Annotated in this window: 60 protein-coding genes (2 of these 60 cut by a window edge); 37 read left to right on the top strand and 23 right to left on the bottom strand. The window is 58.9% G+C overall.

Annotation, left to right across the window (positions count from 1 at the left end; all coding sequences use genetic code 11):
* From cysC to ACOTY5_RS10600, 8 genes are all read left to right on the top strand, one after another.
* Positions 1-554, top strand: the 3' portion of a protein-coding gene (gene cysC / locus ACOTY5_RS10635; protein ID WP_015571713.1) for an adenylyl-sulfate kinase. It extends 52 nt beyond the left edge of the window; only the last 554 of its 606 coding nucleotides appear in the window; its start codon lies off the left edge, out of view; it ends in the stop codon at positions 552-554.
* Between the two features lie 58 nt (positions 555-612).
* Positions 613-939, top strand: a complete 327-nt coding sequence (locus ACOTY5_RS10630; protein ID WP_023304328.1) for a DUF3561 family protein — start codon at positions 613-615, stop codon at positions 937-939.
* A gap of 79 nt (positions 940-1,018) precedes the next feature.
* Positions 1,019-1,330, top strand: a complete 312-nt coding sequence (ftsB, locus tag ACOTY5_RS10625) for a cell division protein FtsB (protein ID WP_003862095.1) — start codon at positions 1,019-1,021, stop codon at positions 1,328-1,330.
* 19 nt (positions 1,331-1,349) lie between these two features.
* Positions 1,350-2,060, top strand: a complete 711-nt coding sequence (ispD, locus tag ACOTY5_RS10620; protein ID WP_045141987.1) for a 2-C-methyl-D-erythritol 4-phosphate cytidylyltransferase — start codon at positions 1,350-1,352, stop codon at positions 2,058-2,060.
* The gene (ispF, locus tag ACOTY5_RS10615; protein WP_015571711.1) at positions 2,060-2,539 is read left to right on the top strand and encodes a 2-C-methyl-D-erythritol 2,4-cyclodiphosphate synthase; all 480 of its coding nucleotides are present in this window, start codon (positions 2,060-2,062) and stop codon (positions 2,537-2,539) included. Before ispD ends, ispF begins: the two co-directional genes overlap by 1 nt.
* Entirely contained in the window at positions 2,536-3,585 is a 1,050-nt protein-coding gene (gene truD, locus ACOTY5_RS10610; RefSeq protein WP_032619143.1) for a tRNA pseudouridine(13) synthase TruD, read from the top strand. The genes ispF and truD overlap by 4 nt, the downstream gene beginning before the upstream one ends.
* On the top strand, positions 3,566-4,327 hold the full coding sequence (gene surE, locus ACOTY5_RS10605; protein WP_032619144.1) for a 5'/3'-nucleotidase SurE: 762 nt from the start codon (positions 3,566-3,568) through the stop codon (positions 4,325-4,327). The genes truD and surE overlap by 20 nt, the downstream gene beginning before the upstream one ends.
* Positions 4,321-4,947 (top strand): protein-L-isoaspartate(D-aspartate) O-methyltransferase, encoded by a 627-nt coding sequence (locus ACOTY5_RS10600; protein ID WP_015571709.1) that lies wholly within the window; start codon positions 4,321-4,323, stop codon positions 4,945-4,947. Before surE ends, ACOTY5_RS10600 begins: the two co-directional genes overlap by 7 nt.
* 94 nt (positions 4,948-5,041) lie before the next feature.
* On the opposite strand, the gene ACOTY5_RS10595 is transcribed toward ACOTY5_RS10600, so the two are convergent.
* Positions 5,042-5,182, bottom strand: coding sequence for a peptidase (locus ACOTY5_RS10595; protein ID WP_223230135.1), 141 nt, complete (start codon positions 5,180-5,182; stop codon positions 5,042-5,044).
* On the opposite strand from ACOTY5_RS10595, the gene nlpD reads away from it, so the two are divergent.
* Positions 5,115-6,188, top strand: a complete 1,074-nt coding sequence (gene nlpD, locus ACOTY5_RS10590; protein ID WP_223230139.1) for a murein hydrolase activator NlpD — start codon at positions 5,115-5,117, stop codon at positions 6,186-6,188. The genes ACOTY5_RS10595 and nlpD overlap by 68 nt on opposite strands.
* A gap of 59 nt (positions 6,189-6,247) precedes the next feature.
* Complete coding sequence (gene rpoS / locus ACOTY5_RS10585) at positions 6,248-7,240, top strand: RNA polymerase sigma factor RpoS (protein WP_013098493.1); 993 nt, start codon at positions 6,248-6,250, stop codon at positions 7,238-7,240.
* Positions 7,241-7,290: 50 nt separating this feature from the next.
* Here rpoS and ACOTY5_RS10580 read toward each other — a convergent pair whose 3' ends face one another.
* Both ACOTY5_RS10580 and ACOTY5_RS10575 read right to left on the bottom strand, forming a co-directional pair.
* The gene (locus ACOTY5_RS10580) at positions 7,291-7,668 is read right to left on the bottom strand and encodes a DUF4440 domain-containing protein (RefSeq protein WP_045141988.1); all 378 of its coding nucleotides are present in this window, start codon (positions 7,666-7,668) and stop codon (positions 7,291-7,293) included.
* Positions 7,665-8,867 (bottom strand): MFS transporter, encoded by a 1,203-nt coding sequence (locus ACOTY5_RS10575; RefSeq protein ID WP_045141989.1) that lies wholly within the window; start codon positions 8,865-8,867, stop codon positions 7,665-7,667. The genes ACOTY5_RS10580 and ACOTY5_RS10575 overlap by 4 nt, the downstream gene beginning before the upstream one ends.
* Before the next feature lie 109 nt (positions 8,868-8,976).
* Here ACOTY5_RS10575 and ACOTY5_RS10570 point away from each other — a divergent pair, with 109 nt between their 5' ends.
* Entirely contained in the window at positions 8,977-9,864 is an 888-nt protein-coding gene (locus tag ACOTY5_RS10570) for a LysR family transcriptional regulator (RefSeq protein ID WP_032102894.1), read from the top strand.
* Here the strand turns inward: ACOTY5_RS10570 and ACOTY5_RS10565 are convergent.
* Positions 9,861-10,268, bottom strand: coding sequence for a MarR family winged helix-turn-helix transcriptional regulator (locus tag ACOTY5_RS10565; RefSeq protein ID WP_015571704.1), 408 nt, complete (start codon positions 10,266-10,268; stop codon positions 9,861-9,863). The genes ACOTY5_RS10570 and ACOTY5_RS10565 overlap by 4 nt on opposite strands.
* A 173-nt stretch (positions 10,269-10,441) precedes the next feature.
* On the opposite strand from ACOTY5_RS10565, the gene ACOTY5_RS10560 reads away from it, so the two are divergent.
* The 3 genes from ACOTY5_RS10560 to ACOTY5_RS10550 are packed head-to-tail and all read left to right on the top strand — an operon-like array spanning position 10,442 to position 12,693.
* Positions 10,442-11,044 carry a non-oxidative hydroxyarylic acid decarboxylases subunit B gene (locus ACOTY5_RS10560; protein WP_017692764.1) on the top strand — a complete coding sequence of 201 codons (603 nt, stop codon included), beginning with the start codon at positions 10,442-10,444 and terminating at the stop codon, positions 11,042-11,044.
* The gene (locus ACOTY5_RS10555) at positions 11,034-12,461 is read left to right on the top strand and encodes a non-oxidative hydroxyarylic acid decarboxylases subunit C (RefSeq protein ID WP_015571702.1); all 1,428 of its coding nucleotides are present in this window, start codon (positions 11,034-11,036) and stop codon (positions 12,459-12,461) included. Before ACOTY5_RS10560 ends, ACOTY5_RS10555 begins: the two co-directional genes overlap by 11 nt.
* A gap of 10 nt (positions 12,462-12,471) precedes the next feature.
* Positions 12,472-12,693, top strand: coding sequence for a non-oxidative hydroxyarylic acid decarboxylases subunit D (locus ACOTY5_RS10550; RefSeq protein WP_045141990.1), 222 nt, complete (start codon positions 12,472-12,474; stop codon positions 12,691-12,693).
* A gap of 139 nt (positions 12,694-12,832) precedes the next feature.
* Here ACOTY5_RS10550 and mutS read toward each other — a convergent pair whose 3' ends face one another.
* Entirely contained in the window at positions 12,833-15,394 is a 2,562-nt protein-coding gene (mutS, locus tag ACOTY5_RS10545; RefSeq protein WP_017692766.1) for a DNA mismatch repair protein MutS, read from the bottom strand.
* Positions 15,395-15,507: 113 nt separating this feature from the next.
* On the bottom strand, positions 15,508-15,738 hold the full coding sequence (locus tag ACOTY5_RS10540; protein ID WP_017692767.1) for a SymE family type I addiction module toxin: 231 nt from the start codon (positions 15,736-15,738) through the stop codon (positions 15,508-15,510).
* Between the two features lie 175 nt (positions 15,739-15,913).
* On the opposite strand from ACOTY5_RS10540, the gene ACOTY5_RS10535 reads away from it, so the two are divergent.
* Positions 15,914-16,258 (top strand): nitrous oxide-stimulated promoter family protein, encoded by a 345-nt coding sequence (locus ACOTY5_RS10535; protein ID WP_022649174.1) that lies wholly within the window; start codon positions 15,914-15,916, stop codon positions 16,256-16,258.
* A 61-nt stretch (positions 16,259-16,319) separates the two neighbouring features.
* Here the strand turns inward: ACOTY5_RS10535 and flhA are convergent, their stop codons facing one another.
* From flhA to hypA, 6 genes are all read right to left on the bottom strand, one after another.
* Complete coding sequence (gene flhA / locus ACOTY5_RS10530) at positions 16,320-18,392, bottom strand: formate hydrogenlyase transcriptional activator FlhA (RefSeq protein WP_017382808.1); 2,073 nt, start codon at positions 18,390-18,392, stop codon at positions 16,320-16,322.
* A gap of 62 nt (positions 18,393-18,454) precedes the next feature.
* Positions 18,455-19,465 (bottom strand): hydrogenase expression/formation protein HypE, encoded by a 1,011-nt coding sequence (hypE, locus tag ACOTY5_RS10525; RefSeq protein ID WP_047055852.1) that lies wholly within the window; start codon positions 19,463-19,465, stop codon positions 18,455-18,457.
* Complete coding sequence (gene hypD / locus ACOTY5_RS10520) at positions 19,462-20,583, bottom strand: hydrogenase formation protein HypD (protein WP_032671927.1); 1,122 nt, start codon at positions 20,581-20,583, stop codon at positions 19,462-19,464. Before hypD ends, hypE begins: the two co-directional genes overlap by 4 nt.
* Before the next feature lie 3 nt (positions 20,584-20,586).
* A complete protein-coding gene (locus ACOTY5_RS10515; protein ID WP_045141992.1) occupies positions 20,587-20,859 on the bottom strand; it encodes a HypC/HybG/HupF family hydrogenase formation chaperone in 273 nt (90 codons plus the stop codon).
* On the bottom strand, positions 20,850-21,713 hold the full coding sequence (gene hypB / locus ACOTY5_RS10510) for a hydrogenase nickel incorporation protein HypB (protein WP_032671926.1): 864 nt from the start codon (positions 21,711-21,713) through the stop codon (positions 20,850-20,852). Before hypB ends, ACOTY5_RS10515 begins: the two co-directional genes overlap by 10 nt.
* A gap of 3 nt (positions 21,714-21,716) precedes the next feature.
* The gene (gene hypA / locus ACOTY5_RS10505) at positions 21,717-22,067 is read right to left on the bottom strand and encodes a hydrogenase maturation nickel metallochaperone HypA (RefSeq protein WP_017692771.1); all 351 of its coding nucleotides are present in this window, start codon (positions 22,065-22,067) and stop codon (positions 21,717-21,719) included.
* 210 nt (positions 22,068-22,277) lie between these two features.
* On the opposite strand from hypA, the gene hycA reads away from it, so the two are divergent.
* From hycA to hycI, 9 genes are all read left to right on the top strand, one after another.
* The gene (hycA, locus tag ACOTY5_RS10500) at positions 22,278-22,742 is read left to right on the top strand and encodes a formate hydrogenlyase regulator HycA (RefSeq protein WP_017382804.1); all 465 of its coding nucleotides are present in this window, start codon (positions 22,278-22,280) and stop codon (positions 22,740-22,742) included.
* 72 nt (positions 22,743-22,814) lie between these two features.
* Entirely contained in the window at positions 22,815-23,423 is a 609-nt protein-coding gene (locus ACOTY5_RS10495; RefSeq protein WP_017382803.1) for a 4Fe-4S dicluster domain-containing protein, read from the top strand.
* Positions 23,420-25,234, top strand: coding sequence for a formate hydrogenlyase subunit 3 (gene hycC / locus ACOTY5_RS10490; RefSeq protein WP_062934065.1), 1,815 nt, complete (start codon positions 23,420-23,422; stop codon positions 25,232-25,234). Before ACOTY5_RS10495 ends, hycC begins: the two co-directional genes overlap by 4 nt.
* Before the next feature lies 1 nt (position 25,235).
* Positions 25,236-26,159, top strand: coding sequence for a respiratory chain complex I subunit 1 family protein (locus ACOTY5_RS10485; protein WP_017382801.1), 924 nt, complete (start codon positions 25,236-25,238; stop codon positions 26,157-26,159).
* Between the two features lie 15 nt (positions 26,160-26,174).
* Positions 26,175-27,884, top strand: coding sequence for an NADH-quinone oxidoreductase subunit C (locus ACOTY5_RS10480; protein ID WP_421631911.1), 1,710 nt, complete (start codon positions 26,175-26,177; stop codon positions 27,882-27,884).
* Positions 27,885-27,893: 9 nt separating this feature from the next.
* Positions 27,894-28,436: a formate hydrogenlyase complex iron-sulfur subunit gene (locus tag ACOTY5_RS10475; protein WP_023295328.1), complete on the top strand. Its 543-nt coding sequence runs from the start codon at positions 27,894-27,896 to the stop codon at positions 28,434-28,436.
* Complete coding sequence (locus tag ACOTY5_RS10470) at positions 28,436-29,203, top strand: NADH-quinone oxidoreductase subunit B family protein (protein WP_023295327.1); 768 nt, start codon at positions 28,436-28,438, stop codon at positions 29,201-29,203. The genes ACOTY5_RS10475 and ACOTY5_RS10470 overlap by 1 nt, the downstream gene beginning before the upstream one ends.
* Complete coding sequence (locus ACOTY5_RS10465; protein WP_421631910.1) at positions 29,200-29,610, top strand: formate hydrogenlyase maturation HycH family protein; 411 nt, start codon at positions 29,200-29,202, stop codon at positions 29,608-29,610. Before ACOTY5_RS10470 ends, ACOTY5_RS10465 begins: the two co-directional genes overlap by 4 nt.
* Positions 29,603-30,058, top strand: coding sequence for a hydrogenase maturation peptidase HycI (gene hycI, locus ACOTY5_RS10460; RefSeq protein WP_023295326.1), 456 nt, complete (start codon positions 29,603-29,605; stop codon positions 30,056-30,058). The genes ACOTY5_RS10465 and hycI overlap by 8 nt, the downstream gene beginning before the upstream one ends.
* A gap of 88 nt (positions 30,059-30,146) precedes the next feature.
* Here the strand turns inward: hycI and ACOTY5_RS10455 are convergent, their stop codons facing one another.
* Positions 30,147-31,571, bottom strand: coding sequence for a 6-phospho-beta-glucosidase (locus ACOTY5_RS10455; RefSeq protein WP_017692779.1), 1,425 nt, complete (start codon positions 31,569-31,571; stop codon positions 30,147-30,149).
* Between the two features lie 18 nt (positions 31,572-31,589).
* On the bottom strand, positions 31,590-33,041 hold the full coding sequence (gene ascF / locus ACOTY5_RS10450; RefSeq protein ID WP_017382795.1) for a PTS cellobiose/arbutin/salicin transporter subunit IIBC: 1,452 nt from the start codon (positions 33,039-33,041) through the stop codon (positions 31,590-31,592).
* Positions 33,042-33,230: 189 nt separating this feature from the next.
* On the opposite strand from ascF, the gene ACOTY5_RS10445 reads away from it, so the two are divergent.
* The 4 genes from ACOTY5_RS10445 to ACOTY5_RS10430 all read left to right on the top strand — a co-directional run bounded on the left by ACOTY5_RS10445 (position 33,231) and on the right by ACOTY5_RS10430 (position 38,194).
* Positions 33,231-34,268 (top strand): LacI family DNA-binding transcriptional regulator, encoded by a 1,038-nt coding sequence (locus ACOTY5_RS10445; RefSeq protein WP_323132051.1) that lies wholly within the window; start codon positions 33,231-33,233, stop codon positions 34,266-34,268.
* Positions 34,269-34,401: 133 nt separating this feature from the next.
* A complete protein-coding gene (gene hydN, locus ACOTY5_RS10440; protein ID WP_017382793.1) occupies positions 34,402-34,947 on the top strand; it encodes an electron transport protein HydN in 546 nt (181 codons plus the stop codon).
* A gap of 6 nt (positions 34,948-34,953) precedes the next feature.
* On the top strand, positions 34,954-37,170 hold the full coding sequence (hypF, locus tag ACOTY5_RS10435; protein WP_045141872.1) for a carbamoyltransferase HypF: 2,217 nt from the start codon (positions 34,954-34,956) through the stop codon (positions 37,168-37,170).
* Between the two features lies 1 nt (position 37,171).
* The gene (locus tag ACOTY5_RS10430; RefSeq protein ID WP_045141873.1) at positions 37,172-38,194 is read left to right on the top strand and encodes a HoxN/HupN/NixA family nickel/cobalt transporter; all 1,023 of its coding nucleotides are present in this window, start codon (positions 37,172-37,174) and stop codon (positions 38,192-38,194) included.
* A gap of 126 nt (positions 38,195-38,320) precedes the next feature.
* Here ACOTY5_RS10430 and norW read toward each other — a convergent pair whose 3' ends face one another.
* Both norW and norV read right to left on the bottom strand, forming a co-directional pair.
* A complete protein-coding gene (gene norW, locus ACOTY5_RS10425; protein WP_015571680.1) occupies positions 38,321-39,454 on the bottom strand; it encodes an NADH:flavorubredoxin reductase NorW in 1,134 nt (377 codons plus the stop codon).
* Positions 39,451-40,899 carry an anaerobic nitric oxide reductase flavorubredoxin gene (gene norV / locus ACOTY5_RS10420; RefSeq protein WP_017692783.1) on the bottom strand — a complete coding sequence of 483 codons (1,449 nt, stop codon included), beginning with the start codon at positions 40,897-40,899 and terminating at the stop codon, positions 39,451-39,453. The genes norW and norV overlap by 4 nt, the downstream gene beginning before the upstream one ends.
* A gap of 187 nt (positions 40,900-41,086) precedes the next feature.
* Here norV and norR point away from each other — a divergent pair, with 187 nt between their 5' ends.
* Positions 41,087-42,601, top strand: coding sequence for a nitric oxide reductase transcriptional regulator NorR (gene norR, locus ACOTY5_RS10415; RefSeq protein ID WP_017382788.1), 1,515 nt, complete (start codon positions 41,087-41,089; stop codon positions 42,599-42,601).
* On the opposite strand, the gene gutQ is transcribed toward norR, so the two are convergent.
* The 7 genes from gutQ to srlA all read right to left on the bottom strand — a co-directional run bounded on the left by gutQ (position 42,598) and on the right by srlA (position 47,532).
* Positions 42,598-43,563, bottom strand: coding sequence for an arabinose-5-phosphate isomerase GutQ (gutQ, locus tag ACOTY5_RS10410; RefSeq protein ID WP_015571677.1), 966 nt, complete (start codon positions 43,561-43,563; stop codon positions 42,598-42,600). The genes norR and gutQ overlap by 4 nt on opposite strands.
* Complete coding sequence (srlR, locus tag ACOTY5_RS10405; RefSeq protein ID WP_045141875.1) at positions 43,556-44,329, bottom strand: glucitol operon DNA-binding transcriptional repressor SrlR; 774 nt, start codon at positions 44,327-44,329, stop codon at positions 43,556-43,558. The genes gutQ and srlR overlap by 8 nt, the downstream gene beginning before the upstream one ends.
* A 63-nt stretch (positions 44,330-44,392) precedes the next feature.
* The gene (gutM, locus tag ACOTY5_RS10400; RefSeq protein ID WP_040118026.1) at positions 44,393-44,752 is read right to left on the bottom strand and encodes a transcriptional regulator GutM; all 360 of its coding nucleotides are present in this window, start codon (positions 44,750-44,752) and stop codon (positions 44,393-44,395) included.
* A gap of 91 nt (positions 44,753-44,843) precedes the next feature.
* Positions 44,844-45,623: a sorbitol-6-phosphate dehydrogenase gene (gene srlD, locus ACOTY5_RS10395; protein WP_045141876.1), complete on the bottom strand. Its 780-nt coding sequence runs from the start codon at positions 45,621-45,623 to the stop codon at positions 44,844-44,846.
* Positions 45,624-45,637: 14 nt separating this feature from the next.
* A complete protein-coding gene (gene srlB, locus ACOTY5_RS10390) occupies positions 45,638-46,000 on the bottom strand; it encodes a PTS glucitol/sorbitol transporter subunit IIA (protein WP_017692786.1) in 363 nt (120 codons plus the stop codon).
* A 12-nt stretch (positions 46,001-46,012) separates the two neighbouring features.
* Positions 46,013-46,972 carry a PTS glucitol/sorbitol transporter subunit IIB gene (gene srlE / locus ACOTY5_RS10385; protein ID WP_045141877.1) on the bottom strand — a complete coding sequence of 320 codons (960 nt, stop codon included), beginning with the start codon at positions 46,970-46,972 and terminating at the stop codon, positions 46,013-46,015.
* A complete protein-coding gene (gene srlA / locus ACOTY5_RS10380) occupies positions 46,969-47,532 on the bottom strand; it encodes a PTS glucitol/sorbitol transporter subunit IIC (RefSeq protein ID WP_015571673.1) in 564 nt (187 codons plus the stop codon). The genes srlE and srlA overlap by 4 nt, the downstream gene beginning before the upstream one ends.
* Positions 47,533-47,783: 251 nt before the next feature.
* Here srlA and mltB point away from each other — a divergent pair, with 251 nt between their 5' ends.
* The 8 genes from mltB to alaS all read left to right on the top strand — a co-directional run.
* On the top strand, positions 47,784-48,884 hold the full coding sequence (gene mltB, locus ACOTY5_RS10375; protein WP_015571672.1) for a lytic murein transglycosylase B: 1,101 nt from the start codon (positions 47,784-47,786) through the stop codon (positions 48,882-48,884).
* A 312-nt stretch (positions 48,885-49,196) separates the two neighbouring features.
* Positions 49,197-49,850: a metal ABC transporter ATP-binding protein gene (locus tag ACOTY5_RS10370; RefSeq protein ID WP_017382783.1), complete on the top strand. Its 654-nt coding sequence runs from the start codon at positions 49,197-49,199 to the stop codon at positions 49,848-49,850.
* A complete protein-coding gene (locus tag ACOTY5_RS10365; RefSeq protein ID WP_015571669.1) occupies positions 49,847-50,707 on the top strand; it encodes a metal ABC transporter permease in 861 nt (286 codons plus the stop codon). The genes ACOTY5_RS10370 and ACOTY5_RS10365 overlap by 4 nt, the downstream gene beginning before the upstream one ends.
* Before the next feature lie 14 nt (positions 50,708-50,721).
* Entirely contained in the window at positions 50,722-51,600 is an 879-nt protein-coding gene (locus ACOTY5_RS10360) for a metal ABC transporter substrate-binding protein (RefSeq protein ID WP_022649141.1), read from the top strand.
* 130 nt (positions 51,601-51,730) lie between these two features.
* The gene (gene pncC / locus ACOTY5_RS10355; RefSeq protein WP_003862172.1) at positions 51,731-52,228 is read left to right on the top strand and encodes a nicotinamide-nucleotide amidase; all 498 of its coding nucleotides are present in this window, start codon (positions 51,731-51,733) and stop codon (positions 52,226-52,228) included.
* 89 nt (positions 52,229-52,317) lie between these two features.
* The gene (gene recA / locus ACOTY5_RS10350; RefSeq protein WP_015571667.1) at positions 52,318-53,376 is read left to right on the top strand and encodes a recombinase RecA; all 1,059 of its coding nucleotides are present in this window, start codon (positions 52,318-52,320) and stop codon (positions 53,374-53,376) included.
* A 68-nt stretch (positions 53,377-53,444) separates the two neighbouring features.
* Positions 53,445-53,945 (top strand): recombination regulator RecX, encoded by a 501-nt coding sequence (gene recX / locus ACOTY5_RS10345; RefSeq protein WP_017382782.1) that lies wholly within the window; start codon positions 53,445-53,447, stop codon positions 53,943-53,945.
* Positions 53,946-54,076: 131 nt separating this feature from the next.
* Positions 54,077-54,937, top strand: partial view of an alanine--tRNA ligase gene (gene alaS / locus ACOTY5_RS10340; protein ID WP_015571666.1) — the 5' end (the start) only. The gene runs 1,767 nt beyond the window's last position; 861 of the gene's 2,628 nt are visible here — the first part of the coding sequence; the start codon lies at positions 54,077-54,079; the stop codon falls past the right edge of the window.

The following is a 54,937-nucleotide window of genomic DNA, read 5'->3' as shown; positions in this document are numbered from 1 at the left end:
CCCAGCGCGAACAGCTCCACGGTCACCGTGGGGTTGTGCTGTGGTTTACCGGGCTGTCTGGCTCCGGTAAATCCACGGTGGCAGGCGCACTGGAAGAGGCGCTGCATCAGCAGGGGGTGAGCACCTACCTGCTGGACGGCGACAACGTGCGTCACGGCCTGTGCAGCGATTTAGGGTTCAGCGATGAAGACCGTAAAGAGAACATTCGTCGGGTAGGGGAAGTCGCCAGCCTGATGGCGGATGCCGGGCTGGTGGTGCTAACGGCGTTTATCTCACCTCACCGCGCCGAACGTCAGATGGTGCGTGAGCGCGTTGGGCAGAATCGCTTTATTGAAGTGTTTGTGGATACCCCGCTGGCAATCTGCGAAGCGCGCGATCCAAAAGGGCTGTACAAAAAAGCCCGCGCGGGAGAGCTGCGAAACTTCACCGGCATTGACTCGGTTTACGAAGCGCCTGAATCCCCTGAGATTCATCTGGAAGGCCAACAATTGGTAACAAATTTAGTAAGCCAATTATTAGACCTGCTCAGACGGGACGATATTATCAGATCCTGAGACGGTATCGTTCGGGAGCTGTCTTCCCGAGCGATGAGTCACGGTCACAGGATTAGCTATGCGCAACAGTGAAAACTACATGATTACCACCGGGTCGGAACCGTTAACGACCGACGACGAGACGACCTGGTCCTTCCCTGGGGCGATAGTCGGCTTCGTGTCGTGGTTACTGGCGCTGGGTATCCCGTTTTTGATCTATGGTGGTAACACCCTCTTTTTCTTCCTCTATACCTGGCCTTTCTTTCTGGCGCTGATGCCCGTTGCGGTGGTTGTGGGCGTGGCGCTGCACTCCCTTTTCAACGGCAAGCTCCTGTATAGTACGTTCATCACTATCGCCACCGTTGTGGTCATCTTTGGCCTGCTGTTTTTATGGCTGATGGGCTAACTTACGGCATAATTAAAACCCCGCAGTAGAGTCCAGCGGAAAGTTATGGGATGATGATGCCGTTTTTTCAGGGGGCAGGATGGGTAAACTAACGCTGCTGTTGCTGGCTTTGCTGGTCTGGCTGCAATATTCGCTGTGGTTCGGCAAAAACGGACTGCACGACTACAGCCGGGTGAGCGATGACGTCGCGGCACAGCAGGCGACAAACGCCAAACTTAAAGCGCGTAACGATCAACTTTTTGCTGAAATTGATGACCTCAATGGCGGCCAGGAGGCGATTGAGGAGCGCGCACGCAATGAACTCAGTATGACTAAGCCGGGCGAAACGTTTTATCGCCTGGTTCCGGATGCGTCTAAACGCAATCAGGGCTCCGCACAAAACAATCGATAATCAGGCCCAGGATTACGACATGGCAGCAACTTTTTCGGACGTCTGTGCCGTGGTGCCGGCCGCAGGTTTTGGCCGGCGCATGCAGACAGAGTGTCCCAAGCAGTACCTCTCAATTGGTGATAAAACGATCCTCGAGCACGCCGTGGCAGCGCTGCTGGCGCATGCCCGGGTGAAACGCGTGTTTATTGCCATCAGCCCCGGCGATGCGCGTTTTGCGCAACTCCCGCTGGCACATCATCCTCAGATTACCGTTGTTGACGGCGGCGCCGAGCGGGCCGACTCTGTTCTGGCGGGCATTCAGGCTGCCGGGAACGCGCAGTGGGTGCTGGTGCACGATGCCGCGCGTCCCTGTCTGCATCACGACGATCTGTCACGTCTGCTGGCCCTGAGTGAAACCAGTAACGTGGGCGGCATTCTGGCCGCCCCGGTGCGTGACACCATGAAGCGTGCCGAACCGGGTAAACCGGCGATTGCCCACACCGTCGAGCGCGTGGATTTATGGCACGCGCTGACGCCACAATTTTTTCCCCGCGAATTACTTCACGACTGCTTAACGCGTGCGCTCAAAGAAGGTGCGACCATTACGGACGAAGCCTCGGCGCTGGAGTATTGCGGTTTCCACCCAACGCTTGTTGAAGGGCGCGCTGATAATATAAAAGTGACGCGCCCGGAAGACTTACAGCTCGCGGAATTTTATCTTACCCGTACGACCCCTCAGGAGAAGGCATAATGCGTATTGGACACGGTTTTGATGTACACGCCTTTGGCGGCGTTGGCCCAATTATCATTGGCGGCGTGCGCATTCCATACGAAAAAGGTTTGCTGGCGCATTCTGATGGCGACGTGGCGCTGCATGCGCTGACCGACGCGCTGCTGGGTGCCGCCGCGTTGGGCGACATTGGTAAACTGTTCCCGGACACCGATCCTGCTTTTAAAGGCGCAGACAGCCGCGAACTGCTGCGCGAAGCCTGGCGTCGTATTCAGGCCAAAGGCTACACCCTCGGCAACGTTGATGTGACGATCATTGCTCAGGCACCGAAGATGCTGCCGCACATCCCTCAGATGCGCGTGTTTATCGCTGAAGATCTGGGCTGCCATATGGACGACGTCAACGTCAAAGCGACCACCACGGAGAAGCTGGGCTTTACCGGTCGTGGCGAAGGCATTGCCTGTGAAGCCGTGGCGCTGCTGGTGAAGGCGGTCAAATGACGGATTTCGACAACCTGACGTATCTGCACGGCAAACCGCAGGGCAAGGGTCTGCTGAAAGCCAACCCTGAAGATTTCGTGGTAGTGGAAGATCTGGGTTTTGAGCCGGACGGCGAAGGCGAGCACATCCTGGTGCGCATTCTGAAAAACGGCTGCAACACCCGCTTCGTGGCGGACGCGCTGGCAAAATTCCTCAACATTCACGCCCGCGAGGTGAGCTTTGCCGGTCAAAAGGATAAGCATGCCGTGACCGAACAGTGGCTTTGCGCCCGCGTGCCCGGCAATGCCATGCCCGATTTAAGCAAATTTGAGCTTGAGGGCTGTAAGGTACTGGAGTATGCCCGCCACAAACGCAAATTGCGTCCGGGAGCGTTGAAAGGCAACGATTTCACGCTGGTGCTGCGTGAAGTGACCGACCGCGATGACGTTGAAAAACGCCTTAAGGCCATTACCGAACGCGGCGTGCCAAACTATTTTGGCGCACAGCGCTTTGGCATTGGTGGCAGCAACCTGCTGGGCGCGCTGCGCTGGGCGCAAAGCAGCGCGCCGGTGCGCGACAGGAATAAACGCAGTTTTTGGTTGTCGGCAGCCCGCAGTGCGTTGTTTAATCAGATTGTGAGCGAACGGCTGAAAAAACCGGACGCGAATCAAGTTGTTGTCGGCGATGCGCTACAATTAGCGGGACGCGGAAGCTGGTTTGTGGCAACGGCCGATGAGATGGCCGATGCCCAGTCGCGCGTGGACGCTAAATCGCTGATGATTACCGCCGCCTTGCCGGGCTCAGGCGACTGGGGAACCCAGGGCGAGGCGCTGGCCGCTGAGCAGTCAGCGGTGGCGGATGCGCCAGAATTACAATCATTGCTGGTGCGGGAAAAAGTCGAGGCGGCGCGCCGTGCGATGCTCCTCTACCCGCAACAGCTGAGCTGGAACTGGTGGGATGACGTAACCGTCGAGTTACGCTTCTGGCTGCCGGCAGGTAGCTTTGCCACCAGTGTTGTCAGGGAACTTATCAACACGTCGGGTGATTATGCGAATATTGCTGAGTAACGATGACGGGATCCATGCGCCAGGTATTCAGACGCTGGCGAAACACCTCCGCGAATTTGCGGATGTGCAGGTCGTGGCTCCCGATCGTAACCGCAGTGGCGCGTCTAACTCATTGACGCTGGAGTCTTCACTTCGCACCTTTACCTTTGAGAATGGCGATATTGCCGTCCAGATGGGGACGCCGACCGACTGCGTGTTTCTGGGCGTAAATGCGCTGATGCGCCCGCGGCCGGATGTTGTGGTCTCCGGCATCAATGCCGGGCCGAATCTTGGCGATGATGTGATTTACTCCGGCACCGTGGCCGCGGCGATGGAGGGGCGTCACCTGGGGTTCCCGGCGCTGGCGGTCTCGTTAAACGGCCACACCCACTATGACACTGCCGCCGCGGTGACCTGCTCCATTCTCCGTGCGCTTGGCCGCGAGCCGCTGCGTACCGGACGTATCCTCAATATTAACGTGCCGGATCTCCCGCTGGACGAGATTAGAGGGATCCGCGTGACGCGCTGCGGCAGTCGCCATCCGGCCGATCAGGTTATTCCCCAGCAGGATCCGCGCGGCAATACCCTGTACTGGATCGGCCCGCCGGGAGATAAATGCGATGCCGGGCCAGACACCGACTTCGCTGCGGTGGATGAGGGTTACGTTTCCGTTACGCCGTTGCACGTAGATTTAACCGCTTATAGCGCGCATGATGTGGTGTCGGACTGGTTAGATCGGGTCGGAGTGAACGCGCAATGGTAAGTAAACGTGTACAAACTCTTCTGGAACAATTACGCGCACAGGGGATCGCCAACGAGCAGGTGCTGGATGCGCTTGCCCAGGTTCCCCGTGAGAAGTTTGTAGATGAGGCGTTTGAACACAAAGCGTGGGAAAACGTGGCGCTGCCCATCGGGCAAGGCCAGACGATTTCGCAGCCTTACATGGTGGCGCGTATGACGGAGCTTCTGGAGTTAACGCCAGACTCCCGGGTGCTGGAAATTGGCACCGGTTCAGGGTATCAGACCGCGATCCTGGCCCACCTTGTGCACCATGTCTGTTCCGTGGAACGGATTAAAGGCTTGCAGTGGCAGGCGCGCCGTCGCCTGAAACAGCTTGATTTACATAATGTATCGACACGCCACGGCGATGGATGGCAGGGTTGGCAGGCTCGCGCCCCGTTTGACGCCATAATAGTCACGGCCGCGCCACCTGAAATTCCCGCTGCACTTCTCTCGCAGCTGGACGAGGGCGGCATTCTAGTTTTGCCCGTCGGCGATGAGCAGCAGCTTTTAAAGCGCGTTCGTCGACGCGGCGGCGAGTTTATTATCGATACCGTGGAAGCCGTGCGCTTTGTGCCCCTGGTTAAGGGCGAGCTGGCCTGAGACTCGGATTTTTCCAGGGTTATTGAGGCAAATTCAGCGTATGGTGTGGCGCGATAGGTTCGTGCCATCACGGTTATTTTTAAGTCACTGGTAGTTAACACATTCCTGGGGGATAAATGAGCGCGGGAAGCCCAAAATTCACCATCAGCCGTGTTGCGGCATTATCACTGGTTTCGCTCTGGCTGGCAGGCTGTACAAGTTCTGACAATGCACCTGCGCCCGTCAGTTCCGTCAATGGAACCAGCGGCTCGGGTAACACGTCCAGCGGAATGTTGATTACCCCTCCGCCTAAAATGGGCACGTCCACGGCGCAGCAAACTCCGCAGATCCAGCCGGTTCAGCGTCCAGTTACGCAGCCTTCGCAGATTCAGCCAGTGGATCAGCCTGTTCAGACCGAAAATGGCCGCATAGTGTATAACCGTAAGTATGGGAACATTCCGAAAGGTAGCTATACCGGCGGCAGCACCTATACCGTGAAGCGCGGCGATACGCTGTTCTATATTGCCTGGATCACCGGGAACGATTTCCGCGATCTGGCACAGCGAAACAACGTCCAGGCCCCGTATGGTCTGGAAGTCGGGCAAACGCTCCAGGTAGGCAATGCAACGGGTACCCCACTGACGCCTGGCAACACGGTTTCAGCGGCAGATGTGACGGCTCAAAATAACAGCGTTAAGCCTGCACAAAAATCCACCACGGTGGTTGCTTCACAACCTGTAATTACGTATTCTGAGGATTCAGGTGATCAGAGTGCTAACAAAATGTTGCCGAATAATAAAGGTACTGCGACTGTTGTCACAGCACCGACTACGGCACCTGTGGTTAGCTCTACTGTACCGACTGCAAGCAGTCAGAATGCCAGCTCGTCAATCACCACCTGGCGCTGGCCAACTGACGGCAAGATTATCGAGAACTTTGCTACCTCTGAGGGGGGCAACAAAGGGATCGATATCGCAGGCAGTAAAGGACAGGCAATCATCGCGACCGCAGACGGGCGCGTTGTCTATGCCGGTAACGCACTGCGCGGTTACGGTAATCTTATTATCATCAAACATAATGATGATTACCTGAGTGCCTACGCCCATAACGACACTATGCTGGTCCGGGAACAACAAGAAGTTAAGGCGGGGCAAAAAATCGCTACCATGGGTAGCACCGGAACCAGTTCTACACGCTTGCATTTTGAAATTCGTTACAAGGGGAAATCCGTAAACCCGCTGCAATATTTACCGCAGCGATAAATTGATGGGACATGCCAGCCAGGGTGTCTCGTCCAGGGATCACGGGTAGGAGCCACCTTATGAGTCAGAATACGCTGAAAGTTCATGATTTAAATGAAGACGCGGAATTTGATGAGAACGGAGCAGAGGCTTTTGACGAAAAAGCCTTAGTAGAAGAGGAACCCAGTGATAACGATTTGGCTGAAGAAGAGCTGTTATCGCAGGGTGCCACACAGCGTGTGCTGGACGCGACTCAGCTTTACCTTGGGGAGATTGGTTACTCCCCACTGCTAACGGCCGAAGAAGAAGTCTATTTCGCACGTCGTGCTTTGCGTGGTGATGTTGCCTCGCGTCGTCGCATGATCGAAAGTAACCTGCGACTGGTCGTGAAAATTGCCCGCCGTTACGGCAATCGTGGTCTGGCTCTGCTGGATCTGATTGAAGAGGGCAACTTAGGTCTCATCCGCGCAGTTGAGAAGTTTGACCCGGAACGCGGGTTCCGTTTCTCAACCTACGCGACCTGGTGGATTCGTCAGACCATCGAACGGGCTATTATGAACCAGACCCGTACGATTCGACTGCCGATCCACATCGTCAAAGAGTTGAATGTTTATCTGCGTACCGCGCGCGAGTTGTCCCATAAACTGGACCACGAGCCAAGTGCGGAAGAGATTGCAGAGCAACTCGACAAACCGGTTGATGACGTAAGCCGTATGCTGCGTCTCAACGAGCGCATTACCTCGGTTGACACCCCGCTGGGTGGCGACTCCGAAAAAGCGCTGCTGGACATCCTGGCCGATGAAAAAGACAACGGCCCGGAAGACACCACGCAGGACGATGACATGAAACAGAGCATCGTCAAATGGCTGTTCGAACTGAACGCCAAACAGCGTGAAGTGCTGGCACGTCGTTTCGGTTTACTGGGGTATGAAGCTGCGACACTGGAAGACGTCGGTCGTGAGATTGGCCTGACCCGTGAACGTGTTCGTCAGATTCAGGTTGAAGGACTACGTCGCCTGCGTGAAATCCTGCAAGGGCAAGGTCTGAATATCGAAGCGCTGTTCCGCGAGTAAGCAACCATTCGTCAGAAAAGGCCCGTCGTGAGACGGGCCTTTTTTATGCCTTACGGCTGCGCCGTTTCGTGCAGCAAACGCCAGGTGATGTTATCCCCTTCCTGATTAAGCACCGCGGTTGACCAGCGCACGTTGACGGGCTGGCCTGGCCGGGTTTGCGTCTCCCGGTAATGGAGCACTGCGCCGTTGTCCCATGTCTGAAGCGTTGTTAACGCATCAATGTCGATCCTGAGCCCCGGTCGAGTTCCCCGCTGCGCATATAAAAATTGGGCAAGCGCGTGATGATCTAAAGGGTTACCACTCGGTGGAACCATCACAAAATCCGGACGGAAACGGGCGAGCAGGGCGTCCCGATCGCCTTCGCCTGCACCTAACCAGTTTTCAAGGGCGACGTGAATGTCGAGGATCTCTTGTTCGAAATGGGTCATGGTTGCTCCTGTTGCAGTTGCGCAAGTAACTGCGTGTTGTTAAGACGGTAGACGTACAGTACGGGCAGTAGGGTGATGACTGCGGCAAAAACAAACATCCCGTGCCAGGCGGCCAGCGGCGCGACATAATCCTGCATGAAGCTCAGCGCCTGCGCCAGCAGCAGAGCGCCCGCAAAAAAGCTCAACTGACGATTCAGATTCCATAGCGCGCTGGCATCGGGCATATCTTTCGGTCGCATCGTCAAAAACGCGCTGCTCTGAGCCGTACTGCTGCAAAGGCTTCCCCCCGCGCCCATCAGCGCAAACGCAACGGCAGGTAGCAGCATTGCCGGGCCGACGTTAACTAAAAGCAGAATGCCCGTCGCCTGCAAAAGGCAACCGATGACCACCAGCGGCCGGGGGCCGATACGGTTGAAATAGCGTCCTGTCGCGGTGATAGCCAAAAACGAAGCCACAGACCACGGCAGCATAAGCATGCCCGTTGCGGCGGGTGTCATATTGGCCTCGCTCTGGAGGTAATACATGCCCGTTACGTTCACGCCGATAAAAATGCCGGGTACGCACACATAGATAAGCATGGATAAGCGCAACAGCGGATCCGTCAGCAAAGACAGGTTTACTGTCCTGGTGGTGTTTATCGGCGACGGTTCTGTTTTAAGCCACGCGCAGGCCAAAGCAAAGGTGACAATGGCGACGGGCAGGGTGGCAAAAAAAATCCAGCGCCAGCTGAATGTCTGAACCAGCATACCGCCCACAGCCGGTGAGCACGCGGGGGCAAGCAGTGTGACCAGCATCACCGCCGAGGAGAGTCTGGCCCGCTCATGAGGCTTAAACTGTTGCCAGGTCAGCGCCTGACCAACCGGGATCAGTAAACCCCCTCCGGCGCCCTGTACGACTCGCCAGGCAATCAGACTTTCCAGCGAAGATGAGAGACCCGCCGCAACGGAGGCCGCGCTAAAGAGAAGCAGTGAGAGCAGGATAACGCGCTTCGGCCCGACGCGGCGCGTCAGGATACTGCTGAAAGGGATGACTAGCGTCAGCCCGGCAATGTATCCGTTACTTACCCAGGCAAGCGCGGAAGGTGTTGTATTGAAAGCGCGAGCCATCGCCGGAAAGGCGACGCTGGCAATAAACATGTTTATCAAATCAAGGAAAAAGCCGAGCAGAAAGACGACGGCGATTTTGCTGCGATACGTCATGGAAGTTCCTCCGGTGAGGTGGCGTATCGTATCGGCCCGCGCGTTACGGATAAACGCGACAAAGCACGATATACTGTCAACATTATTTTGACAGTTAACCAGGCAAGCGATGCTTAATTTACAGCGTACGGCGATGTTTATCGCCGTAGCGGACACCGGCAGTTTCACCGCCGCAGCGGAGGCGATGGGGCTGACAAAAGCGGTGGTCAGCTTTCATATTCGTCAGCTTGAAGAGGAGCTGGGCGTCACCCTGTTGCTGCGAACCACCCGACGCCTGACGCTGACCGAGGCGGGGAAGCTCTTTCATCAACGAAGCGTGATGCTGTTACGGGATGCAGAGCGATTGCAGGATGATGTTCGCGCCAACCACGCCGGGCTGACGGGAGAACTGCGGATCACCACCACGCCCGAATATGGCTCGCAGGTGGTGGTGCCTTTGCTGGCTGAATTTAGCCAGTTGCACCCGGACCTTCGCGTGCGGCATGTCTCGTCCTCTTTGCATGCCGATCTTATCGCCGAGCGCTTCGATGTCGCTATCCGGCTCGGCACGCTTGCAGATTCGCGCTACCACGCCGCGTTGATGACCTCCTTCACCATCCTTCCCGTGGCAACGCCAGGCTGGCTGGCAAACCATCCGGTTAACTCGCTGGAGCAGCTGGCGGAAGCGGACTGGATCATTCATGAGCGTTTAACGTCGCCGCTGCGCTGGCAGGTGAGAGGTGTTGATGAGCAGCCGGTTTCCTTTGAGATCAAGAAAGCGCCGCGCCTGTATGCAGACAGCGCCCAGGCGCTGATGGCTTTTGCCCTCGCGGGATGTGGAGTGGCGCTGCTGCCGGAGTGGCTGGTGCGAAACGCACTGGATGCAGGGGAACTGGTCTCGCTGTTACCGGCGTACACGTTCGCTCAGCAGGGCATCTATGCCGTTTATCCTGATGCCCGGCATGTGCCCGCGAAAGTGCGAACATTTATTGATTTTATGCGCGTCAGGGTTACTTAATCCTGCATCATCTTTTTAATGAGCGCTGAAAATTGCTCTCGTTCCGCGCCGTTAAGGCGCCCTAAAAACGCCTCATCCACCTCATTTCCAATCGGTTTACTGCTCTCAAGCAGGGCCTCACCTTCGGCCGTCAGAAAGACAAACCGACGGCGCTTGTCCGCCGGATCGTGCTCGCGCCTGACCAGGCCGCGTGCTTCCATGCGGCTCAGCATTTCTGCCAGCGTCGCTTTGGTGCTCACCGCGACTTCAGTCAGGGCAACCTGCTCAATGCCAGGATTTTCAGCAATTGACCGCATCACCGCATACTGTGGCTTTGTCAGTTCGGGCAATGCGTGCTGCCACTGGGCGGTATGCTGTTGAAAAAGCTGACGTAGCAGGTGGAAAGCTTCTTGTCTTAACTCCATGGACACTCCGACGGAAAAATACTCCCTCTATGATAGCCGCTCTCGGGCTGAATTTTAACGCGAGAGTTTTTTAGCGATTAGTGTGATCGTATACGAACGATCTTGTCAGCAGCAGGATCAAGGCGTAGTTTAATTAATATGTTCGTATACGAACAAACTAATTGAGGTGCTGAATGAGATTGATTGTGGGAATGACGGGCGCAACGGGTGCGCCATTAGGCGTGGCGTTGTTGCAGGCGCTGCGGGAAATGCCGGAGGTGGAAACGCATCTGGTGATGTCGAAGTGGGCAAAAACCACGATTGAGCTGGAAACGCCCTTCACTGCGCATGACGTTGCTGCCCTGGCGGATGTCGTCCATAGCCCGGCCGATCAGGCTGCCACCATCTCCTCCGGCTCGTTTCGCACCGACGGCATGATCGTCATCCCGTGCAGCATGAAAACGCTGGCGGGTATCCGCGCGGGCTACGCCGAAGGGCTGGTAGGGCGTGCCGCAGACGTGGTGCTGAAAGAGGGACGCAAGCTGGTGCTGGTTCCCCGTGAGACGCCGCTCAGCACCATCCATCTCGAGAATATGCTTGCCCTTTCCCGCATGGGCGTGGCGATGGTGCCGCCTATGCCTGCGTACTACAACCACCCGCAAACCGCCGATGACATTACCCATCATATCGTGACCCGCGTTCTCGACCAGTTCGGTCTGGAGCATAAAAAAGCCCGACGCTGGGAAGGTTTGCAGGCAGCGAAACATTTTTCACAGGAGAATAAAGATGGCATTTGATGATTTGAGAAGCTTCTTGCAGGCGCTCGATGAGCAAGGGCAGCTGCTGAAAATTGAGGAAGAGGTAAACGCTGAGCCGGATTTAGCGGCGGCCGCCAACGCTACCGGGCGCATTGGCGATGGCGCGCCTGCGCTGTGGTTCGATAATATTCGCGGTTTCACCGATGCCCGTGTGGTGATGAACACTATCGGCTCGTGGCAAAACCACGCTATTTCGATGGGGCTGCCGGCGAATACCCCGGTGAAAAAACAGATCGACGAGTTTATTCGTCGCTGGGACAAATTTCCCGTCGCGCCAGAGCGTCGTGCAAACCCGGCCTGGGCGCAGAACACGGTGGACGGGGAAGACATTAACCTGTTCGACATTCTGCCGCTGTTCCGCCTGAACGACGGTGACGGGGGCTTTTATCTCGATAAAGCATGCGTTGTCTCCCGCGATCCGCTCGACCCCGATCACTTCGGCAAGCAGAACGTCGGGATCTATCGTATGGAAGTGAAGGGCAAGCGTAAGCTCGGCCTGCAACCGGTGCCGATGCACGATATTGCGTTGCATCTGCATAAGGCAGAAGAGCGCGGCGAAGACCTGCCAATTGCCATTACGCTGGGTAACGATCCGATCATCACCCTGATGGGCGCCACGCCGCTGAAATACGATCAATCCGAGTATGAGATGGCCGGTGCGCTACGTGAAAGCCCGTATCCGATTGCGACGGCTCCGCTGACCGGTTTCGATGTGCCGTGGGGGTCGGAAGTGATCCTGGAAGGGGTGATTGAAGGCCGGAAACGTGAAATTGAAGGGCCCTTCGGTGAGTTTACCGGTCACTATTCCGGCGGGCGCAACATGACGGTTGTGCGTATCGACAAAGTTTCTTACCGCACTAAACCGATTTTCGAATCTCTCTACCTGGGCATGCCGTGGACCGAGATTGATTATCTGATGGGGCCCGCCACCTGCGTACCGCTCTATCAGCAGCTGAAGGCTGAATTCCCGGAAGTGCAGGCGGTAAACGCCATGTACACCCACGGTCTGCTGGCGATTATCTCCACTAAAAAGCGTTACGGCGGTTTTGCCCGTGCGGTCGGGCTCCGCGCCATGACTACGCCACACGGTCTGGGTTACGTGAAGATGGTGATTATGGTGGATGAAGATGTCGATCCGTTTAACCTGCCGCAGGTGATGTGGGCGCTGTCATCAAAGGTCAATCCGGCAGGCGATCTGGTGCAGCTACCGAATATGTCTGTGCTCGAGCTTGACCCCGGCTCCAGCCCGGCGGGGATCACTGACAAGCTGATCATTGATGCCACCACCCCTGTTGCCCCGGACAACCGTGGTCACTACAGCCAGCCGGTACAGGATCTCCCTGAAACCAAAGCCTGGGCCGAAAAACTGACCGCGATGCTGGCGGCACGTCAATAAGGAGGAAAAAATGATTTGTCCACGTTGTGCCGATGAACATATTGAAGTGATGGCAACATCACCGGCGAAAGGTGTCTGGACGGTATACCAGTGTCAGCACTGTCTGTATACCTGGCGCGATACCGAACCGCTGCGCCGTACCAGCCGCGAGCATTACCCGGAAGCGTTCCGCATGACGCAGAAGGATATTGATGAGGCGCCGCAGGTGCCGACGATCCCGCCGCTGCTGTAAAAAAGCCCGGTGGCGGCTGCGCTTACCGGGCGATAATATTGTGCGGTCCTTTGCCCGGTGGCGCTACGCTTACCGGGCCTACGGGTTTTGTAGGCCGGGTAAGGCGAAGCCGCCACCCGGCAAAAAAGACCGCAGAGAACTAAACCAGACTCTTCAACCGATAAATCCACTCCAGCGCCTGTCGCGGCGTCAGGGAATCCGGGTCGAGATTTTCCAGCGCTTCCACGGCCGGAGAGGTCTCTTCCGGGACCGCCAGCAGTGACATCTGCGTACCATCTATCTGCGTCGCCGCCGCATTCGGTGACAAACTTTCCAGCTCACGCAGTTTCTGACGCGCGCGCTTGATCACCTCTTTTGGCACGCCCGCCAGCGCCGCGACGGCCAGGCCATAACTCTTGCTTGCCGCGCCGTCCTGCACCGTGTGCATAAAGGCGATGGTGTCGCCGTGCTCAAGCGCATCAAGGTGGACGTTAGCCACGCCTTCCATTTTCTCTGGCAGCTGTGTCAGTTCGAAATAGTGCGTTGCGAACAGCGTCAGCGCCTTGATTTTATTTGCCAGACTTTCCGCGCACGCCCAGGCCAGGGACAGGCCGTCATAGGTGGAGGTACCGCGTCCTACTTCGTCCATCAACACCAGACTGTTCTCTGTCGCGTTATGCAGAATGTTGGCGGTTTCGGTCATCTCGACCATAAAGGTAGAGCGACCGCTCGCCAGATCGTCCGCCGCACCCACACGGGTGAAGATACGGTCGATAGGGCCAATCTCAACCTTCTGCGCCGGAACGTAGCTGCCGATGTAGGCGAGCAGCGCGATAAGGGCTGTCTGGCGCATATAGGTACTTTTACCGCCCATGTTGGGACCGGTAATGATCAGCATTCTTCGCTGCGGTGACAGGTTCAACGGGTTGGCAATAAACGGCTCGTTCAGCACCTGCTCAACCACCGGGTGGCGGCCTTCGGTAATGCGAATGCCGGGTTTGTCAGTAAAGGTCGGACAGGTGTAGTTCAGCGTATCGGCGCGCTCGGCCAGGTTTACCAGGACATCCAGCTCGGCCAGCGCAGCGGCGCTCAGTTGCAGGTCAGCCAGGTGCGGCATCAGGATGTCAAACAGCTCGTCATACAGCTGTTTCTCCAGCGCCAGCGCTTTACCTTTCGACGTGAGCACTTTGTCTTCGTACTCTTTCAGCTCGGGAATAATGTAGCGCTCGGCATTTTTCAGCGTCTGGCGGCGAACGTAGTGAATCGGCGCCAGGTGACTCTGCCCACGGCTGATCTGGATATAGTAACCGTGTACCGCGTTGTAGCCGACTTTCAGGGTGTCGAGCCCCAGACGTTCACGCTCGCGGATTTCCAGCTTATCAAGATAATCCGTCGCGCCATCGGCCAGCGCACGCCATTCGTCCAGCTCTTCGTTATAACCCGGAGCAATAACCCCACCATCCCGCACCAGAACAGGCGGCGCATCAATGATGGCGCGTTCCAGCAGTTCGCGTAGCTCGGTAAATTCGCCCATGGTTTCGCGCAGCTTCTGCACTGGCGCGCTGTCGATCTCTCCCAACTGAGCGCGCAGTTCCGGCAACTGCTGGAACGCGTGACGCATACGGGCGAGATCGCGTGGACGCGCGGTGCGCAGTGCCAGGCGCGCCAGGATACGCTCAAGATCACCCACCTGACGCAGCACCGGCTGCAAGTCGGTGTAACGATCCTGCAATGCGGCAATGGTTTGCTGGCGGCCGATCAGCGTGTCGGTATTGCGGATCGGCATATGCAGCCAGCGTTTGAGCATACGGCTGCCCATGGGGGTAACCGTGCTGTCGAGAACCGACGCCAGTGTATTTTCCATGCCGCCAGCGAGGTTCTGAGTGATCTCCAGGTTGCGGCGCGTGGCGGCATCCATGATGATGCTGTCCTGCTGACGCTCCATGGTAATGGAACGGATATGGGGCAGGGCGGTACGCTGCGTATCCTTAACGTACTGCAACAGGCAGCCTGCGGCACACAGCCCGCGCGGGGCGTTTTCTACGCCAAAGCCAATCAAATCTCGCGTGCCAAATTGCAGGTTCAGCTGCTGGCGCGCGGTATCAATTTCGAACTCCCACAGTGGACGACGACGCAGGCCGCGGCGACCTTCAATCAGCGCCGTCTCGGCGAAATCCTCTGCATAAAGCAGTTCTGCCGGATTGGTGCGCTGTAGTTCAGCCGCCATGGTTTCACGGTCAGCCGGTTCACTCAGGCGAAAACGACCGGAGCTGATATCCAGCGTGGCGTAGCCAAACCCTTTACCGTCCTGCCAGATCGCCGCCAGCAGGTTATCCTGGCGCTCCTGAAGCAGGGCCTCATCGCTGATGGTTCCCGGCGTCACGATGCGTACGACCTTGCGCTCAACGGGGCCTTTCGACGTGGCCGGGTCGCCAATTTGTTCGCAGATAGCGACAGACTCACCCTGGTTCACCAGCTTCGCCAGATAGTTTTCAACCGCGTGATGCGGGATACCTGCCATCGGGATGGGCTCGCCTGCCGACGCGCCACGTTTCGTCAGGGAAATGTCGAGCAGCTGAGACGCACGTTTCGCATCGTCATAAAAAAGCTCGTAAAAATCGCCCATACGGTAAAACAGCAAAATTTCCGGATGCTGTGCCTTCAGCTTCAGGTACTGCTGCATCATTGGCGTATGCGCGTCGAAATTGTCGATTGTGCTCATGGAGTTATGATATCCATTTCTTTGAAAATATTACGCTTTGAGCGGCTCAATGGCCGATTGTTCCTTCTATTGTCGCATGAAAAAAAGGTGCGGCGCAGAAAAAAGTCACGACTTTACGAGGCATCTTCCACCATTAATTCAATGATGATTTTCCCGTGCTCGACGCCCACCCGAACCTGCGAGTTGGTGGTAAATCCCGCTTGCTCAAGCCAGTCGCCTTTCAGGCTCAGCGCTGCGTGTACGCTGTAGCGTTTTGGAATTTTCGTTTTACGGTCTTCATGACGTTTTCTGAAGTAACCCACTTTCAAGTGACGATAGGGTTTGGCGATCGCGATCTCTTGCATAAGCTCTCCGGTGAATGCGGTCAAAGGTGGTTATTTATGCCTGTATAAAATACCAGTAAAACGCAGCGGGGGGCGGGGTAATTCTGGAAGGGCGCTTCAGAAAATGGAATGCAATGACTGAAAATGTGCGGATAAAAGGGTATTATAAATGCACTTTATTGTTGAGGACGACGTTATGTCCGGTAAACGTATTTCACGAGAAAAAAAGACGATCGCCAGAATGATCGCCCTGTACGAAAACAGGTGTCCGCACGCCATAAAAGAAGAGGGGCACTATTCGGCGCTCAAGGCTTATGCCGATAAGCGGCTGGATAAATGCGTGTTTGGTGAGGAAAAACCTGCCTGCAAACAGTGCCCTGTGCACTGTTATCAGCCCGCCCGACGGGAAGAGATGAAGCAGGTGATGCGCTGGGCAGGGCCACGTATGTTATGGCGCCATCCGATTCTGACCATCCGTCATCTGATCGACGATCGCCGTCCGGTTCCGGAATTACCCGAAAAGTATCGGCCCAAAAAATAACCGGCTCCGCGCCGCAGTGGGCGACAAATTACGCGCAGGGCGACGTCGCCGGAATGACGGGTTAATTCAGGCTCTCTTTATCGATTCCCAGACGCTTCATGCGCGAGAGCAGGGTGGTACGCTTCAGCCCCAGCCGTTGCGCCGCACCTTTCGGTCCGGCTACCACGCCGTTGGTCTCCTTCAGCACTCGCATAATGAGCTGATATTCATCTTCTCCCTCTTTCGCAAGCTCGGTTGCGGTCACGGTCGTTTCAGAAGGAGTAACCTCTGGCAGGGAGAGCTGGAGCACGTTCCCGCGGGTCAGCAGGACCGCGCGTTCAATGACGTTTTCCAGCTCGCGCACGTTCCCCGGCCACTCCATCGCCGAGAGGGTGCGTAGCGTTTCGGCAGGAATACTGTCGATATTTCGCCCCATCCGGCGGGCAATCTTCGCGGTAAAGGCTTTCACCAGCAGCGGAATATCTTCCGGGCGCTCGCGAAGCGGCGGCAGGCAGATCGGGAAGACGTTCAGGCGATAGTAAAGATCGCTGCGAAACTCGCGGTCGGCGACCATTTTTTTCAGATCGCGGTTGGTGGCGGCAATCAGACGCACGTCGGTCTGGATCAGCTTGTTGCTGCCGAGGCGCTCGAACTCCTGCTCCTGCAAAACGCGCAGCAGCTTGGGCTGAAGCTCCAGCGGCATATCGCCCACTTCGTCGAGGAACAACGAGCTTTTATCCGCCAGTTCAAAACGGCCCAGCCGCTGGCTGCTGGCGCCGGTAAACGCGCCGCGCTCGTGGCCGAACAGGTCGCTTTCCAGTAAGCCCGCAGGCATCGCCGCGCAGTTCATCTTCACCATCCGGCGGCTGTTGCGGTTGCTCAGGTTATGGATCGCCCGGGCAATCAGCTCTTTCCCGGTGCCGGTTTCACCGAGGATCAGCACCGTGCTGTCGCTCTGCGCCACCATTTCCACCTGCTTAAGGACGCTGTACATGGCATCGCTGCGCCCGATGATTTCGCCAAACTCGCTGTCCACGTTGTTGAGCTGCTCGGTCAGCGCCAGGTTTTCGTCCACCAGCCGCTCCTTCAGGCGATGGATCTCCTGATAGGCGAGGGCGTTATCCAGCGCAATGGAGATACGCTCGGCGATCTGGCGCAGCAGCTTCAGGTTAGCGGTGGTAAATACGGCTTCATCGCACTGCGCCAGTTTAAGCACGCCGAGCATGGTGTTGCCGGACATCAGCGGCAGCAGGCACAGGGTCTGGATCTTGTTGCCCCAGGTGTTGAACAACATCCGCTCGTAGGGGGCTACCGGATCCTGTTCATTGAGATTGAGCAGCAGGATCTCTTTGCTTTTAAATACCCGCTCGGACAGCGTTCCCGCTTCGTCCACTTCGCTCTGCTCGTGCGCCGGGTTGGCTTCATCAAGGTAGTGGGTGGAGTAGATGTTCAGCTTGCCTTTCCGGTTGCCGCGTAGCGCAATGCTGATGGCATCGATTTTAAAATAGTGATGGATCTCTTTTGACACTTCGCTGACCAACTCATCCATGTCCAGGCGGGAGAGCACGGCGTTGGTGATGGCAACCAGAATGCGGAAGTTATCGCGCTCGCGGCTCAGCAGGTCGTAATCCACGTTATTGGTGACGCGGCTTTGGATCTGCTCCGCGACAACGGCCACAATCTGGGTAAAGGTGTGCAGGCGTTCGTACTCCGCCTCGCTCCAGGGCTGGTCGGTATCGCGGATAAACTCGCAGCCGCCAAAAATTTGCCCTTCCACCGCCAGCGGCAGCATGCTGTAGTGGCCGAACGGGTGGTAAAGATTGCTCTCTGCCAGCTTCGGCCAGGCCTGGCGAAACTGGTCAAAATTGCAGTGCAGCGCTTCCGGGCGGGAGAGGATACGCCGCACCGGGCCGTGGGCCAGAAACGTTTCATCTTCATATTCGAAGATTTTGCCGTTATCACGCGTTGAGAAATAGCTCGCGCGGTGGGTTGCGCTATGCCAGAGCACAATGGCGGCGCTGTCCGCCAGCGCTGATTGCCTGACCAGCCGCGTCAGGGCATCGCTCAGCGCGCCGAGATCGGGCTGTTGTAAAAGTGTGCGCGTGATGTCAAACAGGCCCTGCTGTCCAAGATCACTCATCGGTGTATACGGCATTGTTGCTTTCCAATAGAAACTGGCAAAAAGAGAAATTCAGCGCTGACCGCTTTTGGCGCGGTCTAGCAAATTCGGGGTAACGGTTCAGCGTGCGGCAGATCCAGCGTGCGCTTCACGCCGTAAAGCCCGGTCAGGCGCACCCCTTTGCGCTCAACCACGTCGCCGATGATGGCCGCGTCTTTCCCTAAAGGATGTGCGCGCAGCTGTGCAAGTACGGCTTCCGCCGCCGCGCGTTCCACGCCGATCACCAGCTTGCCCTCATTGGCAAAGTTAAGCGGGTCTAGACCTAGTAGCTCGCACAGCCCGCGCACGGCGGGCTTAACGGGCAGGCCGCGCTCGGTCAGCTCAATCCCGCAGCCGCAGCTTGCCGCGAACTCGTGCACGACGGCATTCACGCCGCCCCGCGTGGCGTCGCGCAGGGCTTTTACGCCCGGCATGTCGCGCAGCGTCTGGATCAGCGGCGTGAGTACCGCGCAGTCACTGCGCAGCTCGCCATCCAGCCCCAGGCCTTCGCGCAGGTTCAGGATGGTTGCCCCGTGGCAGCCCAGCGTGCCGCTGACAATCAGCACGTCGCCTGCGCAAAGCTGCTGCGCGCTCCAGTGAATGTCGGCAGGGATCGCCCCCATCCCGGCGGTGTTGATGAAGAGCTTATCCGCCGCGCCGCGCTGTACCACCTTGGTATCCCCGGTGACGATGGCGATTCCCGCCTCGCGGGCGGTGTGCGCCATGCTGTTGACCACCGCCGTGAGCGTCTCCATTGGTAACCCTTCTTCGAGGATAAACCCGCAGGAGAGGTAGCGGGGGATCGCGCCGCTGACGGCGACGTCGTTTGCCGTGCCGCAGACGGCGAGCTTGCCGATATCGCCGCCCGGGAAGAACAGCGGGTCAATCACGTAGCTGTCGGTAGAGAACGCCAGCCTGTCGCCGTGGGCGGCCAGCGTCGCGAGGTCAATACGCGCCTGATCTTCCTGCTCGGCGAGCCAGGGGTTATTAAAGGCTTCCATGAACAGCCGGTTAATCAGCTGCTGCATCGCCTGTCCTCCGCTTCCGTGCGCCATTTCCACCGTGTTCATGCTTCACACTCCTGGTTGCGATAGTGATACCACGCGGCGCATGCCCCTTCGGAAGAGACCATCAGCGCGCCAAACGCGGTTTGCGGGTTACAGGCGTTGCCAAATAACGGGCAGTGATGAGGTTTGCATTTGCCGGTGAGTACGTCGCCACAGCGGGCGCGGGGATCGTCGCACACCTGCTGCGGTTGCGGGCGGAAATGCGCTTCGGCGTCGAAGGCGCGATACGTGGGCGTCAGGTGCACGCCGGATTCGGCAATCAGCCCCAGTCCGCGCCACTCGCTGTCGCCTTCGACGCTAAACACGTCGGCTATGGCCTGCTGTGCCCGTCTGTTACCTGCATCGGGCACCACGCGACGATACTGATTTTCCACCGCACTCAGGGCCGCTATTTTCTGCTCAACCAGCATGGTCACGCCTTGCAGTAGATCAAGTGGCTCGAAACCAGCCACCACTAACGGACGATTGTACTGTTCAGCGATAAAACCGTAGGCTTCTGTGCCGATCACCATGCTGACGTGGCCCGGCGCCAGAAACGCGTCGATACCGTTATCCGGCGCTTCAAGCAGGCTGCGCAGCGTGGGAATAAGCGTGATGTGCTGGCAGAAAAAGTAAAAGTTTGTGACGTTGCGGGCTTTCGCCTGCTGGAGGGTAATGGCGGTGGCGGGCATGGTGGTTTCAAAACCCAGCCCGAAAAAGACGACCTTACGCTCAGGATTAGCCATCGCCAGCGTCAGGGCATCCATCGGTGAGTAGACGATCCGCACGTCCGCGCCGCGCGCCTTCGCCTGGAGCAGCGAGCCATTTTTTCCCGGAACACGCATGGCGTCGCCAAAGGTGCAAAAAATCACACCGGGGCGGCTGGCGATGTCGATACAGCTGTCGATGCGCCCCATCGGCAGCACGCACACCGGGCAGCCGGGGCCGTGGATAAACTCGATGTTCTCCGGCAGCAGCTGGTCGAGGCCAAATTTAAAGATGGCGTGGGTGTGTCCGCCGCACACCTCCATGATCCGCAGCGGTTTTTCTTTCGTGTAGTCCAGCAGCGAGGCGCGGGTTTTCAGGCGATCGATAAGCTGCAACACCTGCTCCGGCGCGCGATATTCATCAACGTAACGCATGTGTTATCGCTCCTCACCATACAGCAGGGCGCCCACGTCCGGCTCGACGTCAAACATATTCTGTAGCGCATCCAGCGTGTCGCGGGCTTCTTCCTCATTAATCACGCTCATGGCAAAACCCACGTGGACCAGCACCCACTGGCCTAGACGCGTTGCGCCGGTCTCATCGTGGCTGCCTACCAGCGTCAGGTCGACATCGCGCAGGATGCCGCAGACTTCCACTTTGGCCTGATTGCCGTCGATGGAATGAATTTGTCCGGGGACGCCTATGCACATCGTTCGTTCTCCAGCCAGTTCAGCCAGGCGTCCATCCCGTCGCCGCGCGTGGCGGAAACCAGCAGGATCTCAATGTCCGGGTTCACTTCCCGGGCGTAAGCCAGGCACTTATCCACGTCGAAATTCAGGTACGGCAGCAGGTCGACCTTGTTCAGCAGCATGAGGGAGGCGGCGGCAAACATATGCGGATATTTCAGCGGCTTGTCTTCCCCTTCGGTCACGGAGAGCACCGCCACTTTATGCCGCTCGCCGAGGTCGAAGCTTGCCGGGCAGACCAGGTTGCCGACGTTTTCAATAAACAGGATACCGTTATCCGCCAGCGGCAGGCGCGGGGCGGCGTCGGCAATCATCTGCGCGTCCAGGTGGCACCCTTTCCCGGTGTTGACCTGAATCGCAGGCGTACCGGTTTCGCGGATGCGCGCGGCGTCGTTTACCGTTTGCTGGTCGCCTTCGATTACGGCGCAGGAGACGTGTTCGTTCAGACGTTTAAGGGTTTCGGTCAGCAGCGTGGTTTTACCGGAGCCGGGGCTGGAGACCAGGTTCAGCACCAGCTGTTCGCGCGCGGCAAAGCGGGCGCGATTGCGGGCGGCGAGCTGGTTATTCTTGTCCAGCACGTTGATCTCCACCTCCAGCATCTGGCGCTGGCTGATGCCCGGCGCGTGCGTACCCGCTTCGCCATGGCCGTAATGGAGGTCGCCCGCGTCGGAACGCTGCGGGGCAAAGGTGATGCCGGTCAGGGCCGCCGCGGGACGCGGGGCAGGAGAAAAGGGCGCGGAGCGAAACGCGGAGTGGGGACGGTGTTCATCCCCTTCTATATACAGGTTGCCTTCAGCGCAACCGCAGGTACTACACATACATTACTCCTTCTCGATTTCGAGGCGTTGGATCTGCATACCGTCATCCGCCACGATGCGCAGCCCGCTGCTCTGGCACTGCGGACAGCGCTGTACCTTCGATGACAGCAGCGTGACGTACTGCTGACACTGCTCGCACCAGCACTCCGCCTGCTGCTCGTCGATATGCAGCGCGCACCCTTCCGCCAGCGTGCCGCGGCACACCAGCTCAAAACAGAAGGTGAGGGCGCTGGTCTCGACGCAGGAAAACGCCCCGACCTTCAGCCAGACGCCGGTGACGCGTTTCGCGTGGTTTTGCACTGCCTGCTGTTCGATAAGTTCCAGTGCCCGCTGGCAGAGGGTGATTTCGTGCATGACGCCTCCTTAATGAATTGCCCCTTCAATGCAATAACGGTGCCAGCTTGATTTGCGTTACGGCATGACGATGTCAACGCTGTCGAAATGACACGTCGACACCGCGGCGGTGACAGTGCGCATCTCTTTAAAATCCATTTAAATCAATAAATTAAAAACTGGCACGAAATCTGCTTAACAGCCGCTAACTCCATTAACCGGATACCTTTTATGACTATTTGGGAAATTAGCGAAAAAGCGGATTACATCGCGCAACGTCATCAGCAGCTTCAGGAGCAATGGCACCTGTACTGCAATTCACTGATCCAGGGGATCACGCTGTCGAAGGCCCATCTGCATCACGCCATGAGCTGTGCGGCGCAGGGGGATATGCGTTTTGTCCTGTTCGGTCACTTTACGATTTACGTCACCCTGGCGGAGACCTTCAACAGCCACACGATTGAGTACTACGTCGAGACGAAAGAGGGCGACAGGCACTGCATCGCCCGGGCGCAGCTGATGGCGGACGGCATGGTGGACGGTCACGTCAGCAACCGCGATCGCCAGCAGGTGCTGGAGCACTATCTGGAGAAAATCGCGCCGGTTTATAACGGCCTCTACGCCGCCGTTGAGCATGACAGGCCAGTCAACCTGAAACAGCTGATCGACGGAAAATCCTCCGCGAACGTGGCCTGAAAAGCGAGTGTCGAGAAGTGTCGATAAGACAGTTTTTTTCGTCAAAAATGACCATCACCAGAGGATGACCCGGTGAACCGTTTTGTAATTGCTGACTCGACGGTCTGTATTGGCTGTCGGACCTGTGAGGCGGCGTGCTCAGAAACGCACCGCCTGCACGGGCTACAGTCCATGCCGCGCCTGCGCGTCATGCGTAATGAGAAAGAGTCTGCCCCGCAGCTCTGTCACCACTGTGAAGACGCCCCGTGCGCGGGCGTCTGTCCTGTCAATGCCATCACCCGCGTTGACGGCGCGGTACAGCTGAACGAAAGCCTGTGCGTGAGCTGCAAGCTGTGCGGCATCGCCTGTCCGTTCGGCGCCATTGAGTTTTCCGGCAGCCGTCCGCTGCATATTCCGGCGAATGCTAATACTGCGAAAGCGCCGCCTGCGCCACCGGCTCCGGCACGCGTGAGTACGCTGCTGGACTGGGTGCCGGGCATTCGCGCCGTTGCGGTGAAGTGCGATCTGTGCAGCTTCGATGAGCAGGGTCCGGCCTGCGTGCGGACCTGCCCGACCCGGGCGCTGGTCCTGGTCAACATCCGCGACATCGCTCGCACCAGCAAACGCAAGCGCGAGCTGACCATCAATACCGACGTCGGCGATCTTTCGCTGCTGCGGGCGCTTAACGAGGGGGCGAAATGAACGCGATAGTTATGATGACCAGCGGTGTGGCCTGGTTTGCCGCCGCCGCTGTCCTGGCGCTGCTCCTCTCCTTCCATAAAACGCTGAGCGGGGTGATCGCCGGTATCGGTGGGGCGGTCGGCAGCCTGATGACGCTGGCGGCGGGCGGGGTTGTCCTGATCGACGGCCAGTCCGTCGACACCCTCATCCCGCTGATTCACCACGCCGTTGAGCTTACGCCGCTGAACGCCATCTGGCTGATAACCTTTGGCCTGTGCGGGCTGTTTATCAGCCTGTTTAATGTCGACTGGCACCGACATCAGCACACCAAAGCCAACGGCCTGCTGGTTAACCTGTTGATGGCCGCCGCGGTCTGTACCGTTATCGCCAGCAACCTCGGCGCGCTGGTGGTGATGGCAGAAATCATGGCCCTGTGCGGCGTGTTCCTGACCGGATGCAGCGCCTCCGGCAAGCTGTGGTTTGCGCTCGGACGTCTCGGTACGCTGCTGCTGGCGCTGGCCTGCTGGCTGGTGTGGCAGCGTTTCGGCACGCTGGATTTTGCCGCGCTTAACGGTCAGCCGCTGGGCAACGACGTCTGGCTGTTGGGCGTAGTCGGTTTTGGCCTGCTGGCCGGGATTATCCCGCTGCACGGCTGGGTGCCGCAGGCGCATGCCAATGCCTCAGCCCCGGCCGCTGCGCTGTTCTCCACCGTGGTGATGAAGGTCGGTCTGTTCGGCATCCTGATGATAACCCTGACGGGCGGTCAGCCGCCGCTGTGGTGGGGCGTGGCGCTGCTGATTGCGGGGATGATCACCGCGTTCGTCGGCGGGCTGTACGCGCTGATGGAGCACAACATCCAGCGTCTGCTGGCGTACCACACCCTGGAGAACATCGGGATTATCCTGCTCGGCATGGGCGCGGGCGTCACCGGGCTGGCGCTCAACCAGCCGGCGCTGATTGCCGCCGGGTTTATTGGCGGTCTGTATCACCTTATCAACCACAGTCTGTTTAAAAGCACCCTGTTCCTCGGTGCGGGCAGCGTCTGGTTCCGCACCGGGCACCGCGATATTGAAAAGCTCGGCGGGATTGGCAAAAAAATGCCCGTCATTTCGCTGGCGATGCTGGTCGGGCTGATGGCGATGGCTGCGCTGCCGCCGCTGAACGGCTTTGCCGGCGAGTGGGTGATTTATCAGTCCTTCTTCGCCCTCGGCCAGAGCGAGGCGTTTATCGGGCGTTTACTCGGCCCGCTGCTGGCGGTGGGCCTGGCGATCACCGGCGCGCTGGCGGTGATGTGTATGGCGAAGGTTTACGGAGTCACCTTCCTGGGCGCACCGCGTACGCGTGAGGCTGAGAACGCCTGCTGCGCACCGCTACTGATGGGCGTAAGCGTGGTCGCACTGGCGCTGTGCTGCATCGCGGGCGGCGTCGCCGCGCCGTGGCTGCTGCCGCTGCTGGGCCACGCCATTCCGCTGCCGCTGGTCACGGCGCATACCGTCGTTTCCCAGCCGATGATGGCGCTGCTGCTGATTGCCGCGCCGCTCCTGCCGTTCGTGCTGATGCTGTTCTTCAGACGCGACCGTCTCGCCTCCCGCTCGCGCGGCGCGGCGTGGGCCTGCGGCTACGAACATGAGCAGTCGATGGTCATCACCGCCCACGGTTTCGCTATGCCGGTGAAGGAGAACTTCGCCGCCGTGCTGAAGCTGCGCCACTGGCTGAACCCGGTGGGCTGGGTGCCGGGCTGGCAGGATGCCGCCGTGCCCGTGCTGTTCCGCCGCCTGGCGCTGATCGAGCTGGCGGTGCTGGTGGTGATTGTCATTTCACGAGGAGCCTGACATGAGTCTGTTACTGGCAATTCTTCAGGCGCTGGTGCTGTTCGCCGCCGCGCCGCTGCTGTCGGGCATCACGCGCGTGGCGCGCGCCCGGCTGCACAACCGTCGCGGACCTGGCGTGCTCCAGGAGTACCGCGATCTCTTCAAACTGCTTTCCCGTCAGAGCGTCGCGCCGGACGCCGCAGGCTGGGTGTTCCGCCTGACGCCGTTTGTGATGGTGGGCGTGATGCTGACCATCGCCACCGCGCTGCCGGTGGTGACGGTGGGCTCGCCGCTGCCGGTGCTGGGCGATCTGATTACGCTGATCTACCTCTTCGCCATCGCGCGTTTCTTCTTTGCGATTGCGGGTCTGGATACCGGCAGCCCGTTTACGGGTATCGGCGCCAGCCGCGAGGCGATGCTCGGCGTGCTGGTTGAGCCAATTCTGCTGCTGGGGCTGTGGGTCGCCGCGCAGGTTGCAGGCTCGACCCATATCAGTTTTATCACCGACACCGTTTACCACTGGCCGGTTTCACGTTCTCTCCCGCTGGTGCTGGCGCTCTGCGCCTGCGCGTTCGCCACCTTTATCGAGATGGGCAAGTTGCCGTTCGATCTCGCGGAAGCGGAGCAGGAATTACAGGAGGGGCCGCTCACCGAATACAGCGGCTACGGCTTTGCGGTGCTGAAGTGGGGCATCAGCCTCAAGCAGCTGGTGGTGTTGCAGATGTTCGTCGGCGTTTTCTTCCCGTGGGGGCAGATGACGCACTTCTCTGCGGGCGGCCTGCTGCTGGCCGTGGTGGTGGCTGTGCTCAAGCTGCTTATCGGCGTGCTGGTGATTGCCCTGTTTGAAAACAGCATGGCGCGCCTGCGTTTTGTCGAAACGTCACGCATCACCTGGGCCGGTTTTGGTTTTGCATTTTTAGCGTTCGTCTCCTTGCTGGTGGCGTGATTAAAGAGAGTGTTTATGTCTGAAGAAAAGAAAGGTCAGCAGTATCTCGCCGCGTTGCATCAGGCTTTCCCGGGCGTGGTGCTGGAGGAGTCCTGGCAAACCAAAGACCAGATCACCGTCACCATTAAGGTGAACTATCTGCCGGAAGTGGTGGAGTTTCTCTATTACCAGCAGGGCGGCTGGCTGTCAGTGCTGTTCGGCAACGACGAGCGTCAGCTGTGTGGCAACTATGCGGTGTACTACGTGATGTCGATGGAGCAGGGGGAGAAGTGCTGGCTCACCGTGCGCGTCGAAGTCGACCCGAACAAGCCGGAATACCCCTCCGTCATGCCGCGCGTGCCTGCCGCCGTCTGGGGCGAGCGCGAAGTGCGCGACATGTATGGTCTGGTGCCGGTTGGCCTGCCTGACGAGCGTCGCCTGGTGCTGCCGGACGACTGGCCGGATGAACTCTATCCGCTGCGCAAGGACAGCATGGACTACCGCCAGCGCCCGGCCCCGACCACCGACAGCGAAACCTACGAGTTCATCAACGAGCTGGGCAGCAAGAAGAATAACGTGGTGCCGATTGGCCCGCTGCACGTTACCTCCGACGAACCGGGCCACTTCCGCCTGTTCGTCGACGGCGAGAACATTATCGACGCCGACTACCGCCTGTTCTACGTCCACCGCGGCATGGAGAAGCTGGCGGAGACCCGCATGGGCTACAACGAAGTCACATTCCTCTCTGACCGCGTGTGCGGCATCTGCGGCTTTGCCCACAGCACCGCCTACACCACCTCGGTGGAAAACGGCATGGGGATCGTGGTGCCGGAACGCGCGCAGATGATCCGCGCCATTCTGCTGGAGGTGGAGCGCCTGCACTCGCACCTGCTGAACCTCGGCCTGGCCTGCCACTTCGTTGGCTTTGACTCCGGGTTTATGCAGTTCTTCCGCGTGCGCGAGGCGTCGATGAAGATGGCGGAGATCCTTACCGGGGCGCGTAAAACCTACGGCCTGAACCTGATCGGCGGGATCCGCCGCGACCTGCTGAAAGACGACATGATCCAGACCCGCCAGCTGGCGCAGCAGATGCGGCGGGACGTGCAGGAGCTGGTGAATATGCTGCTCAGCACGCCCAACATCGAGCAGCGCACCGTCGGCATCGGTCGTCTTGATCCGGAAATCGCCCGCGACTTCAGCAACGTCGGTCCGATGGTGCGCGCCAGCGGCCACGCCCGCGATACCCGCGCCGATCACCCGTTCGTCGGCTACGGCCTGCTGCCGATGACCGTGCACAGCGAGCAGGGCTGCGACGTCATCTCCCGCCTGAAGGTGCGCATCAACGAGGTATTCACCGCGCTGAACATGATCGACTACGGCCTCGATAATCTGCCGGGCGGCCCGCTGATGGTGGAAGGCTTCACCTACATTCCAAACCGCTTTGCCCTCGGCTTTGCCGAAGCGCCGCGCGGGGACGACATCCACTGGAGCATGACCGGCGACAACCAGAAGCTCTACCGCTGGCGCTGCCGCGCGGCCACCTACGCCAACTGGCCAACCCTGCGCTACATGCTGCGCGGCAACACGGTTTCCGATGCGCCGCTGATCATCGGCAGCCTCGACCCGTGCTACTCCTGCACCGACCGCATGACCGTCGTGGACGTGCGCAAGAAGAAAAGCCAGGTGGTGCCGTACAAAGAGCTTGAGCGCTACGGCATTGAGCGTAAAAACTCGCCGCTGAAATAAGGACTCGCCATGTTTACCTTTATCAAAAAAGTGATCAAAACCGGCACGCAGACCAGCAGCTATCCGCTGGAGCCGATGCCGGTGGATAAAAACTTTCGCGGCAAGCCGGAGCACAATCCGCAGCAGTGCATCGGCTGCGCGGCCTGCGTCAACGCCTGCCCGTCGAATGCCTTAACGGTGGAAACGGACCTGAAAACCGGCGAGCTGGCCTGGCAGTTTAACCTCGGGCGCTGCATCTTCTGCGGCCGCTGCGAGGAGGTCTGCCCGACGGTGGCCATTCGCCTGTCTCAGGAGTACGAGCTGGCGGTGTGGAAAAAAGAGGACTTCCTCCAGCAGTCGCGCTTTGCGCTGTGCAACTGCCGCGTCTGCAAGCGTCCGTTCGCCGTGCAAAAAGAGATCGACTACGCCATCGCGCTGCTGAAGCACAACGGCGACGTCCGCGCGGAGCATCACCGCGAAAACTTCGAAACCTGCCCGGAGTGCAAGCGTCAGAAGTGCCTGCTGCCGTCCGACCGTATTGATATCACCCGCCATATGAGAGAGGCCAGCTGATGGAAAACCTACTGGGCCCGCGCGATGCTAACGGCATTCCTGTGCCGATGACGGTGGACGAATCCATCGCCAGCATGAAGGCGTCGCTGCTGAAAAAAATCAAACGCTCGGCCTACGTCTACCGCGTGGACTGCGGCGGCTGCAACGGCTGCGAGATTGAGATCTTCGCCACGCTGTCACCGCTGTTTGACGCCGAGCGCTTCGGCATCAAAGTGGTGCCGTCTCCGCGCCATGCGGACATTCTGCTGTTTACCGGGGCCGTCACCCGCGCCATGCGATCCCCCGCGCTGCGCGCCTGGCAGTCCGCGCCGGACCCGAAAATCTGCATCTCGTACGGTGCCTGCGGCAACAGCGGCGGCATCTTCCACGACCTGTACTGCGTCTGGGGCGGCACCGACAAAATCGTGCCGGTTGATGTTTACATTCCAGGCTGTCCGCCAACGCCTGCCGCGACGCTGTACGGCTTTGCGATGGCGCTCGGCCTGCTGGAGCAAAAAATCCACGCCCGCGAGCCGGGCGAGCTGGACAACCAGCCTGCCGCCATTCTGCACCCGGACATGGTGCAGCCGCTGCGGGTGAAGGTTGACCGCACGGCGCGGAAACTGGCGGGCTATCGCTATGGCCGCCAGATTGCCGACGATTATCTGCGCCTGCTGAGCCAGGGCGACCATCAGGTGGCGCGCTGGCTGGAGGCGGAAAACGATCCGCGACTCAATGAGATCGTGGCGAACCTGAACAGCATCGTGGATGAGGCGCGTATCCGATGAGTGAAACGGTGGTGTTCAGCCAGCTGAGCCGTAAGTTTATTGATGAGAACGATGCCACGCCGGCTGCGGCGCAGCAGGTGGTCTATTACAGCCTGGCGATTGGGCATCACCTAGGGGTGATCGACTGCCTGGAGGCGGCGCTGAGCTGCCCGTGGGCCGATTACCTGGCGTGGATCGCCACGCTGGAGGAGGGCAGCACGGCGCGGCGCAAGATGGAGGGCGTGCCGAAATACGGCGAGATCGTCATCGATGCCAACCACATTGCGATGCTCGCCAACGCCTTTGACGAGGCGCTGAGCAGGCAAACCCCCGAGCAGCAGGCGTGGAGCAAAACGCTGCTTAGCATGCTGCACGATATTCATCAGGAGAGCGCCATCTACCTGATGGTGAGGAGATTATGTGACTGACGTTTTACTGTGTGTCGGCAACAGCATGATGGGCGACGACGGCGCGGGTCCGCTGCTGGCGGAACTGTGCGCCGCAAACCCGCCGGGCAGTTGGGTGGTGATTGACGGCGGCAGCGCGCCGGAAAACGACGTGGTGGCCATTCGCGAGCTGCGCCCGGACAGGCTGTTAATCGTTGATGCCACCGATATGGGGCTCAACCCCGGTGAGATCCGCCTGATTGACCCGGACGACATCGCCGAAATGTTTATGATGACGACGCACAATATGCCGCTGAACTACCTGGTCGATCAGATTAAAGACGACGTGGGTGAGGTGCTGTTTCTGGGGATTCAGCCGGACATTGTCGGGTTCTATTACCCGATGACGCCGCCGGTGAAAGAGGCGGTGGACGTGGTCTATTCACGGCTTGCCGGGTGGGTTGGGGATGGGGGATTTTCTCAGCTCTGAGCAGTGCCGGGTGGCGGCTTCGCCTTACCCGGCCTACCAAACCCATCCCCCTCTCCCTGTGGGAGAGGGCTGGGGTGAGGGCAACAGGCTACTCCAGATCCCCCCCGTTACTCGCAATCACCTTCTTATACCACCAGAATGATTTCTTGCGCTTGCGGTCCAGCGTGCCGTTCCCGGCGTCGTCCCGTTCGACGTACACAAACCCGTAGCGCTTGCTCATTTCCCCCGTTGAGGCCGAGACAAGGTCAATGCAGCCCCAGGTGGTGTAGCCCAGCAGCGGTACGCCGTCCTCAATCGCATCAGCCATCGCGCGAATATGCTCGCGCAGGTAGCTGATTCGGTAGTCGTCGTTGATCTCGCCGTTTTCATCAATGACGTCCTTCGCTCCAAGGCCGTTTTCCACCAGGAACAGCGGCTTCTGGTAGCGGTCGTACATCATGTTCATGGTGATGCGCAGGCCGAGCGGGTCAATGCCCCAGCCCCATTCGCTCACCTGAATGTGCGGGTTGCGCAGGGACTTCACGATGTTCGCCGCGCTGGTGTTTCCCGCGTTCATGTCCGCCGACGCGCAGCGCGAGGCGTAATAGCTGAACGAGACAAAGTCGACGGTGTTTTTCAGCAGTTCATCGTCGCCCGGGTCTTTCACAATCACCACGCCTTTCTCGCGGAACACGCGGGCAGAGTAAGCCGGATAGCTGCCGCGCGCCTGCACGTCGATAAAGAACAGGTTCTCGCGGTCTTTCTCCAGCGCCATCCACACGTCTTCCGGCTTGCAGGAGTACGGGTAGAAATTGCCGCCCGCCAGCATGCAGCCGACGTGGTTTTCCGGGTTCACCTCGTGGGCGATTTTGGTCGCCAGCGCGCTCGCCACCAGCTCGTGGTGCGCGGCCTGGTATTTCACCTGATCTTCGTTTTCACCTTCTTCAAATACCAGCCCCGCGCCGGAGAACGGGCTGTGCAGCATGATGTTGATTTCGTTGAAGGTCAGCCAGTATTTCACCAGCCCGTTAAACGCCTCGAAGCAGGTGCGGGCGTAGCGGGCGAAGAAATCCACCATCTTACGGTTGCGCCAGGAGCCGTACTCCGTCACCAGGTGCATCGGCACGTCGAAGTGGCAGAGCGTCACCAGCGGCTCGATGTTGTACTTTTTACACTCCTCGAACACCGCGCGGTAGAAGGCAATGCCTTCCTGATTCGGCAGCGGTTCGTCGCCGTTCGGGTAGAGGCGGCTCCAGGCAATCGAGGTGCGGAACACCGTAAAGCCCATCTCCGCCATCAGGGCGATGTCTTCTTTGTAGCGATGGTAAAAATCAATCGCCTCGTGGCTCGGGTAGAATTCGTCGTCCCGCAACGAAAACCGTTTTTCCTTGCCGACTTTTACCGCCAGACGGTTTGCGCCGTGGGGGATCATGTCGACCGTCGTCAGTCCTTTGCCGCCTTCACGGTAAGCCCCTTCACTCTGGTTGGCGGCAAGCGCGCCGCCCCATAAAAATCCTTGTGGAAAAACAGACATTCTTACCTCGCTTTCAGTTTATGCTTCTGCTGCTTTGTTCTGTACCGGTGCGGTTTGCAGGGCGCGTGCTTTTTCGGCTTCGTCTTCTACCGGGATATCCTCAAACCCTAACAGCAGGGTTAGCACAAACGACAGCACTACCGCCAGACCCATCACGCCAAACACCCAGACGATGGTCATCGGGTTGGCCGGGTCGAAGAACTGCACGCTGGTAAACAGCCCCGGCGCCGCCATCGAATGGCTGGCAAGGCCTGCCATGCCTGCCACCGCGCCGCAGATAAAGCCGCTGATCAGGCTCGCAATCAGCGGACGCTTCAGGCGTACCGCTACGCCGTACAGGGCCGGTTCAGAGATGCCCGCCATGATGGCGGAGGCCGCCGCGGCCAGCGCCGTCTGGCGCAGCTCCGGATTTTTGGTTTTCCACGCCACCGCCAGCGACGAACCGCCGAGCGACAGGTTGGCGCCGATCTCCGACGGCATCACCATCCCTTCTTTGCCCGTTTCGGCAATGGTCTGGATGATGGTCGGCGTAAACACGCGGTGCATCCCGGTCATCACCAGCAGCGGCCACAGCGCGCCCATAATGGCAACGGAGAGCCAGCCCAGATAGCCGTGAATGGTGTAGACCAGCGCGGAGATGGCGCTGCCGATCCAGATCCCGAGCGGGCCAATCAGTACGATGGCGAGCGGGGCGGCAATCAGCACGATCAGCATCGGCTTGAGGAAGTTTTTGGTCACCGCCGGGGTAATGCGATCCACCCAGCGTTCGATGTATGACAGGCACCAGGTCATCACCAGCGCCGGGATAACGGTGTAGGTGTATTTCACCGCCGTCACCGGAATGAAGGCGAACTCAACGTGCTCGCCCTGCGCGGCTTTCGCCATCAGCTCGATAAAGCTCGGGTGAACCAGAACGCCCGCGATGGCGATTGCCAGCGACATGTTGGTTTTGAACTTCACCGCCGCGGACGCCGCCACCATCAGCGGCAGGAAGAAGAACGCGCCATCGCCGATAACGGTCAGGATCGTCAGCGTCGGGTCGCCTTTGCCCAGCACGCCGGTCATCTCAAGGATCATCGCCAGCAGCTTGACCATCGACCCGCCGATGATCGCCGGGATCAGCGGAGACATGGTGCCGATCAGCGCGTCGAGGATCCCGGCGCCAATCCGGCGCAGCGTGAGCTTCTGTGGACCTTCCGCTACGGCAGGTTGCAGGTTAGCGGGCAGCAGGCTCACCACTTCACGGTATGCCTGGGACACGGTGTTGCCGATGATCACCTGACACTGGTTGTCGTTGCGCACCACGCCGAGCACGCCGCTGATGCTTTTCAGGCGTGCGGCGTCGGTGAGGCTTTCGTCTTTCAGGACGAAGCGCAGTCGCGTCATACAGTGGGTGACGGCGACGATGTTCTCTTTGCCGCCCAGCGCGCTAACGACGTCGGTCGCCAGCGCAGCGTAATTTTTTGCCATCGGATGTGATCCTGTTATCGTTGTGAGAAGTGTAGGAAACCGGTTTCACACAATCATCATGAGTTTCTTTTAATGAAACAAGACCACTTTTTATGCATTTTTTCGTTTCGTGATGACGATCACTCGTGGCCGTAAAAAGCGTGATAACGCCGCTGCGACAATTTTTCTGCGGTGCAGTACACTGCGCCCATCAGGTTCAGACGGAATAATAATATGACCACGATGCTGGAAGTGGCGAAGCGGGCAGGCGTATCAAAAGCGACGGTCTCCCGGGTACTGTCGGGGAACGGTTACGTCAGCCAGGAGACGAAAGACCGGGTTTTTCAGGCCATCGAAGAGAGCGGGTATCGCCCCAATCTGCTGGCGCGAAACCTGGCGACCAAACGCACCCAGACTCTGGGGCTGGTGGTGACGAACACCCTGTACCATGGGGTCTACTTTAGCGAGCTGCTGTTTAACGCCGCGCGGATGACGGAAGAGAAGGGGCGTCAGCTGATCCTGGCGGACGGCAAGCACAGCGCCGAAGAGGAGCGCGAGGCGATCCAGTACCTGCTCGACATGCGCTGCGACGCGGTAATCATCTATCCGCGTTTTCTGAGCGTGGAAGCGCTGGACGAGATCATTGAGAAATGCGAGCAGCCGATCATGGTGCTCAACCGCCGTTTGCGGAAAAACAGCAGTCACAGCGTCTGGTCTGATCATAAAGCGTCGTGTCAGGACGCGGTATCGCAGCTGATTGAGAAAGGCCACCGGGAGATTGCGTTTATCACCGGTTCGCTGGATTCCCCCACCGGGGTGGAGCGTCTTTCCGGCTACAAGGACGCGCTGGCGCAGCACGGGATTGCAGTTCGCGACGCGCTGATCGCCGAAGGGAAGTGGAACCCGGCCAGCGGCGCGGCGGCGGTCTCTCAGTTGCTCACCCGCGGCGAAACGTTTACCGCGCTGGTGGCGAGTAACGACGATATGGCGATTGGCGCCATCAGGCAGCTGCACGAGAGCGGCGTCGCCACGCCGGGCGCAGTGTCCGTCATCGGCTTTGACGACGTGGCAATCGCGCCCTATATCGTGCCGTCCCTCTCCAGCGTGCGTATTCCGGTAACGGAGATGATTCAGGAGACCATCAGCCGTATGATTTTCATGCTCGACGGCGGTGAGTTTAAGCCTCAGCAAACCTTCTCCGGCGAGCTTATCCTGCGCGACTCCGTCATTGACGGCCCGCATCGCTGACGTCGACATCTGTCATCGTCACTAATGACGATGACAGATCCTTCTCTTTTAAATTTCCCTATAAAATCAATGCATTAAATATTGGCACGGTTTATGAATAGCTTCGCGCATAACAGTAATGCCGGAGAAGCAGATGAACCGTTTTATTATGGCCGATGCCAGCAAATGCATTGGTTGCCGTACCTGTGAAGTGGCGTGCGTGGTGTCCCATCAGGCAGAGCAGGATTGCGCCTCTCTCACCCCTGATACCTTCCTGCCGCGCATCCACGTCATTAAAGGCGTGAATATTTCTACCGCCGCTATCTGTCGCCAGTGCGAAGACGCGCCGTGCGCCAACGTCTGTCCGAACGGGGCGATTAAGCGCGAGAAAGGCTTCGTGCATGTGATGCAGGAGCGCTGCATCGGGTGCAAAACCTGTGTGGTGGCGTGTCCGTATGGCGCGATGGAGGTGGTGGTTCGCCCGGTGGTGCGCAACAGCGGTATCGGGCTGAGCGTACGCGCGGAGAAAGCCGAAGCCAATAAATGTGACCTCTGCTACCACCGCGATGCCGGTCCGGCGTGTATGGAAGCCTGTCCGACGCATGCGCTGGTCTGCGTCGATCGCGACAAGCTCGAACAGATGAGTGCCGAAAAACGCCGCCGCGCGGCGTTCGACACCTCGTCATCGCTGCTGTTTTAAATTGCGATGCGCGTTAACGGCGTACAGCTTCGGGTGCGCGGCAAGGTGCAGGGGGTAGGATTTCGTCCCTTCGTCTGGCAGCTTGCGCACCAGCTGGGGCTGGCAGGCGACGTCTGCAACGACGGAGAGGGTGTCCTGGTGCGTCTCGCGGGCAGTGGGGGTGACTTTACCGCGAGACTGCGCCAGGACTGCCCACCGCTGGCGCGCATCGATCGCATTGAAACGCAGCCGTTCAGCTGGACGACGCTGCCGGATGAGTTTGTCATCCGCCACAGCGAGAGCGGGGCGATGGACACGCAAATCGTCCCGGATGCCGCCACCTGTCCCGCATGCCTGGTGGAGATGCGCGATCCCCGCGAACGTCGCTACCGCTACCCGTTTATCAACTGCACCCACTGCGGGCCGCGGTTTACCATTATCCGCGCCATGCCCTATGACCGCCCGGCCACGTCAATGGCGCCATTCCCTCTCTGTGTGCCCTGTGAAACGGAGTACCGCAACCCGGCTGACCGGCGTTTTCACGCCCAGCCGGTGGCCTGCCCGGATTGCGGACCGCAGCTGGAGTGGCGAGCCGGGGAGGCTGCTGCCACCCGCGAATCGGCGTTAAGCGCGGCGGTGGCGATGCTGGAAGGCGGCGGGATTGTGGCGGTCAAAGGGCTGGGCGGTTTTCACCTGGTCTGCGACGCGCTTAACCCGCAGGCGGTTCGGAAATTACGGGCACGCAAGCAGCGCCCGACCAGGCCGCTGGCGGTGATGATCCCGCATGCGGACGATCTGCCGGAGGCCATCCAGACGCTGTTACGTTCACCCGCTGCGCCGATTGTGCTGACGCCAAAAGCCTGCCTTCCTGCGTTTCCTGAGGAGATTGCGCCGGGGCTGGATACGGTCGGCGTGATGCTGCCTGCGAACCCGCTCCAGCATTTGCTGATGCTGGACTGCCAGCGCCCGCTGGTGATGACCTCCGGCAACCTCAGCGGCCATCCACCCGCCATAAGCAACCAGCAGGCGCTGGAAGAACTCAGTGACATCGCTGACGGCTTCCTGCTGCACAACCGCGACATCCTGCAACGGATGGATGATTCAGTGATGGACCAGGAGGGCACGATGCTGCGTCGCGCACGCGGTTTTGTGCCGGATGCCATCACATTGCCCGCCGGATTCCGCGACATCCCGCCCATGTTATGCACCGGCGCGGAGATGAAAAACACCTTCTGCCTGGTGCGTGGCAACCAGGCGGTACTGAGCCAGCATTTTGGCGATCTGAGCGACGAGGGGGTAGAGGCGCAGTGGCGCAGTGCGCTCTCGACGATGCAGGACATCTACGCCTTTCAGCCTGAGCGCGTGGTGTGCGATGCCCATCCGGGTTATCACGCCCGACTGTGGGCCCGGGCGCAGGCGCTGCCCGTTGAGACCGTGCTGCATCATCATGCGCATGCGGCAGCGTGTCTGGCGGAGAATGGCTGGCCGCTCAACGGCGGGGATGTTATTGCCCTGACGCTGGACGGGATCGGCATGGGCGAGAACGGCGCGCTGTGGGGCGGCGAGTGCCTGCGGGTGAACTATCGCGACTGCGAACGGCTGGGCGGTCTGCCAGCCGTTGCGCTGCCGGGGGGCGATCTGGCGGCAAAACAGCCGTGGCGCAATTTGCTCGCCCACTGTCTGGCGTTCGTACCTGACTGGCAGCAGTACCCGGAAACAGAGGTGGTACAGCGTCAAAACTGGCCGCTGCTGGCAACGGCTGTGTCGCGCGGTATCAATGCGCCGCGGGCCTCCTCCTGTGGTCGTCTGTTCGACGCCGTGGCCTGTGCGCTGGGCATTGAAACGCAACGCTATGAGGGCGAAGCCGCGTGCCGGCTGGAGGCGCTGGCCGAACGCTGCGCAGGGGTTGATCATCCGGTGACGCTCCAGACGGATAACCTTGCGCTGTTCTGGCAACAGTGGCTTACCTGGCGGGCGGAACCCGGCGAGCGTGCCTGGGCTTTTCACGATGCGCTGGCAAAAGGGCTGAGCGAACTGGCGGCAACGCATGCCCGCCGACGGTCGCTCTCTACGGTGTGCTTCAGCGGCGGCGTCCTTCACAACCGCCTGCTGCGTGCGCGCCTTCGTCATTACCTTTCTGATTTCACGCTTCTTTTTCCTTCGCGCCTGCCCGCAGGCGACGGAGCGATCTCCTTCGGGCAGGCGGTGGTTGCTGCCGCCCGATCATGTTCACAAAGGATTTAAAATGTTACGACTTTTACGCAATGAACCTCGTGCAGCGTGCCTGCTGCTGGCTCTCGGGATGGCTAACCTGCTGGCCTGGGGGCTGGCGTGGCACACCTTTAGCGGCAGTACGGCGCTGATGGCGGCCAGCCTGCTGGCCTGGTGTTACGGACTGCGTCATGCGGTGGACGCCGACCATATCGCCGCGATTGATACCGTGACGCGTAAGATGATGCAGCAGGGCAAGCGCCCGTCCGGCGTGGGCGCATGGTTTTCACTCGGACACTCCACCATCGTGGTGCTGGCCTCCATTGCTATCGCCGCTACCGCCACGGCGTTTCAGAAAAACATGGCATGGTTCCACGAAACCGGCAGCCTGATTGGCACCGCCGTCTCCGCCACCTTCCTGCTGGCGATGGCGCTGGTGAATATGGTGATCCTGCGCGGCGTCTGGCGCAGTTTTCAGGCGCTGAAACACGGCAGGCCCGTGCAGGGCGACATCACGCTGCCTGCACAGGGCGGCGTCATGAACTGGCTGTTCGGCAAAACCTTCCGCCTCGTCAATAAAAGCTGGCAGATGTACCTGGTCGGTTTCCTGTTCGGCCTGGGGTTCGACACCGCCACCGAAATCGGCGTGCTGGGGATCTCCGCCGCCAGCGCCTCCAGCGGGATGTCGGTGTGGTCGATCATGATCTTCCCGGCGCTCTTCGCCAGCGGCATGGCGCTGGTGGATACGCTCGATAACCTGCTGATGGTGGGTGCCTACGGCTGGGCGTTTAACAAGCCGCAGCGCAAGCTCTACTACAACATGACCATCACCGGCACTTCGGTGGTGGTGGCGCTGTTTATCGGCGGCCTGGAAGCGCTGGGTCTGCTGATGGACAAGTTCGCCCTCAGCGGCGGCGTGTGGGATCTGATTGGCGCGGTAAACGATAACCTGGGCGATGCCGGATTTGTGGTGGTCGGGCTGTTTGTCGCCTGCTGGCTGATCTCGATGGCGAACTATCGCTGGCGCGGTTATGACGCGCTGGTGGTGCGCTCCTGACGCTGAAAGTGTAGCGATAAAAAAAGCCCCGGGACATCGGGGCGGTGGACAACAAAATCCAAAGGTTAAGTAAGCGTGGCAGTACTGTAGGCCGGGTAAGCGGAGCGCCACCCGGCATGACGAGGGTTAAGCTGGTAGCGATTTCAGCAGCGCGAAGGCCTCCTTCATTCTGTCTTCGCTGACGACAAAGGCGCGCATCTGACCGTCGGTATCGGTGCCGCGCGCCACCATGCCCTGAGGCGAAAGGACAATCTCCCAGTCCAGATCCTGACGCTGCGTTTCACCTGCGAGATGCAGCGGTAGTTCCGGCGTTTTTACCTTCACCAGCATGGCGGGTAATTTCACCGGGGCGTTGCCGCCGAGCAGGTTTTTCGCCAGGAACATGGCGCTTAACTGAATCGGTTGCAGGAACGGCAGCACCTGGCCGTTAATTTCCGCGCAGTCGCCCAGGGCATAAATGTCCGGCTGGGTGGTTTGCAGGTAGCTGTCCACCTTCACGCCGCGATTGATCTCTGCGCCCGCGCGGTGCGCCAGCGCGGTTTCCGGGCGCAACCCCGTCGCCGCAATAACCACATCCACTTCAACGCTGCGGTTGCGGTCGAGCGTCGCACAAATGCCGGTTTCGGTTTTGCTCAGGCTCTGTAACTGCGATTTCAGCAGCAGATGCACGCCCATGTCGGTCAGACGATGCTGTAAGCGACTGCTTACTTCTGCTGGCATCAGCGCTGACAGAATGCTGGCCGCGTGGTCAACCAGGGTGACGGATTTTCCCGCCCGGCAGAAGTCCATCGCCAGCTCGGTGCCAATCAGTCCGCCGCCGACAATCATCACCCGCGTGGCGTCGCGTAACAGGGTCTCGCTGGCCTGATACTCCTGCTGGCTGTTGAGCGTGACCATCAGCTCGCGGCCCTCAACCGGCGGCACAAACGCCGATGCCCCCGTCGCCAGCACCAGTTTGTCGTACTGCCAGGTTTTATCTTTCGCGTTCACCACGTGGGCGTCGGCGTCGATATCGGTGACCCAGGTGTACGGAAACAGACGCAGGTTAAACTGTTCTGCGAACTCCCCCGCCGTCTGGCGGGTGAGATCGTCGGCGCGCTGATTCTGGCTAATGACGTGGCTTAAATCAGGCTTGTTGTACTCATCCATGCTGTCGGCGGCGATCACCGTCAACGGCACGTTAGCATCCTGTTTGCGGATATTTTTCACCAGCTGGCGGGCGGCAAAGCCCGAGCCGATAATGACGATGCCGTGGCTCATTTTGCCTCCGTTGCCAGTTCATCAAAGACGTCTTTCCCGAGGGAACATTCCGGGCAGAGGAAGTTGTCCGGCACCTCGCTCCACGGCGTACCCGGCGCGACATCCTGCAACGGCTCGCCCAGCTCAGGATCGTAAATCCACTGGCAGACGCTGCACTGCATGCAAGGGCCGAGGTCGGCAGCGGCAGGAGCGGCTTCTGCTACAGCTTTCGGCGTAACCGCCGCGGCGGGTGCGGTTTCCGGCAGCGGCGCAAGCGCCCACTGGCGGGCAATGTCGCGACCGTGCTGACGACAGATTTCCAGCGCGTCGAGATCCGGACGCCATTTCGCCTTCAGGCTCAGGGACATCTCAAAACCGGCATCCTGTAAACGGGTGGAGAGACGGTCTACCGCGCCGCCGCTCCAGCCGTGTGAACCAAAGGCGCTGGCGCGTTTGTTACGAAAGCGCAGGCCGGTCATCTCTTCTACCAGTCCGGCAATTTTCGGCATCATCACGTTATTCATGGTGGAGGTCCCCACCAGCACGCCTTTGGAGCGGAAGACGTTGGTCAATACCTCATTCTTATCGCTGCGCGCCACGTTGAAGATTTTCACCGCCACGTTCGGGTCAACTTCGTTGATGCCCTGGGCAATGGCGTCCGCCATCATGCGGGTGTTGTTGGACATGGTGTCGTAGAAGATGGTGATGCGATCTTCCTGATAGTCCGCCGCCCACTTCAGGTACAGTTCGACAATCTGGGTTGGATTTTCACGCCATACCACGCCGTGGGAGGTGGCAATCATATCCACCGGCAGGTTGAAGCCGAGGATCTCGGTGATTTTTGGCGTGACCAGACGGCTGAACGGGGTCAGGATGTTGGCGTAGTAGCGCTGGCACTGTTCGAACAGCTCGGTCTGATCCACTTCGTCGTTGAACAGACGTTCGTCGCAGTAGTGCTGGCCGAAGGCGTCGTTACTGAACAGCACCGCGTCACCGGTCATGTAGGTCATCATGCTGTCCGGCCAGTGCAGCATTGGGGTTTCCACGAAGATCAGCTGTTTGCCATTGCCGATATCCAGCGTGTCGCCGGTTTTCACGGTGTGGAAGTTCCACTCCGGATGGTGGTGGTGGCCGTTGATGGAGTCAATGGCGTTGGTGGTGCAGTAGATCGGGGTATCCGGAATGTGGGACATCAGCTCGGTCAGCGCCCCGGCATGATCCTCTTCCGCGTGGTTGATGATAATGTAGTCGATCTCATTCAGATCGATTTCGCTGCGCAGGTTCTGCACGAACTCGCGGCTGAATTTGTGATCGACGGTATCGATCAGGACGTTTTTACCTTCACGAATGAGATAGCTGTTGTAGCTGCTGCCGCGCAGCGTTTTGTATTCCGTCCCGTGAAAATCACGTACTTCCCAGTCACGTTGACCCACCCAATGAATGTTATTTTTAACCAGAATAGACATAGCAACCTCAACTTAATACGGCGTTTTCAAATAAGATGACTGTCATATATCAAGTTGCGTGCCAACTTTTTAACTTGTTGAAAATAATGTGTTTTCGTTTCGATGCTCTTTAGTGGGTAGTCATTTTGACTATCTTAAAAGTTGTCAATATGACACTATGTATTGTCAAAATGACAGTGAGGCAGAGATGAGCTTTTCCGTAGATGTGCTGGCGAAGATCGCCATAGAACTGCAAACCGGTATTGGTCATCAGGACCGCTTTCAGCGGCTGATCTCCACGTTGCGCCACGTGCTGGATTGCGATGCGTCGGCGCTGCTGCGTTACGAAGGGCGGCAGTTTATTCCGCTGGCTATCGACGGTCTGGCGAAGGACGTACTCGGGCGGCGCTTTACCCTGGAGGGCCACCCGCGTCTGGAAACCATCGCCCGCGCGGGTGACGTGGTGCGTTTCCCGGCAGACAGCGATCTGCCCGATCCTTACGACGGCCTGATCCCCGGACAGGAGAGCCTGAAGGTGCACGCCTGTATCGGCCTGCCGCTGTTTGCCGGGCAGAACCTGATTGGCGCGTTAACCCTCGACGGCATGTCGCCTGATCAGTTCGATACCTTCAGCGACGAAGAGCTACGGCTGATTGCCGCGCTGGCGGCCGGGGCGCTGAACAACGCCCTGCTGATAGAACAGCTGGAGAGCCAGAATATTCTTCCGGGTAGCCCGACGGCGTTTGAGCAGGTGGCGCACACCGAAATGATCGGCCTTTCGCCAGGCATGGCGCAGCTCAAAAAGGAGATTGAGATTGTCGCCGCGTCTGATTTGAACGTGCTGATCTTCGGGGAGACCGGCACCGGTAAAGAGCTGGTGGCAAAAGCGATCCACGAAGCCTCGCCCCGTGCGGTGAATCCGCTGGTCTATCTCAACTGCGCGGCGTTGCCGGAAAGCGTGGCGGAAAGCGAGCTGTTCGGACACGTCAAAGGGGCCTTTACCGGGGCGATCAGCAACCGCAGCGGCAAGTTCGAAATGGCTGATAACGGCACGCTGTTCCTCGATGAAATTGGCGAACTCTCCCTTTCGCTTCAGGCCAAACTGCTGCGGGTGTTGCAGTATGGCGATATTCAACGCGTGGGAGACGATCGCAGCTTACGCGTGGATGTGCGCGTGCTGGCGGCGACGAACCGCGATCTGCGCGAAGAGGTGCTGGCGGGGAATTTCCGCGCCGATCTGTTCCACCGTCTGAGCGTGTTCCCGCTCACGGTGCCGCCGCTGCGCGAGCGGGGCGAGGATGTGGTTCTGCTGGCGGGCTTTTTCTGCGAACAGTGTCGGCTCAAAATGGGGCTTTCCCGCGTGGTGCTAAGTCCCGGCGCGAGGACGCACCTGCTGAGCTACGGCTGGCCGGGTAACGTGCGTGAGCTGGAACATGCGATCCACCGCGCGGTGGTGCTGGCGCGGGCAACGCGTTCGGGGGATGAAGTGGTTATTCATGCGCGCCATTTCGCGCTGCATGAGGAAACGATGCCGCCCGTGAAGCCGGTGATACCTGAGAGCGTGAACGAAAACCTGCGCGAGGCGACGGATGCGTTCCAGCGTCAGATGATCGCCCGCGCGCTGGAGCAGAATAACCGCAGCTGGGCGGCGTGCGCGCGGGCGCTGGAGATGGACGTCGCCAACCTTCACAGGCTGGCGAAACGTCTGGGGCTGAAGGGTTAAATAATCCCCGCCTGGTAGAAGTCTTGCAGGTTGATCGCGCCGCACAGCCTGCCGTGCTCGTCCACCACCGGCGCGGCGGTGATTTTGCGCTTCATCAGCACCTCTTTGGCTTCAATCGCGCGGCTGTCGGCATTCAGCGTCAGCCCGCCCTGGGTCATTGCTTCGGATACCCGCGCCTCCAGCTTGCCGCCGCCCACCAGCCAGCGGCGCAGGTCGCCGTCGGTGAAGACGCCCTTCACCTGGCGGTCATTGTCGCATACCGCAACCAGCCCCAGCCCGGTGCGGCTCAGCTCCAGCATGGCGTCCATCACGCTGGTGTCGAGTTTGACCTGAGGAATGGCATCGTCCGTGCGCATCAGGTGGTGAACTTTGTTGAGCAGACGAGCCCCAAGCGCGCCCGCAGGATGGGAGCGGGCGAAATCTTCCTCATTAAAACCGCGCGCCTGCATCACCGCCATCGCCAGGGCGTCGCCCATCATCAGCGTGTTGACGGTGCTGGAGGTCGGTGCCAGGTGCATCGGACAGGCTTCGCGCTCAACGGAAATATCCAGCGTTGCTTTCGCGGCCAGCGCCAGCGGCGAACGGGATTTGCCGGTCATCGCTAACAGGGCCACCGATTTTTCTTGCAGGCGAGGGATGATGAGATCCAGCTCTTTGGCTGAACCGGAGTAGGAGATAAACAGCATCACGTCGCGGCTTTCGATCATCCCCAGATCGCCGTGCAGCGCTTCGGCAGGATGCACGAAGAACGCCGGGGTGCCGGTGCTGGCAAGCGTCGCGGCAATCTTCTTGCCGATATGACCGGATTTACCGATACCCGCCACGATCACTTTGCCCTCGCAGTGGATAATGGTGTTGGCTGCACGAACAAAATCCTCACCCAGACGCTCCGGCAGGCGGCTGGCTTCCTGTAGCTCCAGCAGCAGGGTCTGACGGCCTGCGTTTAACAGAAAATCACTCATTTTTCTCTCCGGTTACGATCACGTCGATGCCCTTCGCTTCCAGCGCTTTTTTAAATGCCGGATCGATACCTGCGTCGGTAATCAGCTTATCGACGCTTTCAAGGCTACAGACAATGTTGGGGCTTTTACGGCCAAACTTCGACGAGTCCGCCATCAAAATCACTTCCCGCGCGGCGTTGCACATCGCTTTGCTGACGCTGAACACCTCGTTGAAGGTGGTCACGCCCGCGTTGAGGTCGATGCCGTCCGTGCCCATAAACAGCTTATCGAAGCTGAAGTGGTCGAAGGCATTCTCCGCCAGCTGCCCGTGAAACGACGCCGATTTTTTACGGAAGGTGCCACCGGGCATCAGGATGGTCTGCTCGCTGTCGAACTCTGACAGGGCATTGACGATATGCAGGCTGTTGGTCATCACGGTGATGTTATTAAAGCGGCTGAGCAGCGGGATCATCTGTAGGACGGTACTGCCTGCGTCAAGGATGATGGAATCGCCGTCCTGGATAAATTTGACGGCGGCTTCGGCAATCAGCGCTTTCTGGTGGGTATTGATCAGCGTTTTGTGGTCGATAGGCGGGTCGGCTTCGTCTTTATTGAGCACCACGCCGCCGTAGGTACGAATGACGGCGCCGGAGTTTTCGAGCAACACCAGGTCCTTGCGTATTGTCGTGCCGGTGGTGTCAAAGTAGTGGGCCAGATCATCTACCGAGCACTTTCCCTGCTTTTGCAGATGCTCAAGTATGGCCGCCTGCCGCTGACGTGGTTTCATAGGCGCTTCGTTCCTTACGTTGCGAAATGATAATTCCGCAAGTTTATAACTTTCACAACGAAATTATCCATGTTTCAGATTAAGCGCTAATGATAGTGCATTCTGACAGAGTGAATCATGGGGGAAGATCACATCAGGTTGTAATTCATGCAGCGAAATGCCGTTGATCGCCTGAATTTTGGTCGTACGGGCAAACACCGTTACGCCGCGCATGATGAGGGAATCGCAGACCTTATTGTTTTCATCCAGCGCAACAGCGACGACAACCCGCGGCTTAAAGCGTCCGCCGGAACGCCCAACACCCACGCGTCCCTTCTGACACAACGCATCAAAGGCGCGGTTAAACTGATGGATTTGCCAGCCGCCAAACGCCATCTGGCAAAGCCAGGCGAGGGCGGCGACGGTGATGAGTGCGGTGACCATATCGGCTCCTTAACTGCCGGGTGGCGGCTGCGCCTTACCCGGCCTACGGGGATTGTAGCCCCGGTAAGCGCAGCGCCACCGGGGAATGAACTCAGAACATCACCTGCCCACCGGTGACGTTAATCGACTGCCCGGTGCAGTACGAGGCTTTCGGGCTGGCGTAAAACAGCAGCATGTTCAGCACGTCCTGATAATCGCACCCGCGCTTCAGCGGCACTTTGTCGATGTAGTACTGTTCGACATCCTCCGCTTTGATGCCAAGTTTGGCGGCATACTGCGGCAGCAGGGACTGGAACATCGGGGATTTCAGCAGGTTACCCAGCATCAGCGCGTGCACGGTTATGCCGTATTCGGCCAGATCCAGCGCCAGAGACTGCGTCAGCCCGACGCCGCCAAACTTCGCCGCGCTGTAGCCGGAGTTGTGCTTGCTGCCCACTTTCCCCGATTTTGAGTTGATCTGAATGATGCGCCCCTGAATACCGTCGCGGATCATCAGACGGGAAAATTCGCGGGCGCAGAGGAAATAGCCCACCAGATTCACCTGCAACGAGCGATCAAAATCCCCCAGTTCGAAATCGCTGATAAAGGCCGCTTTCGCAATCCCCGCGCTGTAGACCAGCAGATCGGTGCAACCAAAAATCTCATCCACGCCGCGGGCCAGCGCCATCACGCTCTGCTCGCTGGTGGCGTCGGCGCCAAATCCATACGCCATCCCTTCGCCAAATTCGGTGTTGATGGCGTCCGCTACGCGGGCGGCTTTCTCACTCTGAATATCCACGACCGCCACGCGGTAGCCCTCTGCGGCAAGCCCATGGCAGAGGAACTCGCCTAAGGTTTGTCCCCCACCAATGACAACGGCAACCTGACTCATGTGTCTCTCCTTTATTACGAAATAAATTTTAACGTGCAGCCTGGGGTGACAGCCTGTGGAACCGGCCCCTCAACGTGAACCGTGCCGGGATACTCCGCCCGCGGCTGGCCGTCGAAACGCAAGGTGATGTGCCCCAGCTCGCGCAGGTTTTGCTCGGCGACGTCACCGACGGCGGTTACGGCATAGCGCGCCTTGCCCAGCTCCAGCTGGCCACCGGCCTTCAGCTCGCCGTTTAACTCGCCGTGGCAGTGGATAAAGCAAAACTCTTCGATATCTGCCGGGGCGCCTTCGCGGAAGGTGATCAGCATCTGGTCGCTCAGAGCATCGGCTGCGCTCTGGCCGATGCGGGTAATGGTGGTCTGGTAAATCACGGTCATGGCAGGAACCTCTTATTGATAAATAAAGCCGGAGACAAACCAGGCAATTAGCACCGTTGGCGCGCCCGTCAGGAAGCGGCTCACCAGCACGGAGGGGACGCCCACGCGCACGGTCTCCTGGCGCGCTTCCGCCAGTGACAGCCCGACGGGGATGAAGTCGCACGCCGCCTGAGCGTTAATGGCAAACAGGGCGGGCAGGGCGAGGTGCGGGGGAATATTCCCCAGACCAATCTGCACGCCAATCAGCACGCCGATGACCTGGGCAATCACCGCGCCCGGGCCGAGAAACGGCGACAGCAGCGGGAAGGAGCAGATCAGCGCCAGCGTCACCAGGCCGAGCGGGTGGCTGGCGAGCGGGGCGAGGCCGTGGGCAATCCAGTCGCCGAGGCCGGAGGCCATGATGATGCCGATCAGCGCCGAGACGAACGCCATAAACGGCAGAATGGTTTTCAGCACCGTGTCGATGGTGTCGCGCCCGGACTGGAACAGCACCGCCACGGCGGACCCCATCCCCATCCCGACCTTCGCCAGCAGGCCGTCGCTCTGCTCGGTGATTTTTTTGCTGGTGTCGTAGTCGCGCGGGGCTGCTTTTTGCGGCGCGGGTGTGCCATTCACCAGCGTGATGTTGTCCTCCTTCACGCCCGAGACATAAATGTCCTCAAGGATGTACTGCGCCAGCGGGCCTGATTTGCCCGTGGAGTGAATATTCACCGTCGGAATGCGGCGCTTCGGGTAGATGCCGCAGCGCAGGGTGCCGCCGCAGTCGATAACCGCCACGCCGATTTCCGCTTCCGGCGGCTCACCCTCTTTGAAGCCGTCGACTGCTTCCCAGCCGGTCAGCTCGCGCAGCGTGTCGACGATCGCCGGGCGCGTGCCCGCGGTGATGTAGACGATCTTTTTGCCTTCGGTGGCGTCGAACTCCAGCGGGCCGCCCCAGCCGCCCGTGCCTTTCTCTATGCGGATCCGGTTCATACTGTGGCTCCCGAAAGCTGGACTTTCTCATCAAGCTGAATGCCCATTTTTTTCTCAAAAATGGCGGTTGTGAGGTCCGTTACCCAGCCGCGGAAGAAGTTGGTCACCAGGCCGACCAGCAGATAGCTCACCGCCAGCGGGCCGAGCGGCAGTCCCAGCGTAGTGAGACCGCTGGCAATCCCGAGGTAAACAAACAGCTCGCCGGGGTTAATGTGCGGGAACAGGCCGTTCATTGAATGGCAGCTGTAGGAGGCGGCGGCGTAATAACTCGGCTTGTACTTCTCTGGCATAAAGCGGCCGAGGCTTAAGGTCATCGGGTTGCAGAACACAAAGGTGCCGATGAAGGGCAGGATCAGGTAGCGGGACAGCGGATTGCCGGCACAGCGCTGGGCGAAGCGTTCAATACGCTGCTGGCCGATAAAGTTAATCAGGGCGTTCATGATCACCAGCAGGCTGATCAGCAGGGGCAGGATCCCGGTCACCATGCCGGTGAATACCTCGCCGCCTTTCTGAAACAGCCCGATGAACCACTCGGCGCCGTGGGTGATGGTTTCTATCATTATTCTCTCCTGTAGGGCGTTTGTTTTTGTCTATCTGCGGCTAATAATAATCACTTTGAAAGGTTTTGAAGTGTTAATCAGATCTCACAATGAAAGAAAAATGTATTATTTTGAAAGTTTATTGGTGAGGTGAATAATTTTTGGTGGAAAAAAGCACGGATTTGCGTCGGGGAGGTGCGTACCGCTTCCTTGAGGAGTTGGGGATGCTTTACCATACTGGGTTCTTACCGAACTCGTTAAATGGATGCCACATGTTCAAGCGTCGTTATGCAGCGCTGTTGCCTGCGCTTATTCTCCTGTCCGCCTGTAGTAGCAAACCCAAGACCGAAGCCGCTCAGCCAACGGCGGGCGCGCCTTCCGGAGGATTCCTGCTGGAGCCGCAGCACAATATGATGCAGATGGGCGGCGACTTCGCGAATAACCCTGCGGCCGAACAGTTCATCGATAAAATGGTGAGCAAGCACGGTTTTGACCGCCAGCAGCTGCATGCCATTTTGTCTCAGGCGAAGCGTCTGGACTATGTGCTGCGCCTGATGGACAGGCAGGCGCCGACAGCCCAGGTGCCGACCGGGCCAAACGGCGCGTGGCTGCGCTATCGCAAACAGTTTATTACCCCGGACAACGTGCAGAATGGCGTGGTGTTCTGGAATCAGTATGAAGACGCCCTGAACCGTGCGTGGCAGGTCTATGGCGTGCCGCCGGAGATCATCGTCGGTATTATTGGGGTCGAGACCCGCTGGGGACGCATTATGGGTAAAACCCGCATCCTTGATGCGCTGGCGACGCTCTCCTTCAACTACCCGCGCCGCGCCGAGTATTTCTCTTCCGAGCTGGAAACCTTCCTGCTGATGGCGCGAGACGAACAGGACGATCCGCTCGATCTGAAAGGGTCGTTCGCCGGGGCAATGGGCTACGGCCAGTTTATGCCGTCCTCCTATAAGCAGTACGCGGTAGATTTTAACGGGGATGGTCACATCAACCTGTGGGATCCCGAAGACGCCATTGGCAGCGTGGCCAACTACTTCAAAGCGCATGGCTGGACGCCGGGCGGCCAGGTGGCGGTGCAGGCGAACGGCGAGGCGTTTGGTCTGGAAAACGGATTTAAAACCAAATACAGCGTGGCGCAGCTGGCAGCGGCAGGCTTAACGCCGTCGCAGCCGCTGGGCAATGTTGACCAGGTGAGCCTGCTGCGCCTGGATGTCGGAACCGGTTATCAGTACTGGTTCGGGCTGCCGAACTTCTACACCATTACCCGCTACAACCACAGCACGCACTATGCGATGGCGGTGTGGCAGCTGGGGCTGGCGGTGTCTCAGGCGCGTGTGCCGGCAGCGTCACCGTTTAGCCAGTAAGTTACCCTGACGGGTAGGCCGGGTAAGGCAACGCCGCCACCCGGCATGGCTGCATGCACGGTGCGGCCTGATGCCCTCACCCTGACCCTCTCCCACGGGAGAGGGGAATTTTGCAGTAACATTTCGCCACACTCTCATTTCACTCCCACCGTTTACATCTTAACCGGCTTTTATTATTGTTATGTTATAACATTATTTTTGAATTGAGATATCCATGTCCCTGTTTTCTCTCTCATCCCCGGTTCGGCTGCTGCTGGCGCTGGTGCTCATTCTGTTTCTCGGCCTGGCCGTGCGCTGGGCGGTGGCGTTGCCATGATCGTGATGAACGACCTGGTGGCGGGTTACGATCGCCAGCCCGTTACGCGCGCGCTGTCCGGCGTGATTGAACGCGGGAGCATGACCGCTATCGTCGGGGCCAACGGCTGCGGCAAATCCACGCTGCTGAAAACGCTCGCCGGCTTTATTCCGCCCGTCAGCGGTACGTTTCGCTGGCAGGGGAGACGTCCGGTGGTGGGCTGGCTGGCGCAGCGTCACGCGCTGGAGGCGCAATTTCCTCTGACCGTGCAGGACGTGGTGAGTATGGGCTGCTGGCCAGCAATCTCATTGTTTGCCGGTTTTCGTCGGGATACCCGCATGCGCATTGCTGGCGCGCTGGAGCGCGTGGGGCTGGAGTCCATGGCGTTCTCTACCATAGATGAACTTTCCGGCGGCCAGTTTCAGCGCATGCTGTTTGCCCGCGTTTTGGTGCAGCAGGCGCCGCTGGTGATGCTGGATGAGCCTTTCACCGGCGTCGATGAAGCGACCTGCAACGTGCTGATGGATCTGATGCTGGAGATGTATATGCAGGGGCAGACCCTGCTGGCGGTACTGCACGACAGCGAACGCGTCTCGCGTCACTTCCCACAAACGCTGCGGCTGGATGCTGATACGCCGCACTGGAAAACCGAGCGGGTGAGGGTGGCATGATCTGGCATCTCTTCTTCCAGCCGTTTATTGAGTACGGCTTTATGCGGCGCGCGCTGGTGGTTTGCCTGGCGCTCTCCGTCAGCACCACTGCGCTGGGCGTATTTCTTCAACTGCGTCGGATGAGCCTGATGGGGGACGCCCTTTCTCACGCCATTTTGCCGGGTGTCGCGGTGGGCTATCTGCTCAGCGGGATGTCGCTGCTGGCAATGACTGTCGGCGGGTTTATTGCCGGGATCGCCGTTGCGCTGGTGGCCGGGCTGGTCAGCCGCCGCACGCCGCTTAAAGAGGATGCCAGCTTCGCGGGGTTTTACCTGGGCTCGCTGGCGCTGGGCGTCACGCTGGTGTCGCTGCGCGGTTCAAATGTCGATCTGCTTCATCTTCTGTTTGGCTCCATTCTCGCCGTGGATAGCGCGTCAGCCCTGTTCGTGACGGGCGTTTGCATGTTCACGCTCCTCACGCTGGCGATTTTTTATCGGGGGCTGGTCAGCGAAGCGTTTGATACCGCGTGGTTGCAGGTGAACGCGCGCTGGCTGCCCGGGATGTTACACGGTCTGTTTCTGGCGCTGCTGGTGCTCAACCTGGTAGCCGGTTTTCAGGTGCTCGGCACGCTGATGGCCGTCGGGCTGATGATGTTACCCGCCGTGGCGGCACGCTGCTGGGTGCGCACATTGCCAGGGTTACTTTTGATGGCGGGTATCAGCGGTATTTTTTGCGCGTGGCTGGGCTTAAGCCTTTCCTGGGCAGTGAGTCTGCCCGCCGGGCCCTCCATTGTGCTGACCGCCAGCGCATTGTTCTTTATTTCAGTTTTATTTGGCACGCGCAGCAGGCTGGCGGATAGCCTGCGGGCGCTTTTTTAACGCAAGGGGAAACGATGAAACGTACAGGATTAGCCGTGGCGCTCGCGCTCGGCATGATGACGCACGGCGTAATGGCGAAAACGCTTAATGTGGTGACCAGCTTTTCCATCCTGGGAGACATCACGCAGCAGGTTGGCGGCGATCGTGTGAAGGTGACGACGCTGGTGGGGCCGGACGGTGATCCCCATACTTTCGAACCTTCGCCCAAAGACAGCGCGGCGCTGAGTAAAGCTGACGTGGTGGTGGTCAATGGGCTGGGGCTGGAGGGCTGGCTCGACCGTCTGGTGAAAGCCTCCGGATTCAAAGGCCAACTGGTGGTTGCTTCGGACGGCGTGAAAACGCACACGCTGGAAGAGGACGGTAAAACCGTGACCGATCCGCACGCGTGGAACAGCGCGGCGAACGGCGCGCTGTATGCGCAAAATATTCTCTCAGGGCTGGTGAAGGCCGATCCTGAAGATACGGCGGCGCTTGAAGCTACCGGTAAACCCTATATTGCGCAGCTCTCTCAACTGGACGGTTGGGCTAAAAAGCGTTTCAGCGACATCCCACAGGCGAAGCGCAAAGTGCTGACCAGCCACGACGCCTTCGGCTATTTCAGCCGCGCCTACGGCGTGACGTTTATGGCGCCGCAGGGGCTGTCGTCTGAGAGTGAAGCCAGCGCGGCGCAGGTAGCGGAGATCATCAATCAGATTAAAGCTGACGGCGTGAAAACCTGGTTTATGGAAAACCAGCTTGACCCACGCCTGGTGAAGCAGATTGCGACCGCCACGGGCGCCCAGCCGGGTGGTGAACTTTACCCGGAAGCGCTGTCCGCGAAGGGCGGCGTGGCGGACACCTACGTCAAGGCGTTTCGCCACAATGTGGACACCCTCGCTAACAGCATGAAATAAGCGTCTCTCTGGCCGATGCGTCCGCATCGGCTTTTTTCTGAAGCCCCCTCGTAAAACCCGACGCGCATCCCCATATTTGATGAGAAAGTGCTATCTTGTGCTGCATGTTTTTCTAAGGCCTGGAGCGAGAATGACTGACCATGAATTGATGCAGCTAAGCGAAGTGGTGGGGCTGGCGCTGAAACAGCGCGGCGCGACTCTCACGACCGCAGAATCCTGCACCGGCGGCTGGGTGGCGAAAGCAATTACTGATATTGCTGGCAGTTCCGCCTGGTTTGAACGCGGCTTTGTGACCTACAGTAACGAGGCGAAAGCGCAGATGATCGGCGTGCGTGAAGCCACGCTTGAGCAGCATGGCGCGGTCAGCGAGCCGGTGGTGATCGAGATGGCGATTGGCGCGCTGAAAGAGGCGCGCGCAGATTACGCTATCTCCATCAGCGGTATCGCGGGGCCGGACGGCGGCAGCGACGTGAAGCCTGTCGGCACCGTCTGGTTTGGCTTCGCCACCTCAAAAGGTGAAGGGATCACCCGCCGGGAATGCTTCAGCGGCGACCGCGAAAGCGTGCGTCGTCAGGCAACGGAATACGCGTTAAAAACGCTCTGGCAACAATTTCTACAAAATACTTGATACTGTATGACTATACAGTATAATTGCCTCAACAGAACAGAAGTCCATGGTGAAGCGCAGTTGCTTCTCCCGGCATGACAGGAGTAATAATGGCTATCGACGAAAACAAACAGAAAGCGTTGGCGGCAGCACTGGGCCAGATCGAAAAGCAATTCGGTAAAGGCTCCATCATGCGCCTGGGTGAAGACCGTTCCATGGATGTGGAAACTATCTCCACTGGTTCGCTTTCTCTTGATATCGCACTGGGCGCTGGCGGTTTGCCGATGGGCCGTATCGTAGAAATCTACGGTCCGGAATCCTCGGGTAAAACTACCCTGACGTTGCAGGTTGTTGCGGCGGCACAGCGCGAAGGTAAAACCTGTGCGTTTATCGATGCCGAGCACGCGCTGGACCCGGTCTATGCCCGTAAACTGGGCGTTGATATCGACAACCTGCTGTGCTCCCAGCCGGACACCGGCGAGCAGGCACTGGAAATTTGTGACGCGCTGGCGCGCTCAGGTGCGGTTGACGTGATCATCGTCGACTCCGTTGCGGCGCTGACGCCAAAAGCGGAAATTGAAGGTGAAATCGGTGACTCTCACATGGGCCTCGCGGCACGTATGATGAGCCAGGCGATGCGTAAGCTGGCGGGTAACCTGAAGCAGTCCAATACGCTGCTGATCTTCATCAACCAGATCCGTATGAAAATTGGTGTAATGTTCGGTAACCCGGAAACCACCACCGGCGGTAACGCTCTGAAATTCTACGCTTCTGTCCGTCTGGATATCCGCCGTATCGGTGCGGTGAAAGAGGGGGATAACGTAGTCGGTAGCGAAACCCGCGTGAAGGTTGTGAAGAACAAAATCGCAGCACCGTTCAAACAGGCTGAGTTCCAGATCCTCTACGGCGAAGGTATCAACTTCCTCGGCGAGCTGGTTGACCTGGGCGTGAAAGAGAAGCTGATTGAAAAAGCGGGCGCATGGTACAGCTACAACGGTGACAAGATTGGTCAGGGTAAAGCGAATGCTATCTCCTGGCTGAAAGAGAACCCGGCGGCGGCGAAAGAGATTGAGAAGAAGGTGCGTGAACTCCTGCTGAACAACCAGGACTCTAAACCTGATTTCGTGGTCGACGGCGCGGATGCTGAAGAAACCAACGAAGACTTTTAATCCTCTCGGATAAAAATGAAGGGCTGCTGATGCGGCCCTTTTTGCATTTCTGAATCGACAGGTTTTTTATGAGTGAACCGACATCACGCCGACCAGCCTACTCACGCTTGCTGGATCGGGCCGTGCGTATTCTTGCCGTGCGTGACCATAGCGAACAGGAGCTGCGGCGGAAACTGTCAGCGCCCGTCATGAGCAAAAACGGTCCGGAAGACATTGATGCCACCGCGGAAGATTATGACCGCGTGGTTGCCTGGTGCTACGAGCATCACTATCTGGATGACGGCCGTTTTGCCGCTCGCTTTCTTGCCAGCCGTGGTCGTAAAGGCTATGGGCCAGCGCGTATCCGCCAGGAGCTGAACCAGAAAGGGGTAGCCCGTGAATCGATTGAAAAAGCCATGCGCGAAAGTGAAATTGACTGGTGCGAACTGGCGCGTGAGCAGGCGGTACGAAAGTACGGTGAGCCGCTGCCGCGTGAATTTTCAGAAAAAGTTAAAATCCAGCGCTTTTTGCTCTACCGCGGCTTCCTGATGGAAGATATTCAGGATATCTGGCGTAATTTTACCGATTGAACGCATGCGGGATTTTACTTCCCACTAAAGAAAACTTATCTTATTCCCACTTTTTCCAGTAGCTGGTCCGTCCAACTGTTTACAGATACAGATCTGCTGCGACATTTCGTTAGCTTGATTTCAGGATAATTATGAGCAAGAGCACCGCTGAGATCCGTCAGGCGTTTCTCGATTTTTTCCATAGTAAGGGACACCAGGTTGTTGCCAGCAGCTCCCTGGTACCGAACAATGACCCGACTCTGCTGTTTACCAACGCCGGGATGAACCAGTTCAAGGATGTGTTCCTTGGTCTCGACAAGCGTAATTATTCCCGCGCCACAACCTCACAGCGTTGCGTGCGTGCGGGCGGTAAACACAACGATCTGGAAAACGTCGGTTACACCGCGCGCCACCACACCTTCTTCGAAATGCTGGGTAACTTCAGCTTCGGCGACTATTTCAAACACGACGCCATTCAATACGCGTGGGAACTGCTGACCGGTGAAAACTGGTTCAATCTGCCGAAAGAGCGTCTGTGGGTGACCGTGTATGAGACCGATGACGAAGCGTTCGACATCTGGGAAAAAGAAGTGGGTATCCCGCGCGAACGTATCATCCGTATCGGTGACAACAAAGGCGCGCCTTACGCGTCTGATAACTTCTGGCAGATGGGCGACACCGGCCCTTGCGGTCCGTGCACCGAGATCTTCTACGATCATGGCGACCACATCTGGGGTGGCCCTCCGGGAAGCGCGGAAGAAGATGGCGATCGCTACATTGAGATCTGGAACATCGTCTTCATGCAGTTCAACCGTCAGGCCGACGGCACCATGGAGCCGCTGCCAAAACCGTCCGTAGATACCGGTATGGGCCTTGAGCGTATCGCGGCCGTTCTGCAACACGTTAACTCCAACTATGAGATTGACCTGTTCAGCACCCTGATCAAAGCCGTTGCTGAGGTAACGGGCGCAACCGATCTGAGCAACAAATCACTGCGCGTTATCGCAGACCAT

Origin of the sequence: Enterobacter cloacae complex sp. SHL018 (genome assembly GCF_049237905.1) — a bacterium.
Taxonomy (GTDB): domain Bacteria; phylum Pseudomonadota; class Gammaproteobacteria; order Enterobacterales; family Enterobacteriaceae; genus Enterobacter; species Enterobacter hormaechei_C.
The sequence above is the reverse complement of the archived record's forward strand: the minus strand, read 5'-3'. Positions and strand labels throughout refer to the sequence as shown.

Bases quoted from the DNA above. Each gene is read 5' to 3' on its own strand.
- ACOTY5_RS10630 (WP_023304328.1), top strand. From the start codon at position 613: ATGCGCAACAGTGAAAACTACATGATTACCACCGGGTCGGAACCGTTA.
- ftsB (WP_003862095.1), top strand. From the start codon at position 1,019: ATGGGTAAACTAACGCTGCTGTTGCTGGCTTTGCTGGTCTGGCTGCAA.
- ispD (WP_045141987.1), top strand. From the start codon at position 1,350: ATGGCAGCAACTTTTTCGGACGTCTGTGCCGTGGTGCCGGCCGCAGGT.
- ispF (WP_015571711.1), top strand. From the start codon at position 2,060: ATGCGTATTGGACACGGTTTTGATGTACACGCCTTTGGCGGCGTTGGC.
- truD (WP_032619143.1), top strand. From the start codon at position 2,536: ATGACGGATTTCGACAACCTGACGTATCTGCACGGCAAACCGCAGGGC.
- surE (WP_032619144.1), top strand. From the start codon at position 3,566: ATGCGAATATTGCTGAGTAACGATGACGGGATCCATGCGCCAGGTATT.
- ACOTY5_RS10600 (WP_015571709.1), top strand. From the start codon at position 4,321: ATGGTAAGTAAACGTGTACAAACTCTTCTGGAACAATTACGCGCACAG.
- rpoS (WP_013098493.1), top strand. From the start codon at position 6,248: ATGAGTCAGAATACGCTGAAAGTTCATGATTTAAATGAAGACGCGGAA.
- ACOTY5_RS10580 (WP_045141988.1), bottom strand. From the start codon at position 7,668: ATGACCCATTTCGAACAAGAGATCCTCGACATTCACGTCGCCCTTGAA.
- ACOTY5_RS10575 (WP_045141989.1), bottom strand. From the start codon at position 8,867: ATGACGTATCGCAGCAAAATCGCCGTCGTCTTTCTGCTCGGCTTTTTC.
- ACOTY5_RS10570 (WP_032102894.1), top strand. From the start codon at position 8,977: ATGCTTAATTTACAGCGTACGGCGATGTTTATCGCCGTAGCGGACACC.
- ACOTY5_RS10565 (WP_015571704.1), bottom strand. From the start codon at position 10,268: ATGGAGTTAAGACAAGAAGCTTTCCACCTGCTACGTCAGCTTTTTCAA.
- ACOTY5_RS10560 (WP_017692764.1), top strand. From the start codon at position 10,442: ATGAGATTGATTGTGGGAATGACGGGCGCAACGGGTGCGCCATTAGGC.
- ACOTY5_RS10555 (WP_015571702.1), top strand. From the start codon at position 11,034: ATGGCATTTGATGATTTGAGAAGCTTCTTGCAGGCGCTCGATGAGCAA.
- ACOTY5_RS10550 (WP_045141990.1), top strand. From the start codon at position 12,472: ATGATTTGTCCACGTTGTGCCGATGAACATATTGAAGTGATGGCAACA.
- mutS (WP_017692766.1), bottom strand. From the start codon at position 15,394: ATGAGCACAATCGACAATTTCGACGCGCATACGCCAATGATGCAGCAG.
- ACOTY5_RS10540 (WP_017692767.1), bottom strand. From the start codon at position 15,738: ATGCAAGAGATCGCGATCGCCAAACCCTATCGTCACTTGAAAGTGGGT.
- ACOTY5_RS10535 (WP_022649174.1), top strand. From the start codon at position 15,914: ATGTCCGGTAAACGTATTTCACGAGAAAAAAAGACGATCGCCAGAATG.
- flhA (WP_017382808.1), bottom strand. From the start codon at position 18,392: ATGCCGTATACACCGATGAGTGATCTTGGACAGCAGGGCCTGTTTGAC.
- hypE (WP_047055852.1), bottom strand. From the start codon at position 19,465: ATGAACACGGTGGAAATGGCGCACGGAAGCGGAGGACAGGCGATGCAG.
- hypD (WP_032671927.1), bottom strand. From the start codon at position 20,583: ATGCGTTACGTTGATGAATATCGCGCGCCGGAGCAGGTGTTGCAGCTT.
- ACOTY5_RS10515 (WP_045141992.1), bottom strand. From the start codon at position 20,859: ATGTGCATAGGCGTCCCCGGACAAATTCATTCCATCGACGGCAATCAG.
- hypB (WP_032671926.1), bottom strand. From the start codon at position 21,713: ATGTGTAGTACCTGCGGTTGCGCTGAAGGCAACCTGTATATAGAAGGG.
- hypA (WP_017692771.1), bottom strand. From the start codon at position 22,067: ATGCACGAAATCACCCTCTGCCAGCGGGCACTGGAACTTATCGAACAG.
- hycA (WP_017382804.1), top strand. From the start codon at position 22,278: ATGACTATTTGGGAAATTAGCGAAAAAGCGGATTACATCGCGCAACGT.
- hycC (WP_062934065.1), top strand. From the start codon at position 23,420: ATGAACGCGATAGTTATGATGACCAGCGGTGTGGCCTGGTTTGCCGCC.
- ACOTY5_RS10485 (WP_017382801.1), top strand. From the start codon at position 25,236: ATGAGTCTGTTACTGGCAATTCTTCAGGCGCTGGTGCTGTTCGCCGCC.
- ACOTY5_RS10480 (WP_421631911.1), top strand. From the start codon at position 26,175: ATGTCTGAAGAAAAGAAAGGTCAGCAGTATCTCGCCGCGTTGCATCAG.
- ACOTY5_RS10475 (WP_023295328.1), top strand. From the start codon at position 27,894: ATGTTTACCTTTATCAAAAAAGTGATCAAAACCGGCACGCAGACCAGC.
- ACOTY5_RS10470 (WP_023295327.1), top strand. From the start codon at position 28,436: ATGGAAAACCTACTGGGCCCGCGCGATGCTAACGGCATTCCTGTGCCG.
- ACOTY5_RS10465 (WP_421631910.1), top strand. From the start codon at position 29,200: ATGAGTGAAACGGTGGTGTTCAGCCAGCTGAGCCGTAAGTTTATTGAT.
- ACOTY5_RS10455 (WP_017692779.1), bottom strand. From the start codon at position 31,571: ATGTCTGTTTTTCCACAAGGATTTTTATGGGGCGGCGCGCTTGCCGCC.
- ascF (WP_017382795.1), bottom strand. From the start codon at position 33,041: ATGGCAAAAAATTACGCTGCGCTGGCGACCGACGTCGTTAGCGCGCTG.
- hydN (WP_017382793.1), top strand. From the start codon at position 34,402: ATGAACCGTTTTATTATGGCCGATGCCAGCAAATGCATTGGTTGCCGT.
- hypF (WP_045141872.1), top strand. From the start codon at position 34,954: ATGCGCGTTAACGGCGTACAGCTTCGGGTGCGCGGCAAGGTGCAGGGG.
- ACOTY5_RS10430 (WP_045141873.1), top strand. From the start codon at position 37,172: ATGTTACGACTTTTACGCAATGAACCTCGTGCAGCGTGCCTGCTGCTG.
- norW (WP_015571680.1), bottom strand. From the start codon at position 39,454: ATGAGCCACGGCATCGTCATTATCGGCTCGGGCTTTGCCGCCCGCCAG.
- norV (WP_017692783.1), bottom strand. From the start codon at position 40,899: ATGTCTATTCTGGTTAAAAATAACATTCATTGGGTGGGTCAACGTGAC.
- norR (WP_017382788.1), top strand. From the start codon at position 41,087: ATGAGCTTTTCCGTAGATGTGCTGGCGAAGATCGCCATAGAACTGCAA.
- gutQ (WP_015571677.1), bottom strand. From the start codon at position 43,563: ATGAGTGATTTTCTGTTAAACGCAGGCCGTCAGACCCTGCTGCTGGAG.
- srlR (WP_045141875.1), bottom strand. From the start codon at position 44,329: ATGAAACCACGTCAGCGGCAGGCGGCCATACTTGAGCATCTGCAAAAG.
- gutM (WP_040118026.1), bottom strand. From the start codon at position 44,752: ATGGTCACCGCACTCATCACCGTCGCCGCCCTCGCCTGGCTTTGCCAG.
- srlD (WP_045141876.1), bottom strand. From the start codon at position 45,623: ATGAGTCAGGTTGCCGTTGTCATTGGTGGGGGACAAACCTTAGGCGAG.
- srlB (WP_017692786.1), bottom strand. From the start codon at position 46,000: ATGACCGTGATTTACCAGACCACCATTACCCGCATCGGCCAGAGCGCA.
- srlE (WP_045141877.1), bottom strand. From the start codon at position 46,972: ATGAACCGGATCCGCATAGAGAAAGGCACGGGCGGCTGGGGCGGCCCG.
- srlA (WP_015571673.1), bottom strand. From the start codon at position 47,532: ATGATAGAAACCATCACCCACGGCGCCGAGTGGTTCATCGGGCTGTTT.
- mltB (WP_015571672.1), top strand. From the start codon at position 47,784: ATGTTCAAGCGTCGTTATGCAGCGCTGTTGCCTGCGCTTATTCTCCTG.
- ACOTY5_RS10370 (WP_017382783.1), top strand. From the start codon at position 49,197: ATGATCGTGATGAACGACCTGGTGGCGGGTTACGATCGCCAGCCCGTT.
- ACOTY5_RS10365 (WP_015571669.1), top strand. From the start codon at position 49,847: ATGATCTGGCATCTCTTCTTCCAGCCGTTTATTGAGTACGGCTTTATG.
- ACOTY5_RS10360 (WP_022649141.1), top strand. From the start codon at position 50,722: ATGAAACGTACAGGATTAGCCGTGGCGCTCGCGCTCGGCATGATGACG.
- pncC (WP_003862172.1), top strand. From the start codon at position 51,731: ATGACTGACCATGAATTGATGCAGCTAAGCGAAGTGGTGGGGCTGGCG.
- recA (WP_015571667.1), top strand. From the start codon at position 52,318: ATGGCTATCGACGAAAACAAACAGAAAGCGTTGGCGGCAGCACTGGGC.
- recX (WP_017382782.1), top strand. From the start codon at position 53,445: ATGAGTGAACCGACATCACGCCGACCAGCCTACTCACGCTTGCTGGAT.